Below are 55,831 nucleotides of genomic sequence, written 5' to 3'. Positions count from 1 at the left end.
GGTTCTTCCTTGCCGTACAACGAGAGATGTTGGTTGGAGCGGTGGCTAGGCCTGCGCCAAGTCTTTCCGCCTGAAGCAGGCCAGCGGCACGAATTACTCGGAACCCGCAACAATGAAAAAAGCCCGCACCGGCGAACCGGTGCGGGCAACAAGGAACATGCTTGGAGACGGTGAAGTCAAAAACAGCACGTCCTTGAATTGTTTATTCCGTCGCGCCAGTGGTTTCGTCGGATGTGTCATCCGTGGTGTCCGCCGGATCTTCCGTGGTGTCCTTGGCCAGGAACTTGTCCAGCGCCGCCTGGAGGGACAGCGTGGCTTGCGGCGATGCCGGTGTGGTCGCCACGACGCTGAGGGCTTTTGTCAGGCCGCTGGTGGAAGAATCCTTTGCCGCCGCGGATGTCGCGGCTCCGTGCCCCTGCGATCCTGCTCCAGCTGAATTCCCGCCGTTACCTTGCCCGCCCCCATTACCCTGCCCGCCACCATTACCGTGGCCGCCGCCATTGCCGCCGGGTCCCGAGAATGCCGGGGAGGCGAGAAGCGAGAGCGCCGCAACCGCCGCGAGCAGACTGGTTCGAGTTTTCATGATTCATCCTTCGAGTCGGCCGCCCGCTCAGGAAATCATGCGACCATGCTAATGAACCCGCCAGACGGACCTTGGTCCGAGTTTGCCGGGCATTGGTCTTATCGCGAACGCCAGCCGGCCGATCCTGCCCCATAACGGGTCACTTGCAGTCGCCTTCCATCCGCGCCGTCGGTTAACCGTTGCCGGCGCGGGACGCGAGTTTTGTTCGTCCAGCTGCCTTGCGTCGCCATTCAGCCAAAACGAACCTCTTTCTTTGGGAGCCGATACATCCTTGATCAAAAATCAACCGAACTTTTTAGCCATTCCTTCACACATGCGTGCTTTCTAATCTATCTCATGGCCTTCAGTTGCTTCACGCGAATTCGACGCATAGCGCACGGTATGTGCCGGGGCACAACCGCAAACGTTGCCACCATTTTCGCCCTGACCTTGCCGATCGTTGTCGGCGCGGCGGGCTTCGGTGTGGAGACCTCCTACTGGTATTACAACAGCCTGAAACTTCAGGCGACAGCCGATGCTGCGGCCTATGCCGGCGCGCTCGAACAGATCTCAGGTTCCGATAAGCCGACGATCGTCGCTGCCGCGAACCAGTCGGCCGCGACCAATGGCCTTGGCGCAGGCACGATCGTCGTCAATACACCGCCGACGTCGGGGCCGAATACGGCGAAGAAGGCGGTCGAGGTCATCGTCGGCCAGAATCTCGACCGGATGTTCACCTCTATCTTCACGCAGAGCCAGGTACCCGAACAGGCGAGGGCGGTGGCCCTCATCACCGATGCCTCGAAGGCCTGCATGCTCGCGCTCGATCCATCCGCCTCGCAGGCGGTGCTGTTTTCGGGCAACACCACAGTGAAGGTCACAGGCTGCTCGGTGATGTCCAATTCCATCGCTTCGGATGCAATCAAGCTTCAAGGCTCGGCTGGGCTCCAGGCCGATTGCCTGATAACGGCGGGGGGCGTCTCTCTCAGCAATCCCGTCACAACCGTCTGCGCGGCGCCGATCACCCAGGCCCTGCCTGCCGCCGATCCGTTCTCCAGCCTGCCGGCGCCGGCGCCCACCAACCCGTGCAGGAATGTCAACGGCGGCAAAACCACGCAAACACTCCAGGCCGGCACATACTGCAGCGGCATGAACCTCAACGGCAATGTCGCGCTTTCTTCAGGGACCTATGTCGTCCAGGGAAATTTGAAGATCAACGCCGGCGCGGTCATCACCTGCGCCGCACCCTGCACCGACGGCGTTACCATCTATATGGCCGGCAGTTCGACAGTGAGCATGAACGGCAACGCCACCGTGAACCTGAGCGCGCCGACCGCAGGCACCTATTCCGGTGTGCTGTTTTATGGCGACAGGACGGGGGCTGCGGCGCAGAGCACCTTCAACGGCACGGCGGACTCGCTGCTGACGGGCGCGCTTTATTTCCCCAAGCAGCAGGTCAACTATCTCGGCAATTTCTCGGGCCAGAACGGCTGCACCCAGGTCGTGGCTGACCTGATTCAGTGGTCCGGGAATTCGACCATCAACCAGGATTGCACGAGCCTCGGAATGCGGGACATTCCGGCCACGCAATCCGTAGCGCTGGTCGAGTAGCCTGCCGTGGAACGCCCATCGGTGCCGATTCTGAGCGACGATGCGGGTGTCGCGGCGGTCGAGTTCGCCCTGGTGCTCCCCATCCTATGCCTGGCGCTGCTTGGCATCGTCGACGGGTGGTCCTATGTGACAAGTTCACTGTCGATGCGCGCCGGTGTGAAGACCGCCGCGAACCTGATCATGGCAGGATCGACCGATGACACGGCGACCACGGCCGTCGCGATTTCGACCTGGGAAAAGCGCCCAGCGGATGGCCAGGTCACGTTAAGCCGGGTTTACATGTGCGGCACGACCGTGGTCGACGCTTCCACCTTGTGCGGTGGGTCGAAGCCGTCAGCGATCTATGTCCAGATCCAGGCATCGGCCACGTGGGAGCCGCCCTTTACCTTCGGTGTCTTTGCCGACTCCAGGGCCGTCGGCCACCTGGAGGTGATCCGTGTCCGCTAGATCGATTTGTCGTTTCGCGCAGAACCGCCCCATCCCTCTGTTTTCAGGCAAGTCCGGACGAAAATCCATTTTCTGGAATTGCTCTGGGGCAATCGCGTTCAGGCGGGACCATTCAGGCGGGGCCGGGCTGGAATTCGCGTTGATCGCGCCTTTCCTCATCATGCTGCTGTTCGGGATCTTCGCTTTCGGTTGGGCAATGCATTCCGAGTCCACCGTCCGCTATACGCTGGAGACATCATCACGCTCGCTTCAACTCCACAACACGCTGACCCAGGCCGACATCCAATCGATCGCCACGCAGAAACTGCAGGCTTTGGGTCTGCAGGATGTGAACGTCACGATCGCCATCGATCCGGCGAGCGGCGGCTTTCGCATGGCGCATCTGACGGCTACCTATGCCCTCGTCGTCAACTTTCCCTACTTCAGCGCTTTGCCGATCAACTACGCGACCACCGTGGCCGTGCCGCTGGTCGGCAGTTAGGCCGTGGTTCGCTTTCGGTTGCCGTCCATCGAAAGCAGGTAGTCGCCTCCCAGCCATACGTGGGGGGCAACGACGCCTTATATTAGCAATACACGATATATTAACGGCTCTGACGCAGCCTTCCACACCACGAAGACAGAAGAACACCTCCTCATCGACGTTCCAAATGCGCGCTGGAGCGCGGGGACGCTCGACCAATGCGGAGCAAACGCATGATTGTCGGAGCAGCTCTCGAACAATTGCTACGGTTGATTCATCGCCGAGCCATGAAATTGGCGGCACTGCCGGAGGATGAAAGGGATTCGCATTACGATCTCATCCGCCTGTCATGTTGCGCGGCCGCGGAGCACATTGGGCAAAGTCCCGATGTGGCGGCCATCACGGCAAACGACATGGTTGAATTTGTTCGGGCACTGGTCGGAATCATCGAGGTGGGCTGTGCATCGGACCATGGGCGAGGCGTCGAACGACCACCGTCGGCACGACATTTTGGTAGCCGGGAGAACGGCACTACGCGCATTTAGGCACGGGCACGCCGGCTCACGGCGGCGAATTTATTATTGGCCAGCCTGAATGACGATCGTCGTAACGAACTCTCTCGCCTCAACTCGCTTTGGGCAATGATCGGGACTATCCGGCCACGCTGCCCCAGCGCATTCTCCTTTAGACGCCGCAACCGTTTCGCCGGGCTGTACGCTCGCGGCCTGGCTGGTGCCGGACGATGAAAGGAGAACCGTCTGAGTGATGAGAGCCGAGGAGGCGGCAACTTGTATCAGAACGGCGGCAAAAGCGATCTTTTTGAGCATGCGAACAAACGCACCGAGCTGCCGCTTGTTCCCCCGCCTGCCTCATCGGTGACTTGAAATGTCTGGTACGCCCAAGGGGAATCGAACCCCTGTTACCGCCGTGAAAGGGCGGTGTCCTGACCGCTAGACGATGGGCGCGCTCAGATGAAAGCGGCTTATACTGGCGTTGCGTGCAACCGGCAACCCGTCAGGTGCCGCCTTGGACAACTTTTTTCCAGGCTGTCAAAGCCGTGATTTCCAGAGCTCTGGAAGTCTTGATATGCCGGCAAGACGCCGCATCGCTTCGTCATCAACTCGCTGGTGAAACGGGGCCTTGGCCGGACTTGTGCTCAAGGTGATGCGGCCGAGATCGTTGGTGACGCCGATATAGACAGTGCCGCGTTTCCGACTCGCGCGCATGTAGACATAGCCGGTCATGCCTCAACCATAACGGGCGATCGAAGCGCCGACTATCCGCTGCATTCTCCGGCAGGCGTCGCGGCATGGATCCTAGGGTCTGCGCCGCGACTTCAAAGCGCTGCTCCGGTGCGGAATTCCGTTTCGCTGCGATCTTCGACGGCCATCACAGCATGGGCCCCAGCCTCTTTGCGACGGAGCTTCGCAGTGCTAGCCGTCGCTACCGCCGCTGCGGCGACGGCAGCGCCAGTTCCAGTCGCGTTCGGGGCCGACGTCGACGTGGACGGATTCGGTGTGGCAGTAGGTGCCGACGCCACCGCGGCCGGGCATGGTCCTGATGTAGCTCGCCAGTTCCCATTTGGTGACGCCGGGCACCTGGATGTCGGCGGCGGCACAGTACATGTGCAGCGAATTCTTGGCGCCGTTGGCGCGGCGGTTGCGGGCAGGGTCGCGATAGCCCGAGGTGACCATCATCTTGCGGCCGTAGTGGCCCTCGATGGTCTTCAGCACGCGGACCAGCGACGGCTTGAGGCAGGCGACGTCGACGCTTTCGTTCTGCTTGAGCAGGCCGTTGGGCGCCAGGCGGGCCATGCCGGCGGCGGACGCGACCTGATAGGAGCCGCCGATCGGCCCCTCGTCCTCGTTGAGGTCAACGTCGCTTTCGTCGTCGAGGCCGGATTTGCGCTTGATCTCGAACAGGGCCGTCTGGCGGACGCCGGGCAGGGCATCGCCGCCGGTGATGTGGCCGGTTTCGCCGCCGAGCGAGGCGAGTTGCACAGGCTTTGCCGCGGAATCGGCCGAAGCAAGCGTGATGATCGGCTTTGCCGCCGGCGCCGGGCTGGCCTGCGCGACGGTGGGTTGTTCACCCGACCTGGTGTTTACGAGCGGTGCGGGCTTCGCCGAGGCCGGCGTGGCGCCAAACATCGAGGCCAGGAACCCTTTTTTCTTCTCGATCGGCGCCGGTTCGCCCGCGGTCACATAGACCGGATTGTTCATCGCGGGCGTCGCCGCCGGCTTCGGCGCGGTCACACTGGCATCGGCCGCGGCGACTTTTTGCGCGGCCGCATCGGTCGGCTGCGCCGCCTCTGCCTGCTGCTGCAGCGACTGCGGCGTTTGGCCGACGATCGCTTCGGCGCCTGCCGGGGCAGTGAGCGGAAAGGCGGCTCCGGGCTTGGTCATCGGCAGATAGGCGACCTTCTCGGGGAGTGCCGTGTCGCTCTCGCTCATCACGGTCGTCTGCTCGGTCGCCACCTGCGATGTCGAATCGGCGACGGCAACTGACTTGCCGGACGAGGCGGCATTGATGTCCGACGTGGAAGCATTGTAGCCCGGCATTCCAACCGACATTGTCGGGTCGCCGGCAGAGGTGCAGGAAGCCAGGAGCACGGAGCAGAGCGCTGCCACGATGACGCGGCGTTCTCCCTTTGCGAGGCTCCATCCTGCTGATTTCAAAGTCAAATTCCCCCTCGATGTCCGGTCGGTATATCCTTGGCGCGGCCCTGATGCGTCGCTGTCCAAGGTGACTTTGTCTCCGATCCGGAAACGAGACCTGTGTCAAATCCGCAAGCTTGAAAGTATTTTTGCAGGAATCGCCGAATTGAGGCCGCTTGATGATTGACGGCACCATTTCGCCCTCTTTTGCCGGCCCGTCAACTCACCAGACATTACAGTCGGTTACACACGCACCTTGACATAGGTGCCGGGAGCATCGCCCAAGGTTTTCATATGCTTGCCGGGTTTACGGGCGGGCACGCGGGTGTCGTCCTTGGCTTCTATCCAGCTCTGCCAGTGCGGCCACCAGGATCCGGGATGATCGGTGGCGCTGGCTAGCCACTGGTTGAAATCGCCTGTCGGCGCGCCGCCGGTCCAGTACTGATATTTGTTGGATGCTGGCGGGTTGACGACGCCGGCGATATGGCCCGATCCCGCCATCACATATTCGACCTGGCCGCCGAAATATTTCGAGCCGAGGAATACCGAAAGCGCCGGCGCGATGTGATCCTCCCTGGAGGCGAGGTTGTAGACCGGGATGGTGACATCCCTGAGCGAGACCGTGTGACCGGCGAGTTCCATCGTGCCGCGCGACAGATTGTTCTCGAGATAGCAGTTGCGTAGGTAGAACGAATGATTGGCCGCCGCCATGCGGGTGGAATCCGCGTTCCAGTAGAGCAGGTCGAAGGGCAGGGGATCCTTGCCGCGCATGTAGTTGTTGACGACATAGGGCCAGATCAGGTCGCCGGAGCGCAGCATGTTGAAGGCGGTGGCCATCTTGGTGCCTTCGAGATAGCCCTTTTCGCTCATCGATTTTTCGACCGCCGCGACCTGCTCCTCGTCGACGAAGACTTTCAGGTCGCCGGCATGGGTGAAGTCGACCTGAGTGGTGAAGAAGGTCGCCGATTTGATGCGGTCGTCGCCTTCCCTGGCCATCAGCGCCAGCGCCGCCGCCAACAGCGTGCCGCCGACGCAATAGCCGATCGCGTTGACCTCTTTTTCGCCGGTGGCCTTCTCGATCGTGTCGAGGCCGTATTGCAGGCCCTCCCTGATATAGGCTTCCCAACTCTTGGCGCCGTGGCGTTCGTCCGGATTGATCCAGGAGATGACGAAGACGGTGTGGCCTTGCTCGATCGCCCAGCGGATGAAGGATTTCTGCGGGTTCAGATCGAGGATATAGAACTTGTTGATCCATGGCGGGCAGATCAGCAGCGGCCGTTTAAGCACCGTCTCGGTCGCGGGATCATATTGGATGATCTCGGCGACATCGCTGCGGCCGACCACCTTGCCGGGCGTCATGGCGATGTTCCTGCCGATTTCGAAGGGCGAATAGTCGGCCTGGCGCAGTTTCAGGTCGCCCTTGCCGGCGGCGATGTCCTCGGCCAGCATCTTCATGCCGCGCACCAGGTTTTCGCCATTGGAGGCGATGGTTTCCCGGAACAATTCGGGATTGGTCAGGATGAAATTCGACGGCGAGATGGCGTTGGACACCTGCTTGACGTAGAAGCTCGCCTTGTGACGGGTGTGCTCGTCCAGACCTTCGGCGTGCTCGACCAGTTCGGCCGCCCAGCGCGAGGTGACGAGATAGGCTTGCTTGAGGAAATCGAAAAAGGCGTTGCGGCCCCATTCCGGATCCTGGAAGCGCTTGTCGCCGCGCTCGGGCTTGACCGCGTCGTCGGTGCCCTCGGCGCTCGGGCTTACGCGCTGGATAGCGTTCGCCCACACGGTCATATAGCCGCCGAACAGCCGTGTCTGCGCTTCGAGCGCGCGCTGCGGATCGGCGAGCCAGTATTCGCTGAGCTTGGAAAACGTCTTGACCATGTCGACGACCGGTTCGGCGACGTGGTCGCGCACCTCGCCCTTTTCGCGCGGCTCGGCCCAGGCCGAAGCCGCCTTGCCGGCCTGCTCGATCATGCGCGCCATGTTCAGCGCGAAACGTTCCGGATCCTTCACCAGATATTGCTCGACGGTCGAAGGCTCGTCATCTTCCGCTTTGCCCGAATCGGGTGTTTTGGACATGGTTCGCGGGGTTCCTCCCGAAGCGTTTTCTTGACATATTAGCATGGGACATCCGCCAGGGTCCAATCTCGCTCTACCCCGGCTGCCAAGGAAACAATATGACGATTAACATTGGCGAGACTGTTTTTTTTGGCGCCGGACGCTTTTGCCGCGCCGGTGCGGCGATCTTCGTCCTGGGCGTTGCCGGGTGCGCGAGCGCGAACACCAGCGGTCCCACGCCTGTCGCGACGGATGCCGGTCCGAAAGACACCGGCACCTTTCCCAACCTGAACATCAAGCCGCAAGTGGCGGCACCGCAGTTCACCGAGGCCGAGAAGAACGCCAAGCTCGCCCAATTGAAGGCGGACGAGAACGCACAGGCGGGCAGGGGCGGCGGCGCCGGCGTCACCGATCAGGCGGCTTTGACGGCTCTGGCCAAGAAGCATGGCGATGAAACGCTGAAGCAGATCGAAGGCAAATGCGACCCCGCCCTCGACCCTACCTGCAAATGAGTATATAGCGCGCGCCCAACGCCCTTGATGTCCGGGGCCTTTCGATGTCTGGAACTGCCATGGAAGAATTTCACAAGGTTCGCCGGCTTCCGCCTTATGTCTTCGAGCAGGTCAACCGGCTCAAGGCCAGCGCCCGTTCGCGCGGCGCCGACATCATCGACCTCGGCATGGGCAATCCGGACCTGCCGACGCCCAAGGCCATCGTCGACAAACTGTGCGAGGTCGTGCGCGATCCGCGCACGCATCGCTATTCCTCGTCGCGCGGCATACCGGGCCTGCGCCGCGCCCAGGCCGCCTACTATAGCAGGCGCTTTGGCGTGAAGCTCAACCCCGACACGCAAGTGGTCGCCACGCTTGGTTCGAAGGAAGGTTTCGCCAACATGGCGCAGGCGATCACCGCGCCCGGCGACGTGATCCTTTGCCCCAATCCGACCTATCCGATCCATGCCTTCGGCTTCATCATGTCGGGCGGCGTCATCCGTTCGCTGCAGGTGGAACCCGATGATGGCTTCATCCCGGCGGTCGAGCGTGGCATCCGTCACTCGATCCCGAAGCCGCTGGCGCTGATCCTCAACTACCCGTCGAACCCGACGGCGCTGGTCGCCTCGCTCGATTTCTACAAGGACGTGGTGGCGTTCGCCAAAAAGAACGACATCATCATCCTGTCCGATCTTGCCTATTCGGAGATCTATTTCGACGGCAATCCGCCGCCCTCGGTGCTGCAGGTGCCCGGCGCCATCGACGTCTGCGTCGAGTTCACCTCCATGTCGAAGACCTTCTCCATGCCCGGCTGGCGCATGGGCTTTGCCGTCGGCAACGAGCGGCTGATCTCGGCGCTGACCCGGGTGAAATCCTATCTCGACTACGGGGCCTTCACGCCGATCCAGGTGGCCGCGGCACACGCGCTCAATGGCGACGGCGCCGATATCGCCGAGGTGCGCGATATCTATCACAAGCGCCGCGACGTGATGGTCGACGCCTTCGGCCGCGCCGGCTGGGCCATTCCGGCACCCGCGGCCTCGATGTTCGCGTGGGCGCCGATCCCGGAGCCGTTCCGGCATCTGGGCTCGCTCGAATTCTCCAAGCTGCTGATCGAGCACGCCGATGTGGCGGTGGCGCCCGGCGTCGGCTTCGGCGAGCATGGCGACGACTTCGTGCGCGTCGCGCTGGTCGAGAACGAGCACCGGATCCGGCAGGCGGCGCGCAACATCAAGCGCTTCCTGTCGACCAGCGCCAAGCAGCCCAACAATGTGGTGCCGCTTTCCGCTCACCGGTAAGCCTGCCCCTATACAATTTCGATCGATTTTTGAGGGATTTCGCCGGCTATGGCTGAAGCACTGCGTGTTGGAATTGCCGGTCTCGGCACCGTCGGTGCGTCGGTGGCGCGCGTGCTGCGCGACAAGGCGGCCGAACTGACCCGGCAGTGCGGGCGCGACATCGTCGTATCCGCTGTTTCGGCGCGCGACCGGAAGCGCGATCGTGGCGTCGATCTCGCTTCCGCAAAATGGTTCGACGATCCGGTCGAGATGGCGCAGACAGCCGCTATCGACGTGTTCGTCGAACTGATCGGCGGTGACGAGGGAGCGGCGCGGTCATCGGTGAAGGCGGCGCTCGAAGCCGGCCGCCATGTCGTCACCGCCAACAAGGCGCTGCTGGCCAGGCACGGTGTCGCGCTGGCCGAGGTCGCCGAGAAGAAGGGCGTGCTGCTCAACTACGAGGCGGCGGTGGCGGGCGGCATACCCGTCATCAAGACGATGCGCGAAGCGATGGCCGGCAATTCGGTCACCAGGGTGTTCGGCATTCTCAACGGCACCTGCAACTACATCCTGACCCGCATGGAGGCCGAGGGCATCTCGTTCGATGCCTGTCTGAAGGACGCTCAGCGGCTGGGTTACGCCGAGGCCGATCCGACCTTCGACATCGAGGGCCACGACACCGCGCACAAGCTGTCGATCCTGACCAGCCTCGCCTTCGGAACGAAGATCGCGGCCAACGACATCTATATGGAAGGCATTTCCAACATCAGCCAGGCCGATATTCGTGCGGCCGGCGATCTCGGCTACCGGATCAAGCTGCTTGGCGTCGCCCAGCGCACCGACAGCGGCATCGAGCAGCGCGTCCATCCGACCATGGTGCCTACGGCCTCGGTGATCGCGCAGGTGCACGGCGTCACCAATGCGGTGGCGATCGAGACCGACATTCTTGGCGAGCTGCTGCTCTCCGGCCCCGGCGCCGGTGGCAATGCCACCGCATCGGCCGTCATTGGCGACATCGCCGACATCGCCAAGAGCCGCCCCGGCTTTCAGCATGGCCCGGTCTTCGGCCGGCCGGCGAAGGAACTGAAGCCCTACAAGAAGGCGCAGATGCGCAGCCATGCAGGCGGCTACTTCATCCGGCTGACCGTGCATGATCGCATCGGCGTGTTCGCGGCAATCGCCAAGCGGATGGCCGACAACGACATTTCGCTGGAATCGATCGTCCAGCATGCTGTCAGCGGAGAGGCGGCGGCACAGAAGACCGTGATCCTGGTGACCCACGAGACCACCGAGGCCGCCGTGCGCAAGGCGGTGGACGGCATCACCAAGGACGGTCACCTGACCGACAAGCCACAGGTCATCCGCATCGAGCGGGCAGGGTAAGGAACCGCGCCACGCGCTTGGTTGCACGAGCAATTCCGGTCGGTGTGGCAGGGGGGATCGCCGGAACCAATCCTTGCCGGCGCCGTTTTCCTGAGGTCTGAAACCGAAGGGATATCCAATGGCCGAAGCATCGAAATCCGACAACCCGCAGCTCGGCGATATCCAGGCAGCGTTGGAAAAACAGATCGCCGATTTGCGCAAGGAGATCACCAGGATCAACAAGAGCATTTCGGCGCGGAGTGCGGAAATGGCCGACGACGCCTCCGAGCAGGCTTCGGATTTCTACGAAACAGCGGCAGGCCGTGCTTCGCGAACCGCACGGCAGTTGCGCACGCAGGCGCAGTCGGTTTCGGAGGTCGCACGCGAAAATCCTGGCACGACGACCGCTGTGGTCGGCGTTGTCGGCTTGCTTGGCTTTCTGGCCGGGCTCGCCATTGGCCAATCGATGAACGACGCGCCGCGGCGGTGGTACTGATCACGCCGCGACAGAGCCGATCTTGCCGGCTCGTCCCGTCGTTTTCAGCAGATCCTTTGCCAGGGAGGGCACAGTGGCTTCATCGGTGTTGATAGGCGTCCTGATCACATTCCTCGTGGTCGTTCTCGTCCTCTATCTGGTTCAGCGCCTGCCGCTCGACGGCAGGACGCGGCAGATCGTCCAGATCGTCGTCATCATCATCGGCATCGTTTCGCTGCTTAGATATCTCGCGGTTTTCTGACGCGAAGGACGCCCATTCTCATTTTTAAACCACGCGCGGCTCTTTCCGGCCGGGTCTGCGCTGCGCTCACGAATCGGGTTTAATCGATTGATATTGCTAGCCTTTCAATAAAACCATCGGCAGGTCTTGCCGTTGTCATGCTCGTTTGACAAAACAAATGCGCCTCCGGCGGGAGGCCGCGTATGAACGAGGATTTGCCGAAATGAATGTGGCCCAGAACATTGTCGCCGGCCTGGACCGGATACTCACCATGGAACTGGTGCGCGTCACCGAACGGGCCGCCGTCGCGGCCGCCAGGCTGCGTGGCCGCGGCGACGAGAAGGCGGCCGACCAGGCCGCCGTCGACGCCATGCGGCAGGAACTCAACCGGCTCGCCATCAAGGGCACGGTGGTGATCGGCGAGGGCGAGCGGGACGAGGCGCCGATGCTTTATATCGGCGAGGAAGTCGGCTCCGGCAAAGGTCCCGCCGTCGACATCGCGCTCGATCCGCTCGAGGGCACGACGATCTGCGCCAAGAACCTGCCCAATGCCCTCGCTGTCGTAGCGATCGCCGAAAAGGGCAGCCTGCTGTTCGCGCCCGACGTCTACATGGACAAGATCGCCATCGGGCCGGGCTATGCCGAAGGCGTCATCGACGTCGACGCCGCGCCGGCGGAGAACATCGCCAGTCTCGCCCGGGCCAAGGGCGTTGCGGTCTCAGACATCACGGCGTGCATCCTCGACCGGCCACGCCACGCCAAGCTGATCGACGCCGTGCGCGCCACCGGCGCCGCGATCAGGCTGATCGGCGATGGCGACGTCGCCGGCGTCATCCACACCACCGATCCCGAGGAAACCGGCATCGACATCTATCTCGGCACCGGTGGCGCGCCGGAAGGCGTGCTGGCCGCGGCGGCACTGCGCTGCACCGGCGGCCAAATGCAGGGCCGGCTGATCCTGGACACGCCGGAAAAGGTCGCGCGTGCCGCCAAGATGGGCATCTCCGACCCGAGACGGATCTACCATGCGGAAGACATGGCGCGTGGCGACGTGCTGTTCGCGGCCACCGGCGTCACCGACGGCAACATGCTGGCCGGGGTGAAGTTTGGCCACACCTACATCACCACGCACACGATCGTGCTGCGCTCGTCGTCGCGGACCGTGCGCGAAATCAAGGCGCGGCACCAGGATCTGGATAAGTTCTGACGTTCGCTTGCGAAGCCGCCTTACAGTTGTTAGCCATTTGGCGCGCACCCTGAGGTAGGCGCAAGGATTTGACAATGAAAGCGTTCGACTGGCACGCGGACCCGATCTCGCGCGCCACCGTCATCACGACGTCCTATCGCAACACCCAGAATGTGCGCCGCTTTCTCGCCAGGGAATGCGGCGCGGCGTTCAGGTTCGACCGGCCGTTCATGGCCTGGCTGAAGGATGGCGCCGACAAGACCATGGGCGATGCGGCTGACGAATGGCTACGGCGCCAGGCCGAAAAGCGTAGTTCTCCTTGAGTTCTCCCGAGACGGCGCACCACGGCAAGCCGCTTGGCTTTGCCCGCCTTTGGCCTATCCTGCGGGAGGGGCAAGGCTTGGATCGGCAAGGCTTGGGTGGGCAAGGCTTGGGTGGGCAGGGCGCATGATGGGCGAAAAACGCCTTTTCCTCGATGTCAGGCAGTCGGCCACCGGTCTCTCCTGGGAGCACCGGCTGAGCGAGCGGCAGGACATGATCGCGCTCGCCATCGCGCAAGGCCACGGCGTGCCGGATATCGTCGCGCGCGTTCTTGCCGGGCGCGGCGTCACCGCCGAGCAGACCGAACGGTTTCTCGACCCGACGATCCGCAACCTGTTGCCCGATCCGGCATCGCTGACCGACATGGACAGAGCGGCGGCCCGCATCGCGGCTGCGGTGATGGCCAGGGAGAAGGTGGCAATCTTCGGCGACTACGATGTCGACGGTGCCGCCTCGTCGGCCCTGCTGAAGCGGTTCCTCGCGCATTTCTCCATACCGTCGGAAATCTACATCCCCGACCGAATTTTCGAGGGCTATGGTCCCAATCCGGAGGCCATGCGCGAACTCGTCTCGCGCGGTGCGACGCTGATCGTTACCGTCGATTGCGGCACCAACAGCGCGGCTTCCATCGATGCCGCCAACGCGGCCGGCGCCGATGTCGTGGTGCTCGATCATCATCAGGTCGGCGGTCCCCTGCCGGCGGCAATCGCCGTCGTCAATCCGAACCGCGACGACGATCTTTCCGGACAGGGTCATCTCTGCGCGGCCGGCGTTGTCTTCCTCGCCCTGGTGCAGACGGCGAAGGTGCTGCGCGGCCTGACCGACGCCACGCCGCCCGATCTGCTTTCGCTGCTCGATCTGGTCGCGCTTGCCACCGTCTGCGACGTGGTGCCGCTCACCGGCGTCAACCGCGCATTCGTGGTCAAGGGACTGCAAGTGGCACGCCAGCAGAAGAATGAAGGGCTGGCCGCGCTGGCGCGCGTCTCGCGAATCGGCGAGCCGATAGGGACCTTCCACCTGGCCTATCTGATCGGACCGCGCATCAATGCCGGCGGGCGCATCGGCGATGCGGCACTCGGCAGCCGGCTGCTTGCCACGGACGATCCGGTCGAGGCGCTGACCGTCGCCGAGACGCTCGACCGGCTCAACCAGGAGCGGCAGCTGATGGAGCAGGAGATGCTGGCCGCGGCGCGCGCCGAGGCAGATGCCGAGCTTGCCGGCGGCAACGGTCCGGCCATCGTCGTCACCGCCAGCACCAGCTGGCATCCCGGCATCGTCGGCCTGCTCGCCTCGAGGCTCAAGGATCACGCGCGGCGGCCGGCTTTCGCCATCGCTTTCAACGCCAACGGCACGGGCACCGGTTCGGGCCGCTCGGTGTCGGGTTTCGATCTCGGCCGGCTGGTGCGCGAAGCCGCCACCGCCGGGCTGATCGTCAAGGGTGGTGGCCATGGCATGGCGGCCGGCATCACCGTGGAGCGCGCGAGGCTCGGCGAACTCAGGGCGTTTTTCGAGGAACGGGCGGCGGCCGACGTGTTTCGATTGCAAGGCGAGGAAAGCCTGGCGATCGACGGCGCACTTGCGGCGGAAGGTGCGACGCTGGCTTTGCTGGATGCGCTGGAAAGGGCCGGGCCATTCGGCGCCGGGCACGTCGCGCCGGTCTTCGCGCTGCCGCGTCACCGGCTGGCCGACGCCCGGCCGGTCGGCACCAATCACATACGCGCCGACCTGCAGTCGGAAAGCGGCGGCCGCATCCAGGCGATCGCCTTTCGCGCCGTCGATACCGCGCTTGGCGAGTTTCTGTTCAAGAACCGAGGCAAGACCGTGCATGTCGCCGGTTCGCTATCGGGCAACTACTGGAACGGCAGCCGTACGGTGCAGTTTCGCATCATCGATGCGGCGCGGGCGTAGCGGCGGCGCCTATCCATCGCCGCTGGCAGGTGCATAGCGCAGCAGCGTCACCGGCTGGCCGACGCCCGGCCGGTCGGCACCAATCACATACGCGCCGACCTGCAGTCGGAAAGCGGCGGCCGCATCCAGGCGATCGCCTTTCGCGCCGTCGATACCGCGCTTGGCGAGTTTCTGTTCAAGAACCGAGGCAAGACCGTGCATGTCGCCGGTTCGCTATCGGGCAACTACTGGAACGGCAGCCGTACGGTGCAGTTTCGCATCATCGATGCGGCGCGGGCGTAGCGGCGGCGCCTATCCACCGCCGCTGGCGGGTGCATAACGCAGCAGCGTCACCCCTTGAGTGAGGCTTTCCGCGCCAAGCGGCTGCAACCTCAGTGACAGGCCGGACTGGAAATACGGCTTGCCACCGCCAAGCACAACCGGATGCATGTAGAGCCGGTATTCATCGATGAGACCGGCCCGCGCCAGACAGGCGGCAAGATCGGCGCCGCCGAGGATTATGAGGCCATCCGTCTCCGCCTTGAGAGATCTTACCGTGGCTATGGCATCGTCATTCACCAGCCGGGCATTGTGCCCGACTTGCCGAAGCGTGGTCGAGAAGACCACCTTCGGCGTCTCTCGCCATGCATGGGCAAAATCCCGCTCGACCTCCGCGGCGCCGGTCTCGCGATCCGGACTGTCCCAGAAGCGCATCACCTCGTACATCCGGCGTCCGGCGAGGACCACCGAGGCCTGCCTCATCATGTCGTTGAAGTGCTGGTGCAACTCTGCCTCGGGCACCGGTAGGGCAATATCCCCGTCCGGCCCGGCGATGTAGCCGTCCAAGGACGTCAGCATGGAATAAACAATTCTGGCCATCGACGCCTCTGTTCCATCCCGTACAGTGGATCATGACCAATTGCATTTTGCAATCAGTTTATCGGAAGGCGACTGGAAATTTGAGACGATACCTGCGGGGCTAGTTCCCTAGTGACGAACCTGGATTCCTCTCGGAGTACGGAGAAGCCTAGGCCAGGACGGTCTGCAGCCGGGTCAATTCGCCGATCTGAGCCATCGTCGCCTGATAGCCGAGGCGGATCGCTTCATCGGCGCGGTGGAACTCGGTCAGTCCGATATGGCTGAGCTTCGGCTGCAGTGACATGTCGGGTGGATCCCCGGCCAGCCTGGCGCGCGAGATGCGGTCCTGGATGATGTTGAAGGCCTCGACCATGACGCCTGTGATGCCGAGCCGCGTCTGGTACACATGGCGCTCGGCGTCGGCCTGGCCGGGTCTCGGCGCATCCTTTTCGACGAACAGTTCGCCGGCGCTATGCTTGATGACGGCGGCGCGGCCGAACAGGTCGTAGTGAAGATTGACCGCCACGACCAGCGGCTGCTCGTAGGCGCGGCAGACTGAAACCGGTACCGGATTGACAAGCGCTCCGTCGACCAGCACGCGGCCGTTGCAATTCACCGGCTCGAACACGCCGGGCAGCGCATAGGAAGCGCGCATGGCCGTGATCAGGGAGCCGCTCGACAGCCAGATTTCATGGCCGGTGCGGATTTCCGAGGTGACGGCGACGAATGGCTTGGGCAGGTCCTCGAAACGGATGCCGGCTATATGCTCACGCAGACGGGCATCCAGCTTCATGCCGCCAAACAGGCCGCTGCCGCGCAGATTGAGATCGAGCAGGCCGAAGATGCGCCGCCTGGTCAGGCTGCGGGCGAACTCTTCAAGTTCATCCAGTTTGCCGGCAAGATAACAGCCGCCGACCAGCGCGCCGATCGAAGTGCCGGCGATCATCGAGACCTCGATGCCGGCTTCATCGAGCGCGCGCAGCACGCCGATATGGGCCCAGCCTCTGGCGCAACCACCGCCCAAGGCAAGCGAAATACCTGTTTTCTTCGGAGCGTTGGTTTCGGACGTGCCGCCGGGCGAGGACAGGCCGTTGGCCTCCCTGACATCTGGTCTGTTACGCAATGACGCCCACTCGAGCATCATGATCTCCCTTGTCCCACGGCAAATCTACAGGCGGGCCGTATCGAAATGGTGAATCTGTGTGGTTGGTGTCGGGCAGAAGGTTCAAGCTGGTGACTTCCGATACGTGTTTTCCGCATCGAACAGCGGCTTGCTGCCGTCGTCGGCAAGCGTCGCCTTGCCATCGACCAGCCCCACCGTCCGGTAAAAACAAGAACGCCGGCCGGTGTGACAAGTTGCGTCGTGGCCCAACACTTCGACGCGCAACCATATGGCGTCCTGGTCACAATCCGTGAGCATCTCGACGACGTTCTGAAGGTTGCCGGAGGTTTCGCCCTTCTTCCAAAGCGCGTTGCGCGAGCGCGACCAGTAGTGGGCGATGCCCGTCTCCAGCGTCAGTGCCAGCGCCTGCGCATTCATGTGCGCGACCATCAGAAGCATGCCGTCCCGGGCATCGCTAACGACGACGGTAACCAGGCCCGCGGCGTCGAAGCGCGGCGAAAACACCGCGCCTTCTTCCAGGGCCTTCTTGTCCGACGGAGCTTTGGGAAATTCCACTGCCGACATCGCCGCTCTATTTTTCTTGCTTGACCATATCTTGGCCCGGCGATTTCGGCGAGGGGGGCTTACACCCCGCCGCCGCGCACCATGGTGACGAAACGAACCTGCTCTTCAGGCGTGTCCTTGAAAACGCCGGTGAAGGTGGAGGTGAGCGTGGTGGAACCCTGCTTGCGGATGCCGCGCATGGCCATGCACATGTGCTCGGCCTCGATCATGACTGCGACGCCGCGAGGATTGAGCACATCCTGGATGACGCCGGCGATCTGCGCGGTCAAGGCCTCCTGAGTCTGCAGGCGGTGGGCAAAGATATCGACCACGCGCGCGATCTTGGACAGGCCGACGACCTTGCCGTCCGGCAGATAGCCGACATGCGCCTTGCCGATGATCGGCACCATATGATGCTCGCAATGCGAGTGGAACTGGATATCCTTGACGATGACAAGGTCGTCATAGCCGGCGACCTCCTCGAAGGTGCGGCCGAGTTCTTCGGCCGGGCACATGTCGTAGCCGCCGAACATTTCGCGGAAGGCCTTGGCCACGCGCTTTGGCGTGTCGATCAGCCCCTCACGGTCCGGATTGTCGCCTGTCCAGCGCAACAATGTGCGCACCGCTGTTTCGACTTCGGCTTCGCTGGGCCGGTCGGTGACCGGTTTTTCCATGTAGGCGGACTGGGGCATGAATTTCTTGATGACGGCATCCATAAAGGCGTCTCCCGTAGTTCCTCTCTCAGGAGGAACGAGTTGAACGGACCACGACCTTTCGGTTTCGGAAACTCACTCTGTTTCCAGTCCCGTAAGCGGCGTGAACTTTCCGGCAAGGACGCTGGCTTTCTTCGCCTTGTCGATACCGATCTGCCACCATTATATAAGGTCATGGCGAGCGAAAGGAAGACGCGGCAGCGGCAATCGCTGTTCGCTTGGCGGCGACGGATTGGAAAAATATGATCAACGACGTCTACAATGCGAAAATTCTGGGTTTTGCCGGAAACATCGCGCGCATCGGCCGGCTCGACCATCCCGACGCGACCGCGAAGGCGCATTCCAAACTATGCGGCTCGACCGTTACAGTCGACCTCAAGATGCAGGACGGCGTGGTCACCGATTTCGCCCATGACGTGAAGGCGTGCGCGCTTGGCCAGGCGTCGTCCTCGATCATGGCGCAGCATGTCGTCGGCGCGAGCGCCGAGGAATTGCGCGCGGTGCGCGACACCATGCTGAAGATGCTGAAGGAAAACGGCGCGCCGCCGGAAGGCCGCTTCGGCGACCTGAAATATCTCGAGCCGGTGCGCGACTACAAGGCGCGCCATGCCTCGACTATGTTGACCTTCGACGCCGTCGTCGACGCCGTCGGCCAGATCGAGAAAAAACGCGCCGAAAAGGCCGCCTAGGCCAGTTCTCCCAAACTCCGCGCCCGTCTTGTTTCGGCGAATTCGTTTCTCACCCAGTCGGCGAACGCCGCGGCCGGCTCCGAGAGATCGCGCAAGCTCCTCGCCACCAGCCAGTAGGCGCCGGATGCGACATCGATGTCGAACGGCTTGATCAGCGCGCCCGATGCGAGTTCTTCGCCGATCTGCAGGAGATCGCCAAGCGCCACGCCATGCCCGAGCAAGGCGGCTTGCTTCGAAAGCGATGCGTCCGCCAGCATCGGGCCGCGCGCGGGCACGGCATCGGCGGGAACGCCGGCCGCTTCGAACCAGCGCGCCCAGCCCTGACGGTTTTCCTCGTGCAGAAGCGTGTAGCGGCCGAGATCGATCGGCTTCTCAAGGGCGGGGCCGAAATTTAGCAGCGCCGGCGACAGAACCGGTGAATCCACTGTCGAGGCAAGCCGCTCGGCGTCGCTGCGCGGCCACGAGGTGGTATGGGCGCTGAAGCGTAAGGCAAGTTCGGGCTGATCGCCGCGAAACTCGATCAGTCTCGGATCGACTTCGAGGGAGACGTCGATATCGGGCCGCAGTTCGCGAAACCGATTGAGCCGGGGCACCAACCACACGGACGCAAGTGATGGCTCGACACTGACGCGAACCACGGATTGCGCCGGCACCGCGGCCAACTCCGAAAGCAGCCTGTCGATATCGTCGAAACTCCTGACCAAGGGGGCGAGCAGTCGGCGGCCTGCATCCGTCAGTTCGACGCGGCGATGGTGACGCTCGAACAAAGGTTGGCGCAGCAACGTTTCGAGCTCGCGGATCTGCCGGCTGATCGCCGCCTGCGAGACGAAAAGCTCCTCGGCGGCCCTGCTGAAACTCAGATGCCGGCCGGCCGCTTCGAAGCTTCTCAATGCCGTCAGCGGCAATCGTCCACGCTTCATTCGCATAACCCAGGATTATCCGAAGCGGAAATTATACTCGTTTGAAGGCGAAGGCCAGCGGCGGTCTTATCGCGTCGAAGGAGATACGACCATGATCCAGATCCTGGGCATCTTTGGCGACGTCTTGCGGATCGCAACGTTCCAAAGGCGTGACGAAAGACACAATGCAAAGCGGTGCGAAGAGCTGGCTTCTCCTTTCCCCGGGAACGATCCGGTTCGCTGGCTGCCGTTTCGCCGTTCTCGACCATAGGAGCGGGGATTGCGTTCTCCCGTGGAAGCTCACATCTATGCCTGGGATACGCGATACGGAGAAGGATGTGGGCCAGCAGCAGGGGCATGCGCATAGCGCCGGGCCGCCGAAGCGCGGCCGCAACTGGCCGGGCCCGTGGCGCAAGACGCCCGGGCGCCTCTTCGGCACGTCGCTTGTGCGCTTATACCAGCTGACGCTCTCCGGCTTCGTCGGCAATTCCTGCCGGCATTTGCCGACCTGTTCGGAATACGCGCATGAGGCGATCGCCCGGCATGGCCTGTGGGCAGGCGGCTGGATGGGGCTTTTCCGGGTGCTGCGCTGCGGGCCTTTCGGCACGCACGGTATCGACCTTGTGCCGGAAGTGCTGGCGGATCGTTATGTCTGGTTCATGCCCTGGCGGTACTGGCGGATCGGTGAAAAGCGCGGCGAAGCGCAAAGCTGATCGAACCATCCCAGCCGGCGTGGGCGCGCCGGTTTACGATCTGGTAGGGTTAACGCAAGCCTGCACAAAGACTGCGCATTTGAGACAAAATCGAGACAAGAGACCTCGCTAAACCGCTCGCGAACCCCCTTCCGGAGCGAGCAGAAAATGCGTAACGTCGACCGTCTTCCCTTCATCTTTGCCGGCGTCCTGTTCCTGCTTGCGTGGCTTTTGGGATTTCCAATGCGCGCGCAATCGGCGCCGCTCGGGGATATGCAGTGCACGCTGATCGCCGATGCGGCGAGCGGCAAGACGCTCTACCAGGAGGGGATCTGCGACCAGAGGTTCAGTCCAGCCTCGACGTTCAAGGTGCCGCTGTCGCTGATCGGCTACGACGCTGGAATCCTGAGCGACGCACATACGCCGACATGGGACTACAAGCCCGAATTCAAAGCGGTGAAACGAGATCGGAAGGCCGTCGATCCGACGATCTGGGAGAAGGATTCGATCCTCTGGTACTCGCGTGAAATCACCCGCAGGCTTGGGGCGGAGAACTTTGCCTCCTATGTCTCGAAATTCGGCTACGGCAACGCCGATGTTTCCGGCAATCCTGGCCAGAATGACGGCCTGACCCGATCCTGGGTGAATTCCTCGCTCGAGATAACGCCTGTCGAGCAGGTCGACTTCCTGCGCAAGCTGTTGGCGCGCAAGCTGCCGGTCTCGGCCAAGGCCTATGAGATGACCAGCGCCATCATCCCGACGTTCCAGGCCGGGGACTGGACCGTGCAAGGCAAGACGGGCAGCACCAGGCTCGGCAACGAAGCCGATAATGACAAGCGCTCGCTCGGCTGGTTCGTCGGCTGGGCGAAGAAGGATGGCCGCCAGATCGTTTTTGCGCGCCTGACTGTCGACGCCATCCCCACCGACATGCCCAAGGGTCCGAAGATCAGGGCGGCGTTCCTGAAGGATCTGCCGTTGCTCATCAAATGAATGGTTGATTTCGGCGCCAGCCTTTACTGCGGCGGGATCTGCTCATAAAAGACAGCCCGCCGCCGGACGCATCCGGCATTACTCATGCATGTCATAAACCCCAAAACCGCGGGACGGTTTTTGGGTTACGATATGCAGTTAACCACCCGCGCTCGTTTGCGGGACTGGATAGGAGATACCCGTGCTGAATTCCGTTTCCCTGACATTTCCCGATGGCTCCGTCCGCGATTACGACGCGGCGATGACTGGCGCTGGCCTTGCCGAATCGATCTCGAAGTCGTTGGCCAAGAAGGCCGTTGCCTACGCCATCGACGGCACCGTGCGCGACCTCAGCGACCCGCTCGGCAAGTCCGGCAAGATCGAGATCATCACCCGCGACGATGCGCGTGCGCTGGAACTCATCCGCCATGACGCCGCACATGTGCTGGCGGAAGCCGTCCAGGAATTGTGGCCGGGGACGCAGGTGACCATCGGACCGGTGATCGAGAACGGATTCTATTACGATTTCGCCCGCAACGAGCCGTTCACGCCGGACGATTTTCCGGTGATCGAAAAGAAGATGCGCGAGATCATCGCGCGCAACAAGCCGTTCACCAAGGACGTCTGGTCGCGCGACAAGGCGAAAAAGGTGTTTGCCGACAAGGGCGAGCGCTACAAGCTGGAGCTGATCGACGCCATTCCCGAGGATCAGGACCTCAAGATTTACGCGCAGGGCGACTGGTTCGACCTCTGTCGCGGCCCGCACATGGCCTCTACCGGCCAGATCGGCAATGCTTTCAAGCTGATGAAGGTGGCCGGCGCCTACTGGCGCGGCGACTCGAACAACCCGATGCTGACGCGCATCTATGGCACGGCCTGGGCCGACCAGGCGCAGCTCGACGCCTACCAGACGATGCTGGAAGAAGCCGAGAAGCGCGACCACAGGAAGCTCGGCCGCGAGATGGACCTGTTCCATTTCCAGGAAGAAGGACCAGGCGTCGTCTTCTGGCACGCCAAGGGCTGGAAGATGTTCCAGAACCTGGTCAACTACATGCGACGCCGCCTCGACGAGCAGGGCTACCAGGAAGTCAACGCACCGCAGGTGCTCGACAAGAGCCTGTGGGAAACGTCAGGTCATTGGGGCTGGTATCGCGACGCCATGTTCAAGGTGACCGTCGCCGGCGACGAGACCGACGACGATCGCGTGTTCGCGCTGAAGCCGATGAACTGCCCTGGTCATGTGCAGATTTTCAAGCATGGGTTGAAATCCTACCGCGATCTGCCGGTAAAGCTTGCGGAATTCGGCAATGTGCATCGCTACGAACCGTCGGGCGCGCTGCACGGGCTGATGCGCGTGCGCGGCTTCACGCAGGACGATGCGCATATCTTCTGCACCGAGGAGCAATTGGCCTCGGAATGCCTGCGCATCAACGATCTGATCCTGTCGACCTATGCCGATTTCGGTTTCGACGAGATTAGCGTCAAGCTGTCGACGCGGCCCGAAAAGCGCGTTGGTACCGACGAGGCGTGGGACCATGCCGAAGCGATCATGGGCAGCGTGCTGGAAACGATCAGGGCGCGGTCCGGCAACCGGATCAAGACCTCGATCAACCCGGGCGAGGGCGCCTTCTACGGGCCGAAATTCGAGTATGTGCTGAAGGATGCGATCGGTCGCGAATGGCAGTGCGGCACCACGCAGGTCGACTTCAACCTGCCGGAACGCTTTGGCGCCTTCTATATCGGCTCGGATTCCGAGAAGAAGCAGCCGGTCATGGTGCATCGCGCCATTTGCGGCTCGATGGAGCGCTTTCTCGGTATCCTGATCGAGAATTATTCCGGCCATTTCCCGCTATGGTTCGCGCCGCTGCAGGTCGTGGTGGCGACAATCACTTCGGATGCCGACGATTATGCGACCGACGTGGTGGCAAAGCTCAAGGCCGCCGGGCTCCTGGCGGAAGCGGATCTGCGCAACGAGAAGATCAACTACAAGGTCCGCGAACACTCGCTGGCCAAGGTTCCTGTCATTCTCGTCTGCGGCAAGCGCGAGGCTGAGGAGCAGACGGTCAACATGCGTCGCCTGGGCTCGCGCGACCAGGAATCGCTTGGTCTCGCCGAGGCCATCGCGAAATTGACCGAGGAGGCGATCACGCCTGATCGCCGGCGCAAGCGCGCTGCCTGACTGAACGGTATTTTGTACCCCCCAATGGCGGCGGAGCAATCCACCGCTATTTTCATATCCCTGTCACGCCAACGCAGTAGCGAACTGTCATGCTTAAGCTGAAGACGCGAGAAAAGCCGTTTCCCGAGCTTTCCTATGCCAATGCGCGTCAGCCCGCACTGACGCGCTGGGTCATCCATTCCATCGAAGGCCTGTCCGGCCGGGACCGTTTCGCGGAACTTTATGATTTCTGGCGTCGCCAGGTGGTGCCGACCGGCGAGCGTGTGTTCAGCCGCATGCTCGATCTGATCGACGTCCGTGTGCGGACCGCCGATCAGTGGCCGCCCGCGCAATTGCCGGACACACCGTTGGTGATCGTCGCCAACCATCCGTTCGGCATCGGCGACGGTATTGCGGTGCTGTCGCTGGCAGAGCAGCTCGGGCGCCCGTTCCGGGTGATGATCCACAAGGATCTGCTCAAGATCCGAGAGATGGAACCCTATTCGCTGCCGATCGACTTTTCCGAGACCAAGGACGCGCTGAAGAACAACATGGCCGTGCGTCACGAGGCGGTGCGGCTGCTGAAGGAAGGCGTCACCATCGTGGTGTTTCCGGCCGGCGGTGTTGCCACCGCGCCGAAAGGTTTTGGCCGGGCGCGCGACCTGCCGTGGAAGATGTTTCCAGCCCGGCTCGTCCAGGACGCCAAGGCGTCGGTCATTCCGATGCATTTCTCCGGGCAGAATGGCAGGCTGTTCCATCTGGTCAGCGGGCCGATGAACATGGCCGAACGCGACGGCCGCGTTGCCAAATTTGTCGGCAAGGCCTCGCTGACGCTCCGCATCTCGCTGCTCATCCACGAATTCGCGCGCCTGTCCGGCAAGGCGATCGACGTGCGCGTCGGCGATGTGCTGGACTGGAGCGAACTGGAACCGTTGCGCGACCGGAAGGCGCTGCTCGACCGGCTTTATCGCGGTGTTTTCGACCTGGCGCCGCCAATGCGGCGCCGCCGGATTTCGTTTTTGCCGGCACGCACGAAGCTGGCCGCCTGACGCCTGCAAATTCGACGGTCAGTCCGCGCCTTCCTCGGGGTCCATCGCCGCCGCCTCGGTGGCCAAAACCTCGATTTCCTGGTTCTGTCCGCCCACGACCGTAAAATCCTTCTGATAGATGCGGTCACGGTTCTTGGCGATGATGGTGTAATCGCCCTCGGCCAGCACCATAGAGGCGAAGGCGCCGACGGTTTCATTGATCGGATCGCCGGATTCGTTGAGCAGCGACCAGGACGTGTCGGCTATCGCCTCGCCACCGGTTTCGCGCACCAGCTTCATCGTGATTTCGGCGGCGTGGTGCTCGACAGTCGCTTCGGTCAGCTTGCCGGCCTCGACCCGGATGTCGGAACGGATGACCGCATTGACCGCGCCATAGGTCGAGACGACGTGGTAGATGCCGGCATTGAGCCGCACGACGCTGTTGGGCTCGACGTCGGGAATGATCAGCGCGCGGTCGCCGTTCGCTTCGGCATGGCTCTCGTAGATCGAGAAGCGGAGTTTCTTCGGTGGAATGCGTACGCCGCCGGACAGAACCGCGTCGAGCTTGAGGCCGCCGGCGTCGAGCACGAGGCTTTCACGCTTGGCGTCCTTGCCGACGGTGATGCGCTTGGTGGCGCCGGCCCGGCCGTAGGAGGCGTGAACCAGGTAGCTGCCAGGTTCGAGTTGGAAGACGGCGCTGCCGCCATGCGCGGACGCCACCATCGGCAATTTGCCGTTGACGGCTTCGGGCCTGAACACACGCCAGACAATACCGCGGGTGATGTCGGCGCCCTTGTCGGTCAACTGGGCGGACAGCGTGATGGCACCGCCGCCGCTCAGCGCCAGGGATCTCTCGCCTTTCGGGGTCGCATAACTCGAAATCCCGGGAAGCTTCAGATCGCCAACGCCGTCCGTGTCCTGCGCCACGGCAAGCGAAACCGGTGCCATGAACAGCAGGGTGGAAAGCCAGACCAGGAAAAGACGGATAGTCCCCTCAAACATGCCTTGCGTTGAAGCCCATGGCGGTGGCAATTTCAAGGCTTAAGAGTCCCACCGATACCGACTTTTCAGTCCGGCGCTTGCGCCATTGCCCGAGCCGCCGAATTCCCGATGGTGCGCTTCAGCTCAAAACAGAGTGTTTTAGGAGACTTGCGCCCATGGCGTCGCCAATCATCGACTTCCTGCTGACCCGAAACTCAGCACCGATCCCCGATTTAAAGGAGCCGGCGCCGAGCGATGCCGAGATAGCGACGATAATCGCTGCCGCCGTGCGGGTGCCCGACCACGGCCGGCTCGAACCCTGGCGCTTCATCCTGTATCGGGGTGACGCCCGCATCGAGATCGGCAGACAACTGGCAGCGCTTGCCGAGCAGCGGGAGGGACCATTGCCGGAAGGCCGCCGCTACCAGGAACTGGCGCGATTCTCGCGCGCGCCGCTGGTGATCGGCGTCGTCTCCGTGCCGAAGGACAATCCGAAAATCCCGCAATGGGAGATGTTCCTGTCGGGCGGGATGGCGGCGATGAACCTGATGCTAGCAGCCAACGCGCTGGGCTATGGCACCAACATGATCAGCAACTGGTATTCCGACGTGCCGGAGGGCAGGGGGATACTAGGTTTGGCGCCGCAGGAGCGTGTCGTCGGCTTTGTCCATATCGGCTCCTATCAAGGCCCTGCGCCGGAGCGGCCGCGGCCCGATCCGGCAAAGCTCTATGCCGACTATGCCGGGCCCTGGGCCGGCTAAGTGTTTTACGAGCCGCCAAAGGGGCACGGACTGCCGCACGATCCGTCGAAGGCGATCGTGGCGCCGCGCCTGATCGGCTGGATCTCGACCCTGAACGGGGCAGGCGAGATCAACCTCGCGCCCTATTCCTTCTTCAACGCCATTTCGACACGGCCCTTCATCGTCTGGTTCTCCTCCGAGGGCGAGAAGGACAGCGCTTCCTTTGCGCAGGAAACCGGCGAATTCGTCGCCAATCTGGTCAGCCGCGATCTTGCGGAGAAGATGAACCGCACGGCTGTCGACGCACCGCGCGGCGTCAACGAGTTCCTCTATGCCGACCTTGCCATGGCGCCGTCGCGCCTTGTCGCGCCGCCCCGTGTGGCGGCCGCACCGGCGGCGCTCGAATGCCGGGTGACGGAAGTCTTCCGGCCAAAAGCCCTGGACGGAGTGCCGACCGACGCCGTCGTCGTGGCCGGCGAGGTGATCGGCGTTTATATCGACGATGCCTACCTGAAGGACGGCCTGTTCGACATCAGCAAGGCCGGCAATGTCGCCCGGCTTGGCTACATGGATTATGCAAGCATCAGCGAGGTATTTTCGATGCGCCGGCCGCGCTGGGAAAGAGACTGAACACCCAGGCCCTGCCAGTCACTGAGCAGTACCGGCACTCGTCCGCCGGGCTGGCGGTCATGACGGCGCGCAGGTAGCCAGGCTCGCCATACGGATGCTGTGGTCGAGGACCCCGATCATGCCATCGACAGCGATCGGTGGATTGCATAGGCGTGAACACGCGAAAGCGATTCCCCTGTATCTAAACACACGCTAAGAGAGCGCTTCAGCGATGCGTTGGGGTTGGCGCATCGGGCTTGGGGATATTGCGGGGGCACCGTCGGCATGAAGAAACGAGACTCGCTGGGAACCCGGCTCCGCTACGGATTCGACAAAAGCATGGCCGCCGGTCCGATCGCGCTGATCGGCTGGCTCGCTATCCTTTCCCTGTTGATCATCATCGCTGCCGCGGGCTTCCTTGCGGCGACCCGCATCGCTCCGGAAGGCGGCGAGCCGCTGAACTTTTTCGAAGCGTTCTGGGAATCGCTGATGCGCACGCTCGATTCCGGCACGATGGGCGGTGATACTGGCTGGGCCTTCCGTCTCGTTATGCTGTTTGTCACGCTTACCGGCATCTTCGTCGTGTCGGCTCTCATCGGCGTGCTGAGCGCTGGCGTCGACAGCAAGCTCGATGAATTGCGCAAGGGCCGTTCGCGAGTGCTGGAGACTGATCACACCATCATTCTCAACTGGTCACCGTCGATCTTCGACGTCATCTCCGAACTCGTCGTTGCCAATGCTAGCCGCCGCCGTCCGCGGATCGTCGTCATGGCCAATATGGATAAGGTCCAAATGGAGGACGAGATCGCAGTCAAGGTGGGCAAACTGGGCAATACGCGCATCATCTGCCGCAGCGGCGACCCGACCGATCTCTACGACCTGGCCATCGTCAACCCGCAGACCTCGCGGTCGGTCATCGTGCTGTCGCCCGATGGCGACGATCCGGATTCCCAGGTCATCAAGACGGTGCTGGCGCTGGTCAACGACCCGATCCGGCGTACCGCCCCGTACAACATCGCCGCCGAGATCCGCGATGGCAAGAACGCCGAGGTCGCCCGCGTCGTCGGCGGAGCCGAGGTGCAACTCGTGCTGGCCGACCAGCTGATCTCGCGCATTGTCGTGCATTCGAGCCGGCAGTCGGGTCTCAGCAGCGTCTATTCGGAGCTGCTCGATTTCGACGGCTACGAAATCTACACGACCGAGCAGCCGGAGCTCGCCGGCAAGACCTTCGGCGAGGCGATGATGGCGTATGAGCACTGCGCGCTGATCGGCCTCTGCGACCACGATGGGCAGGTCGATCTGAACCCGCCATCGAACTTGGTGATCGGCAAAGGCATTCGCGCCATTATCATCGCGGAGGACGATGCCGCGATAAAGCTTGGAAGCGCCAGGATCGAGATCGACACGGCGGCGCTCCTCAGTCCGCGGCCCGTCGAGATGAAGCCGGAACGCATGCTGGTCCTCGGCTGGAACCGGCGCGGTCCGATCATCACCTATGAATTGTCGCGCTACGTCGCGCCTGGTTCGAGCCTGACCATCGCCGCCGATACGCCCGGCCTGGAGCAGGAAGTTGATCAGCTACCGGTCGCCGGCGACAATCTGTCGGTTTACTGTCGCGTCATCGACACTTCGAGCAGCACCGCGCTGGCAGCCTTGGATGTGCCTTCCTACGACCACGTGCTCGTGCTCGGCTATAGCGAAACCATGGCAGCGCAGCCTGCGGATACCCGCACGCTGGTGACGCTGCTGCATCTGCGCAAGATCGCGGATGATGCCGGCTTGCACATCAACATCGTCAGCGAGATGATCGACGTACGCAACCGAGAGCTTGCGGCAGTCACCAAGGCCGACGATTTCGTCGTCAGCAACAGGCTGGTGAGTCTGATGCTGGCACAGGCGTCCGAGAACCAGTATCTCGCCGCGATCTTCGACGACCTGCTCGACGAGAAGGGCTCCGAAATCTACATGCGTCCGGTCACCGACTATATCGCCATCGAGCGGCCGGTGACCTTCTGGACGATCGCGGAATCGGCGCGGTTACGCGGCGAGATCGCGATAGGTTACCGGCGCATCCGTGCAGCGGAGGCCGACGACCGGGGGCTGGGCGGCGTCACCGTCAACCCACTGAAATCGGAAGCGCTGGCTTATGTGCCGGAGGACCGGATCATCGTGCTGGCGCGGGACTGAGACTAGGCGGAAATGCCCGCCGCCCTTGCGCGCGCCAGAAGCTGCTCGGCCAGCCGCAAATGCGGGCGGTCTACCATCTTGCCGCCGATGCCGACGACGCCCGGATTTCCGGCCGCCTGGAACGCCGCGACAATGGCCGCCGACTGTTTCACGGCCTCGGCCGATGGCGTGAAGGCGGCGTTGATGACGGGCACCTGATCGGGGTGAATCGCCATCTTGCCGGTGAAGCCGTCCCGCTCCGCCTCGGCGCATTCCGCGGCGAAGGCTTCCATGTCGCGAAAATTCGGAAACACGGTGTCGATCGCCGCGACTTCCGCCGCTCCGGCCGCAAGGATGGTCATGGCGCGGGCGAAGCGGAACACATCGGTGTAGCGGCCGTGCTCGTCGCGGGCGGTGCGCGCACCGATCGCAGCCGACAAATCCTCTGCTCCCCAGGTGACGCCGGCAAGCCGCGCGCTTGTCCCGGCATAAGTCGCCGCCGCCAGCACGCCCGCCGGCGTTTCGGTGACGATCGGCAGGATTTTCGTCACGCCGTCGGCCAGGCCGTTTTCGGCCTCGCGAACCCTGAGCTTTGCCGCAAGCTGCTGGACATCCTGGCCGCTGTTCGACTTGGGCAGCATGATGCCCTCGGGCCTTGCCGGGACCAAAGCCGTCAGATCGTCATCCGTCAGCCCGGTCGACAGATCATTGACCCTGACGTAGATCGCCGAACTCGTTTGCGTCCTGCGTTCCACGATGAAGCGCGCCGCGATCTCGCGGGCGCGCAATTTGTTTTGCGGCGCCACGGAATCTTCGAGATCGACGATGACCACGTCGGCCCCGGTGGCAAAACCCTTCTCTAGCTTCCTTTCGGAATCGCCAGGGACGAACAACAGCGAGCGCATCCGTCAGGCCGCCTTCTTCAGCATCATGGCTTGCCTCGTGCATTTGGCGACGAGGTCGCCATGCTGGTTGTAGGCACGGTGCTCGAACTCGACGATGCCGCGATCGGGCTTTGACTTGGATTCGCGGACTGAAATGACTGTCGTTTCGACGCGGATAGTGTCGCCATGGAAGACCGGATGCGGGAACACCGTTTCCTTCATGCCGAGATTGGCCACAGTCGTGCCGACCGTGATGTCGTTGACCGAGATGCCGATCATCAGCCCGAGCGTGAACAACGAGTTGACCAGCGGCTTGCCCCATTCGCTCTTGGCGGCGAAATCGAAATCGATATGCAGCGGCTGCGGATTCAGCGTCATCACCGAAAACAGCATGTTGTCGCTCTCGGTGACGGTCTTGCGCAGCGTGTGCTGGAAGACACGGCCGGCGACGAACTCCTGGAGATAAAGCCCGGCCATTTTCGTTCTCCTTAGCTGCTTGCGGGTTGATAGGCGCTGCAAACCCGGCTCGCAAGCCAGTTAATAAACATGGTGAACCGTTCGTAAACCATTTCTGCGTACCGTCTTCAACGGGGTCAGAAAGCTTCTGGCAAGGGGCGTTAGCAGGCGGGCATGGTTGTTGTTTCGCATTTCCTGAAATGGATATACACGGCCAGGGTATCGGAGCGAGCCGCCGCGGCAAGCGCGCTGGCCCGAGCCTATGTCGATGCCGACATGCCGTTCGAGGACCGCTGCGCGGCGGAAGCGGCGCTGACGCTGCTGCTCGACGATGCCTCGTCGAAGGTGCGGTTGGCGATGGCCGAAGCGCTCTCCATGAGCCACCACGCACCGCCGCAGATCATCAGCGTGCTGGCCTCCGACCAGCCGGAAGTCGCCGGCATGGTGCTGGCGCGTTCGCCGCTGCTCACCGACGCCGACCTGATCAACCGCGTGGCGGCGAGCCAGAAGGCAACGCAGAAGCTGATCGCCGACCGGCCGCTCGTCTCGATGGCGTTGTCGGCGGCCATTGCCGAAGTCGGCGAGGCGGAAGCCTGCGCGGTGTTGCTGGCCAATAGCGGCGCCGATATCGCCTCGCTGAGCTTCCGCCGCATGGCCGAACGCCACGGGCATCTGCCGCCGGTCCGCGAGGCGCTGATATCGGACGCCCGCCTGCCGGCCGACTGCCGGCACATGCTTCTCGTCAAACTCGGCGAGACGCTCAAGACCTCACCACTGGTCATGGCCTTGATGGGGGCCGCACGCGCCGACCGCCTCATGCGGGACGCCTGCGTCAAAGCTTCGGTGACGCTGATCGAGGGCACGCGCCGGGAAGAGCATGCCGCGCTCATCGAGCATCTCAGGCTGCGCGGCGATCTCACCGCGAGCTTCCTCATCCGCACCATCGCGCATGGCAAGGTCGATTTCTTCGGCTCGGCGCTGGTCGCGCTCAGCCAGCAGTCCGGGCAGCGGGTGAGAACGCTGCTGGCCGGCGGGCACGACGTGGCTTTGCAGGCGCTGTTTCGCAGCGCCGGCTTGGCCGCCGCCACGCACGCCATCATCCTGCGCGCGCTGAAGATCTGGCGTGAGGTCGCCAACGGCAAGCGCGTCGCAGGCGTCCAGGAAGTCAGCTGGCTGATGCTCAAGGATCTGGGCGGGCAGTCCGCGGAAGGCGATCTCGCCGCCCTGGTCAAGTCGATCCATCTCGATGCGCTGCGCGAGAATGCTCGAGATCATGCGCTGGCGATCGCCGCTGCTTAGCCTTTATACCTCGCAAAGAAATCGGGGAAATCTTCCATCGCCGCGGCAATGATGCGCAGCGATGCGGCCGTTTGCAGTAATTCGGCCGTGCCGTTGCGCTCAGCAATGCCTGCCGCATACTGCCGGGCGACGGCGATGGTCGACGTCTGCGGATCACCGGGGGCGTGGAAGAGCAGTTCGCGCGCCAGTCCTCTCAGAAAGTTAGTGATCGAAAGTGCGGTCTCGGATGGAATCGCGTGGTCCTGGCTTGGGCTGCGAAGCCTCAGGATTTCCAGGCCGACCGTGACGGCGGCGACGGCGCCACCCAGAACCGCTTCGCCCTTTCTCCCGGAATTCTGCACCAGCGGCATCAACTGGTTGATCCGGTCATAGGCGAGGCTCTCGAAGGCGGAACGCCTGGGCACCCGCTCGTGCAGGCAAAGCCGCGCCAGATCCTGGCGCATGGCGCGCACGATGCGGTTGGCGGCGCGCGATGGGTCGGCGGGCAGCACGACGATGAAAACGGCGATCGCGAGCGGGATGCCGACCAGGATCGACGCCGAGCCGGCGAGAAACGGCCCGGGGTCGTAGGTCATCGCCTGATGCGGACTGAGGAAGGCGAGAAAGTTGATGGCGAAGGCCGTCGCCACGCCGACAAAGCGCGGATTGGCCATGGCCAATGCGGCCGGCACCAGGATCGGCACCACAAACAGTGTGAACCAGCCGAAACCGGGCAGGGCGGGGAGCGCGACCTGGCCGACCAGAAAGGCAAAGGGGAACGCCAGCAGCGTTCCCTTGAAGAAGCCCCAGGACACCTGCACCGGGTCGGGGCGAGCGGCAAACAGGCTCGACACGACGGCGACGAGGATGACGGTGCCGGCCGCTTCCGACCATTTCGTCGTCAGCCAGAAGGCGGCAACCAGCAACGTGGCCAGGGCGGCGCGCACGGCGTTGCGGAATGCCCCGGGGTAGTCGCGGTGCACCACCAACGCCGGCTGCCTGCCGTCGCGGGTCGGGCGTGTGACAGGCGCGCGCAAGGCATCGAGACCGCGCAACGCCTGTTTTAGCGCTTCGGCGAAATCGGCGGCGATGATGAGGCGAGTGATGGTGCCGACCCTGTCGTCACCCTGATCGGCGGAGGCATCGGGCATTTGCCGGGCCTTGCCGGCAATCGCGTCGAGCCGTGCTATCCACGGCGACGTATCGTTCAATGCGCCGGGCTTGGTTGCCAGTTCGCCGACGAGGGCCTGCAACTCCGAACGCACCGGAATAAGTGCCGCGTTTTTCGGCGCTGCGTGCGCATGCAGCGCGCGTGCCGCCGACAGCGCCGAAAGCAGTTGCCCGATGGTGCGGCGTACCGGATGCGCGCGCGGCGCGAAGCTTGGCGCCTCGAGCCTGGCGTAGGCGCGCATTTCGCCAAGCGTCTGGGTGTCGGCGACGAGCTTTCGATGCAGGCCGGAAAGCGTTGCCGGGTCACCGCCGGAGAACGCACCGCCGGCATAGGTGGCGAGATCGAGAATGCAGCGTTTCAGCCGCGAGATGATGGCGTCGCTGGCCAGTTTGGGCAGGATCAGCCGGCTGGTCAGGCCGGCGCAGACGATGCCGAGCACGATCTCGGCGCAGCGCGCGACCGCGAGGTCGACGACGAGATGCGGTTGTCCGAAGGCGGGCAGACCGATGATCATCGCGGTGTAGCCAGCAAGGGCGGCGCCATAGGCTTCGGGATTGCGCAGCAGCGAAGAGACGAGGGTGCAGATGCCGATCCAGACGGCAAGCGCCGTCACCAGCACCCAGGGATTGGGGCCAAACACCGTGGTGATGCCGATCGCCGCGATGCCGCCGGCAAGCGTGCCGAGCAACCGGTAGAACCCCTTTGCCAGCACCATGCCGGCAACCGGCTGGGCAACGATGAACACTGTCATCATCGCCCATTGCGGATGATCGAGCTTCAGCGCATAGGCGGCCAGAAGCGCGATCAGGCCGGCCGAAACGGTGCGCAGGGCAAAAATCCAGTCCGAGCGCGTCGGCTGCGTCAACCCACTGAGCCTCGTCTCGAAATAGGTTTTCAGCCGTGCCCAGGTCACATGCTGGTCTCCGCATCAGAAGCGCAGGCTAGACCGGCTGGCGGCTAGATATCCAGCACTTCCGTCGCGGCGAATTCGGCGCGTTCCTGGATAAAGCGAAAGCGCGCCTCCGGCTTGGTGCCCATCAGCGCGTCGACCGCATCCTTGGTGGCTGCCTCGGCATCGATCACATCGACCCTGAGCAGCGTGCGCTTTCTCGGGTCCATGGTGGTTTCCTTGAGCTGCGAGGCCATCATCTCGCCTAGGCCCTTGAAGCGACCGAGCTCGACCTTGCCGCGGCCGGTGAATTCGGTGCGCAGAAGCTCGTCCTTGTGGGCGTCGTCGCGGGCGTAGGCGACCTTGCCGCCTTGGCGGATCGAGTAAAGCGGCGGCACCGCGAGATAGAGATGGCCACCGCGCACCAGCGCCGGCATCTCCTGATAGAAAAAGGTGATCAGCAGCGAGGCGATGTGGGCGCCGTCAACGTCGGCGTCGGTCATGATGATGACCCGGTCGTAACGCAAATCCTCGTCGCGATATTTTGAGCGCGTGCCGCAGCCCAGCGCCTGGGTCAGGTCCGATATCTGCTGGTTGGCGGCCAGTTTGTCGTTGCCGGCACTGGCAACGTTGAGGATCTTGCCGCGCAAGGGCAACACTGCCTGGCTGGCGCGGTCGCGCGCCTGCTTGGCCGAGCCGCCGGCCGAGTCGCCTTCGACGATGAAGAGCTCGGCGCCGGCGGCGGCATTTTGCGTGCAGTCGGCGAGCTTGCCGGGCAGGCGCAGCTTGCGCACCGCGCTCTTGCGCGACACTTCCTTTTCCTGGCGGCGGCGGACGCGTTCGTCGGCACGCGCGATCACCCATTCGAGCAGTTTCGAGGCCTCTTGCGGATTGTCGGCCAACCAATGATCGAACGGATCGCGGATCGCGGTTTCGACGATGCGGATCGCCTCGATCGTCGCCAGCCTGTCCTTGGTCTGGCCGACGAATTCAGGCTCGCGGATAAACACCGACAGCATGCCGGCAGCCGAGATCATGACGTCTTCGGAGGTAACGATCGAGGCGCGCTTGTTGCCGACGAGGTCGGCATAGGCGCGCAGCCCCCGCGTCAGCACGTTGCGGAAGCCGGCCTCGTGGGTGCCGCCTTCGCCGGTCGGGATGGTGTTGCAGTAGGAGTTGATGAAGCCGTCGCCGCCGAACCAGGTCACTGCCCATTCGAGCGAGCCATGGCCGCCTTGCCTGTCGCTTTTTCCCGCGAAGATTTCCCGCGTCACCTGGAATTCGTCGCCGAGCGAGGCCTTGAGATAGTCCTTCAGGCCGCCGGGAAAATGGAACTCCGCCTTAGCCGGTGTCTGATCCTTTTCCTTGATCAGCGAGGGATCGCAGGTCCAGCGGATCTCGACTCCGCCGAACAGATAGGCCTTCGAACGCGTCATGCGGTAGAGGCGCGCCGGCTCGAAGGCCGCGCCCTTGCCGAAAATCTGCTCGTCGGGGTGGAAGCGGGTCTTGGTGCCGCGGCGATTATGGACCTCGCCAAGGTGCTCCAGACCGCTCACCGGGATACCGCGCGAAAAACGCTGGCGGTATAGCTGACGACCACGCGCGACTTCGACCTCGAGATGGTCGGACAACGCGTTGACGACGGAGACGCCGACGCCGTGCAGGCCGCCCGATGTCTCATAGACCTTCGAGTCGAACTTGCCGCCCGAATGCAGTGTCGTCATGATCACTTCGAGGGCCGGCTTCTTGAATTTCGGATGCGGATCGACCGGAATGCCGCGGCCATTGTCGGTGACGGTCAGAAAGCCGTCGGCCGAAAGCTCGACATCGATGAAGGTGGCATGGCCGGCAACCGCCTCGTCCATCGAATTGTCGATGACCTCGGCGAAGAGATGGTGCATCGCCTTGTCGTCGGTGCCGCCAATATACATGCCTGGCCGGCGACGCACCGGCTCGAGACCTTCGAGCACCTCGATGTCGGCGGCGCTGTAGCCTTCACTGCCATCCTTGATCGCGGCAGGACGCTTCGTGGCTTGCACGAGCGGATCCGCCGGGCGCGCCGGCGTGCGAGCCGGCTGCTTCTCCAGACTGCCGAAAAGATCGTTGTTGTCGTCCATGCCTGCCATAGGGTCCGGTGCTGCGAATCACTCGCCGATACTGCCACGCTTTTCGGCGCCAGGCGACGGAGGTTCCTGTTACGTTCGGGGATTTACCTCCTCTTATCCTAAAACCATTCGATAACCAAGCGGGCCGAAATAGCTCTGACACCGCCGCGCGGGATTCCTGATTCTTTAACAATGCCGCCTAGCGTGACCTCCAACATAACAAGAAACGACGGGCATCAGGGGTTTCGGCGTGAGGGGCAAGGCCATTACGATGATCGGCATCGCCGCCGTTTTCGGCGCGATCTCGATCTTTGCCGCGGATTTCTGGGTCAAGAGCCAGGCCAAGGCCGATGCCCAGGAGAAAACCGCGTCGATCGCCGCTCCGGCCGCGCCCACGATCGAGTTCAAGACCATCGTGGTCGCGAATGCGCCATTGCGCTACGGGATGGAACTCGAGCGCGCCAAGCTCAACGAAATCCCCTGGCCGCAGGATTCCCTGCCGCAGGGCGCCTTTGCCACCATCGACGGATTGCTCGGGGAGGGCGGCCGCGTGGTGCTGTCGCCGATCGAGGTCAACGAACCGGTGCTGCTCACCAAATTGTCGGGGCTGAACGGCCGCGCGACGCTCTCCAACATGCTGACGCCCGGCATGCGGGCGGTGACCATCCGCACCGACGAGATCGCCGGTGTCGGCGGCTTCGTCACGCCGGGCGACCGTGTCGATGTCGTGCTGACGCGCGATGCCGGCGAAATCCAGGAAGTGGCCAAGAACGCGCAAGGGGCGGCCGGTTCGACGATAACCTCCGAGATCGTGGTCGCCGACGCCAAGGTGCTCAGCGTCGGGCAGGGCGCCGACGAGCGCCAGACGACGCCCCAGGTCGCCAACTCCGTGACCCTCGAGGTGACGACCGAAGGTGCGCAGAAAGTTGCGCTTGCCCGCACCGTCGGCACGCTGTCGCTGTCGCTTCGCTCCGCCAGCGAAGGCGGCGAGGGCAAGGACGGCGTCACCACCATCTCTTCCTTCGGCGGATCGGTGGCAGCCAAGGCCCAGGCCGCGGCCGGCTCGCTGTTCGAGGCGATGACCAAGGAGCCGGAGAAACCGAAATTCAAGACGGTCATCGTGACGCGTGGCACGAAGGCCGAGGAATATCAGGTTCCTGCGCGGGACCAGAAATAGGAATATCAGGTTCCTGAGTGGACCAGAGCAGGACCGGTGGGGACCGGACGGGACGGGAACAATGTTCAGGCAACTTCAATATCGAATGGCAAGCCGGCCGCGTTTCGTGCGTGCCCTGGCGATTTCACTGGCCGCCAGCGGCTTGCTCGCCTTCGCCGGCGCCGCCAAGGCGGACAATGACGTCGTCCATGTCTCGTCGACCAGGAATGCGTCGATCAAGGTCGCCAAGGGCAAGCCCAAGACCATCATGACCAGTGCGGCCTTTTACCAGATCGTCATCGGCGATCCGGAGATCGCCAACGTCAATCCGCTGACAGACAAATCCTTTTATGTGCTCGGCAACAATCTCGGCACCACCGGCATCGCGCTATTCGACGAGAACAAGCAGCTCGTCGGCACCGTCGACATCGAGGTGACGCTCGACACCGACCAACTGGCGAACACCATCCGCGCCAGCGTGCCGGACGCCAGGATCAAGGTCGGCTCGGCCAATGGCCGCGTCGTGTTGTCGGGCGAGGCGGATGACGCGGTCGCCGCCGAAAAGGCAAACAAGATCGCGACGCGCTTTTCCGGCACCGAGGAAGTGATCAACTCGGTCAACATCTCGTCGTCGCAGCAAGTCCAGCTCAACGTCCGCTTCGTCGAGATCAACCGCCAGGCGAGCCAGGACCTTGGCGCCAAATACGCCGCCAATTTCGCCTATGGCATCGGTGGGCGCAATGTTGCGTTGCCCGCGGGGTCAATAACGGCGGCAGGGACAGGCGAGATCATCGGCAAACTTTTGTCGAATGGCGTCTCGATCGACATCGCCATCAAGGCGCTGGAAGAGCGGGGCCTTGCCCGTCGGCTGGCGGAGCCGAACCTGATCGCCCGTTCCGGCGAGACGGCAAGCTTTCTGGCCGGCGGCGAATTCCCGATCCCGGTTTCCGAGGAGAACGGCAAGATCTCGGTCAGCTACAAGAAATACGGCGTCAGCCTGGATTTCACGCCGACCGTGCTCAAGGACGGGCTGGTCAGCCTCGACATCGCGCCGGAAGTTTCCTCGATCGACGCGTCGGCCTCCTACAATATCGGTACCATCTCGGTGCCCGGCTTCATCGTTCGCCGCGCCAGGACCTCGGTCGACCTGAAGAACGGCCAGAGCTTCATGATCGCCGGTTTGCTGCAATCGCAAAATGACATCACCACGTCCCGCATTCCCGGCCTCGGCAAGATGCCGGTGCTTGGATCGCTGTTCTCGTCGAAATCCTATCAGCGGCGCGAGACCGATCTGGTGATCATCGTCACACCCTATCTGGTTAAGCCTGTCGATCCGTCGAAGAAGCTCGCGGAGCCGACAGACGGCACCCAGCCGGCCAGCAATGTCGACTACTTCCTCAACAACACCGAGGAAGTGAAGGGCTCCGATGCCGGCCGTGCCGTCGCGCTGGCCGATGGCCGTGTCACGCAGCCCGCGGCGGCCACCACGGCCGGTCATTTCCTCGACCTGCCGAAGGATTGAAGCCATGCGTATGGTCTTGAGATCGAGCATCGCCCTGCTTTTTGCCGGCTTCGCCGCCGGCTGCACCAGCGATGACTATGTGCGCAGCGAAGGGATGACGTCCGGCGCTGGTGACGCGCAGGCCGCCAACACCGTCATGCAGATGGTCGATCCCTGGAAATACGGCGTCCAGAACACGCGGCTGCTTGTGCCCGCGCAGCGGGGCAACGCCGCTGCCGTCACGCCCGACCAGGCGGCTGCCGCGAAGGCATCGCAGTCCTCCACAAGCGACTGATTTAACGGACAATCCAACAGGCGACGACCGACAGGCAGGCAGAATGGCAAACGGCATCAAGACCAAGAAGATCCTGCTCGTATCGACCGACGGGACTTTCGTGCAGGACACGCGGACCGCATTCGCCGCCTCCGAGGTTATCCAGCTGTCGACGGTGGACAAGAATCTCACCGAATTGCGCGGTGAGATCCAGGAGACCGACTTCGGCGCCATTATCGTCGACATGGATGCGGCAAGGCTGGACGAGATCGACGCCCTGCAGCGCGTCATGCGCCGGCTGGAGGGCAAGGTGCCGGTCGTGGTCGTCACCCAGGAGTTCAACGCCGCCGCGGCGCGCATCCTGGTGCAGCTCAAGGTCGCGGATTTCCTGGTCAAGCCCATCACCACCGCCGACCTCGTGCGCTCGGTGGTACGGGCACTGCAGGGGCCCGGGCGGGAGGAAAACACCGAATCGCAGATCTACACCTTCATGCCGGCCGCGGGCGGCGTAGGCACCACGACGCTGGCCTTGCAGACGGCGTTCCAACTGCATCATTCGGTAACGCGCGGCGCCTCGACATGCGTCGTCGACCTCAACTTCCAGCAGGGGGCCTGCGCCGAGTATCTCGATCTGGAACCACGCTTCGACATCACCGAGATCGAAAACCAGCCCGAACGCCTGGACCGGCAACTGCTCGACGTCATGTTGTCGAAGCACGCCAGCGGACTTTGTGTTCTGGCGGCGCCGACGCAGCCGGCGGAAATGCGCTCGTTCAAGACCGATGTCGTGGTGCGCATGCTGGATCTCGTCTCGGCCTATTTCGACAATGTCGTCATCGACATGCCGCGTACCTGGTTTCCATGGACGGAGACGGTGCTGCTCGGCTCCAACAAGCTCTATATCGTCGCCGAAATGACGGTGCCGTGCCTGCGCCACACGCAGCGGCTGATCCAGGCGGTCTACGAGACCGCGGGCAAGGAAGTGAAGCCGAACGTCATCGTCAACCGTTTCGAACAGAAGATGTTCGACAACGGCATCAAGCAGGCGGACGTCCAGGAGATACTCGGCGAGCATTTCGTCGGCGGCATCGCCAACAATTACCGGCTGGTGCGCGAGGCGGTCGATCGCGGCGTGCCGCTGCACGAGATCGATCCGAACGCCAATGTCGTCAACGATCTGAAGAAGATCATCCTTCCGGAAGAGGCGGTCTCGATCGGCGGCAAGTCGAGGTCGCTGTTCAGCATCGGCAAAGGCCTGCTGAAGAGGAGGGCCGGATGACCAGCCGTTTTTCCACGCTGCAGAACCGCGACGCCCGTCCGCAGCGCCCGGCGGAATCAACGCCGGTCGCGCATGCGGTCGTCATCCCGAGCAACCGAAAAACGTCGCCGGCAAGGGCTGAGGCAGCACCGGCGAAGAACGCCAACAAGGTGCTCGATGCCCGGGTGCGCATTCACCGGTTGCTGCTCGAGGAGATCAACCTTGTTGCGCTGGAGCGCTTGCCCAAGGACGAGATGCGCCGGCAGGTGCATGATTTCGTGTCGGAAAAAACCCGCCAGGAACGAATGGCGATCAACACCGCCGAACTCGATGCGCTGGTCGACGACATCGTGGACGAGATGGTCGGCCTCGGTCCGCTCGAGCCGCTGCTCAAGGATCCCGAGATCAACGACATCCTGATCAACGGCCATCAGAACTGCTTCATCGAAAAGAAAGGCAAGCTCCAGCAGGTCCATATTCCGTTCAAGGATGAGGCGCATCTGCTTAGAATCATAAACAAAATCGTCGCGGCGGTTGGCCGCCGCGTCGACGAATCGCAGCCCATGGTCGATGCCCGCATGCTGGACGGCTCGCGTTTCAACGCCGCCATCCGCCCGGTCGGCGTCGACGGGCCGCTGGTATCGATCCGCAAATTCTCCAAGAACAAGCTCGGCCTGCACAAGCTGGTCGAATTCGGCGCCATCACCCAGAATATGGCCGAAGTGCTGGCCGCGGCGGTTCATGCCCGCAAGACGACGATTATCTCCGGCGGTACCGGCACCGGCAAGACGACGATGCTCAACGCGCTGTCGGCGTTCATTCCGGAAGACGAGCGGCTGATCACAATCGAGGATGCGGCGGAACTCCAATTGCAGCAGCCGCATGTCGCGCGCATGGAAACGCGCCCCGCCAACATCGAAGGCCATGGCGAGCTGAAGCAGCGCGACCTCGTCAAGAACGCGCTGCGCATGCGCCCCGACCGGGTCATTCTCGGCGAGTGCCGCGGCGAGGAAGCATTCGACATGCTGCAGGCGATGAACACCGGCCATGAAGGATCGATGGCGACGATCCACGCCAACACGCCGCGCGATGCCATTTCGCGCCTCGAACAGATGCTGGGCATGACCGGCATGCCGATGACGGTGCAGTCGATCCGCAGCCAGATCGCCAGCGCCATCGACATCATCGTCCAATTGACCCGGCTTTCCGACGGCAAGCGCAAGGTGACGAGCGTCGCCGAGGTGACCGGCATGGAAGGCGACGTCATCCAGATGCAGGAGATATTTCGCTTCGTGCGCACCGGCATGGATGCCGATGGCGGGATTCTTGGGTATTTCGAGGCGACCGGCATTCGGCCACGCTTCCTGGAGGATCTGCGCGCCATGGGCATCGAGTTTCCCGGACGCTATTTCGAACCCGGCCGGCCGCAGGAGTAGCCAAGGTGTTGGACGGGTTCAGCGCGATCTATGTGGTTTATGCCGGGGCCGCGCTGACCGGCATCATGGTCGCCGAGGCCTGCTATCTTCTCTATGCCGGCCGCAGCGACAAGCGTACCGCCATCAACCGGCGCATGAAACTGCAGGAAAACAAGATCAGCCAGGAGCAGGTGCTGATCCAGCTGCGCAAGGAACGCGGCCTCGATGCGGGCACCTCGCTGTTCTCGCCGGACCGGTTTCGCGCCCTGCGCACGCAATCGGGCATGATCATGCCGTTGTCAAAGTTCCTGATGATCACCTCGGGTGTGGCGATGGCCGTGGCCTTGCTCGCCATCTCGTATGGTTCGTCCCTGCTTGTCGGACTTGTGCTTTTTGTCGTGCTGGTGCCGGTGCTGCCTGTCATGGCGATGCGCTTCAAGCGCAAGCGCCGGCTCAAGCGGTTCGGCATGCAATTGCCGGAAGCGCTCGAACTGATTACGCGCGGCCTGAAGGCCGGTCATCCGGTGCCGGTGGCCATCGCCATGGTGTCGCGCGAGATGCCCGATCCGATCGGCACCGAATTCGGCGTCATCGCCGATGAGGTCACGTATGGTTCCGATCTAGTCACGGCGTTGAATTCGCTGTTCGACAGGGTCGGCCATGAGGATCTGCCACTGTTCATAACCGCCGTCTCGATCCAGTCCAGTTCGGGCGGCAATCTGCGCGAGATCCTGGACGGCCTGGCGTTGACGATCCGCGAGCGCGGCAAGCTGCGCCGCAAGGTGCGCGCCATTTCGACCGAAGGCCGCATGTCGGCCTACATCCTGACGGCGATACCGGCGCTGCTGTTTGCCGCCATCATGGCGCTGATGCCGACCTTCTACCGCGATGTCTGGGATGAACCGAAGACCTGGTACCTGATTGGCGGATCGATCGCCTGGCTGATGCTTGGCAATCTCATGATGTTCAAGATGTCGAATTTCCGGTTCTGACATGCGGGCCCTGGTCGAATTTCTCGCCTCGCTCGCACCCACCTCATTGGTGCCTCTGGCCATGCTGATGCTTGTCGCGGGCGCCGTCGCGGTTGCCTGGCCGATGGTGGTGGCGAAGGGCGACCGCAACGACGTCAAGCGCCGGCTCAAGGTCGACGCGCCCGTGGCCGCGAAGCCCGAGCCGGTGCAGAAGAAGAATTCAAACGTCGTGCGCGAGAAGGCCGTGAAGCGGGCGCAGGAGTTCTACGCCAAGAGCGACCCGGAAAATGTCGCCCGGTTGCGCATGAAGCTGATCCTGGCGGGTTACATGGAGCCGCGCGCGGTCGGCATGTTCTTCCTGATACGTTTTGCGGCGCTCGTCGGCGCCGCGACCGGCGCCTTTGTCGTCAATCATTGGATGGCCAGCCCCGACGCGACGATGACCAGCCGCTGGGCATTCGTCACCCTTTCAGGCGTGGCCGGCTACTTCCTGCCCGGTCTGGTCCTGACGCAGAAGGTGCGCGAGAAGATGCGCGAATACCGCAACGGCTTTCCCGATTTCATGGACCTGATGATCGTCTGCTCGGATGCCGGCATGAGCATGGAGGCCGGCATCGAACGGGTCTCGAAGGAACTCGCCAAGACCTATCCGGCGCTCAGCCAAAACCTGCAACTGGTGTCGCTGGAACTGAGGGCGGGGCGCAGCCTCGACGATGCGCTGAAGGCGCTGGCCGAGCGCCTGAGCCTGGATGAGGTTCGCTCGTTCGCAACGCTGTTGCAGCAGTCGAAGGAGCTTGGCACCAGTCTCTCGGGTGCGCTGCGGGTCTTTTCCGATGAAATGCGCCACAAGCGCATGTCGCTGGCCGAGGAGAAGGCACACGCCTTGCCGGCCAAGATGTCGGTGCCGGTCACGGTCTGCATCCTGCCGGTGGTGCTGATGATCGCGATCATTCCGATCATCGTCAAACTGACGGGCGCCCACTAGGCTGCGCTGGTATTCAGGTGATGCCGGCCTGCAATGGGCAGGCTGCCTGCGTTACGACGGGAGAATCCCATGCGAATTCTGTTGCCTACCTTCCTCAGCCTCGCGTTCATCAGCCTGTCGCCCGCCCAGGCCGCTGGAAGCGATTGCGGCGATGCCGCCGCTTTGGTGCAGCAAGCCTATCCCAAGGCCCGCAAGAACGCCGACGGCGCCTCGTTCACGCTCGAACCCCACACCAGCATCGCCCTGACGTCTGCATATGGCGACTCGCCGGGGCTGGTCTGCAAGATCTGGCCCGCCCATGACGATCTGCTGTTGGTTGCGGTGCCGCTGATGGATAGTTCCCAACCCAGCGATTACGCGCATGCCGGCGATATCGAGCTTCTGGTCGTCGACCGGAAAAGCCGCAAGGTGCGCCAGCGCCTGCTGCAGCCCGGGCTGATGAATGATGATGCCATCGCCATCCGCAAGGTGGAACTCGATACCGGCCGGTATGCGCTGGCGCCCGATGTCTCCGCCTTCGGCCTGCGCATCGAAATGGCGAACAATTCGCTGCCTAACCCCTTCAGTGAGACCGACCTGCGGCTCTATGCCGTCGACGGCGATTCCTTGCGGATGGTGCTCGATGGCCTGGTCGTGGCCGGCAATGGCGGCGAGGGCGATACCAATTGCGCCGGATCCTTCCATACCAGTCAGGTGAGTCTGGCGATGAGCCCGGCCAAACATGATGGCTACCACGATATCACGGTGGTCGAACGGATGGATACCGACAATCCGTTGCCCGATAACACTGGCGAGTGCCAGTCCCATCCCGGCAAGTCCGTGAGCCAAACCTATCGGCTGCGCTATGACGGCAGCCGGTATACGGTTCCGGCGGGGCTCAAGGGCCTGGAACCGGAGTGACGCGGCCAGCGTATTTGCCGCAGGGGTCTTCGGGAAACAGGCTTCGCTCGAACGCCGTGCGCGCGATGGCACCATGTTCCTGCAGCCATGCCGCCACTACGGTTGTCATAGCTGCGGCCCGCGCCCACTGGTTAATGGCTGGTGTGCTCGAAGCCCCAATTTAAGCGCGTTTCGGCACCGAAGCTTAATCGCTCGGATGTAATGTCCTTCCTGAAGAACGACCCGGCAAATCGGGCGACGGGGCAGGGCATGCGTCACACGAGGTTCACGGCGGCGGCCGTCGCGATAGCTGCCGTCTTTATGGTCACCGGCTGCTCGACCAGCGCTGTCGATACGACCAAGACCACGGCCATTCAGCCAGCGGCCGGGGATGTCAGCGCATCCGATCTGACCGAAGGCAAGGCGCAGTTTCGCGACGCCAATTATGGCCTCGCCGAACAGCATTTCCGCAAGGCCGTCGAGTTGAAGGCCGACAACGCCGAAGCCTGGATGGGGCTCGCCGCCGCCTATGACGAACTCGGCCGCTTCGACTTTGCCGACCGCGCCTACGACCAGCTGCTGAAGGTCGCCGGCCGCAAGCCGCAGATCGTCAACAATATGGGCTATTCGCAATTGTTGCGCGGCAACAGGAAGAAAGCCAGGGTGCTGCTGCTCGAAGCGAAAGCCGGCATGGCCGACGCTACCGTCGTCAACGCCAACCTGGCCCTGTTGAACAGGGGTTGATGTCGTCCGCTGCCGGCGCCCGCCATGATTGTTTTCGGGACAGCTGCCATCGACGCTTTGTAAACCCTATCCGCAGGTTGAGCCGAAAGATCCGCTGAAAAATGACATTCGAGGGCTGTCGCTGACCTAGAATGCAGCGCAACCGCCGACGCTGGAGCGGACGCAAATGAATTGAACCCGGCATCCCGCTCTATCTATTTGTTCTAGCCGCATTTCTGCTACGCCACGCGCCGCCGCTTGGTTGCAAGATGCTCTAAGGGGCCCTCGCCTGATATGTTGGACTTCAGTTCGCTTCTGCTCGCGGCTGCGCTGTCGGGCACCTGCCTCAGCATCACCATGTTCGCGATCTGGCTCACCGCGCCGCGGGCAGGCTTCGTCCTGACGGTGGCATGCGGCATTCTCGTGCTCGTCGCGCATGTGATCCTGTTCTGGCGCTACACCAGGGAGCCTGATCCGCTGCTTTGCCAGATCGCGCTTGCACTGCTCAGCCTGGGGTTCCTGATCATCTGCCTGTCGACCATGCAGTATCTCGGCGTGCCGGATTACAGGCGTGTCGTCTTGCCGACGCTTGTTGCCATGCTCGTCTGCGCGACCGTGACCTTGCTGGGCTTCGATGGAGTTGGCTTCATTGTCACCTACACCACTGTGACTGCACTGTTGTCGGCGATCGGCGCCATGTTCTGGGTCAATGGCAGTCACGATCGCCGGATCCTGCTGGTGGTTTCGTTTCTGAGCGGCACCTGCGCGCTATCGTTCGCGCTTTGCGCGCTGGTCCTGCTGACCAAGGGGCAGTGGACACTCGCGACCGCGCCCGACAACTGGGCCGAACGGCTGAATTCGGTCGTGGCGGTGGCTTGCATGACCGGCCTCGGTGCATTGACGCTCTCCCTCCATCATCTGCAGGCGCAGATCGAACTGAAGGCAGAGACCATGACCGATCCATTGACCGGGCTGATGAACCGGCGCGGGTTGACGTCGCTCTATGGCGAGCGGACGTTTGGTCCGTTCATGTCGGTTGTCATGTTCGACCTCGACCACTTCAAGAGGACCAACGACATTTACGGCCATCCGGTCGGGGACCAGGTTCTGTGCCGCTTCGCCGCGGTCATCAAGAAATATGCCAGGACCGGTGTCGATGCCTTTCGCCTCGGCGGCGAGGAATTCGCAATCGTCATGTCGCGGATGACGGAAGAGCGGGCCTACGATTTCGCCAGCAAGATCGGCGTTGCGTTCGGCACTGAAATCGTTGCCACCCAGCACGGTCCGTTGCGCAGCACGGTGAGCGGCGGCATCGGCTTTGGCGCGGCCGACGGCAGCACGCTCCACGAGGTGCTGGCCGAGGCCGACGCGGCGCTCTACGCCGCCAAGCGCGCCGGGCGAAACTGCGTCGTCAGCCGCACGGGAGCGGGCAAGGCCGAGCCGGCCTTGCGTTCGGCGTAGTCCAAAAAGACTATTCTGCGGCTCCCAGATAATCCGACAGAGGCGGGCAGGAGCAGACCAGGTTGCGGTCGCCGGCGACGTTGTCGATGCGCGATACCGGCGGCCAGTACTTTGCTGATGTGTCGGCATCGCCGGCGGGATAGGCCGCTTCCAGGCGCGAATAGGGATGGATCCACTGGCCGGCCAGCGCCTCGGCGGCGGTGTGCGGTGCGTTGACCAGCGGATTGTCGGTCAAGGGCCATTCGCCCTTGGCCACTTTCGCCGCTTCGCCCGCTATGGCGATCATCGCCTCGCAGAAGCGGTCGAGTTCCCGCTTGGGCTCGGATTCGGTCGGCTCGACCATCAGCGTGCCGGCGACCGGGAACGACATGGTCGGCGCATGGAAGCCGTAGTCGATCAAGCGCTTGGCGATGTCGTCGACACTGATGCCGGCGCTGTCCTTGAGCACGCGGGTGTCGAGAATGCACTCATGCGCGACGCGATCGTGCCTGCCCTTGTAGAGCACCGGGAAATGCGCGCCGAGCCGCGTCGCCACATAGTTGGCGGACAGGATCGCCGTTTCGGTCGCCTGCTTGAGGCCGGACGCCCCCATCATGCGGATATACATCCAGGTGATCGGCAGGATCGAGGCGCTGCCGAAGGGGGCCGCCGAGACGGCATGAGCCGAGCCTTCGGTGACGTGGCCGGGCAGATACGGCTTCAGATGCGCCTTGACGCCGATCGGGCCGACGCCGGGGCCGCCGCCGCCATGCGGGATGCAGAAGGTCTTGTGCAGGTTCATATGGCAGACGTCGGCGCCGATGTCGCCGGGACGGGCCAACCCGACCAGCGCGTTGAGGTTGGCGCCGTCGAAATAAACTTGCCCGCCATGCTCGTGGATCAGGCCGCAGAGATCGCGCGCGCCTTCCTCGAACACGCCGTGCGTCGACGGATAGGTGAACATCAGCGCCGCGAGGTTTGGCGCGTGTTGGGCCGCCTTGGCCTTCATGTCGTCCATGTCGATGTTGCCGTCCTCGGTGCAGCGCACGACGACGACGCTCATGCCGGCCATCGCGGCGCTCGCCGGATTGGTGCCATGCGCCGAGGACGGGATCAGGCAGACGGTGCGGTGGTTGTCGCCGCGCGAGCGGTGATAGCCGCGAATTGCGAGCAGCCCGGCATATTCGCCCTGGCTGCCGGCATTGGGCTGCAAGGTGACGGCATCGAAGCCGGTGATCTCCGACAGCCAGCCTTCCAGTTCACCGATCATGGCGCGATAGCCGGCCGAATGCGCTGATGGCGCGAAGGGATGCAGATTGGCGATTTCAGGCCAACTCACCGGCATCATCTCGGCCGCGGCGTTGAGCTTCATCGTGCAGGATCCCAGGGGAATCATGGCGCGGTCGAGCGCCAGGTCCTTGTCGGCCAGCCGGCGCAGGAAGCGCATCATGTCGGTTTCCGACTTGTTTTCGTGGAAGACCGGCTGGGTCAGAAACTCCTTGCCGCGCGGCTTGCCGGGTACCGTGCTGTCGGCCGGGGCACCCGCCTTGGCGCCGAACAGGGCCGCGATGGCGTCGAGGTCGGCATCGGTCGAGGTCTCGTCGAAGCTGATGCCGACATGGTCGGCGTCGATAACGCGCAGCAGCCGGCCGGTCTTTTCGGCCGCGGCGGCGATCTGCGCGGCCTTGCCCTTCGCCTCCACCGTCACCGTGTCGAAGCGGCTGGCGCCGACGACTGATACGCCTGCCGCATCGAGGCCGCTTGCCAGACGGTTGGCCAGCGCGTGGATGCGCCCGGCGATCGCCTGCAATCCGGCGGGGCCGTGCCAGATGGCGTAAGCGGTCGCCATATTGGCGAGCAGCGCCTGTGCGGTGCAGATGTTGGAGGTCGCCTTGTCGCGGCGGATATGCTGCTCGCGCGTCTGCAAGGCAAGCCGGTAGCCGGGCCGGCCCTTGCTGTCGGTGGACTGGCCGACGAGGCGACCCGGCATCAGCCGCGTCAGCCTGTCGGAGACGGCGCAATAGGCGGCGTGCGGGCCGCCAAAGCCCATCGGCACGCCGAAGCGCTGCATCGGACCGACAGCGATGTCGGCGCCGAGCTCTGCCGGCGGGTCGGTCAGCGTCAGGCCGAGCGGGTCGGCGATGAAGACGACCAGCGCGCCGGTCGCGCGAGCCCTGTCGATCGCCGCCTTGTGGTCGCCATAGACGCCAAACGTGTCGGGCCAGGAGACGAGCAAGGCAGCGGTGTTGTCGTCGATCGTCTCGCCGTCGATCTCGATGCCGAGCGGTTCGGCACGGGTGCGCACCACGTCCAGCGTCTGCGGATGCGGCGTGCCGGCAAGCGCCACCTTGGTGCGCTTGTCGCGATGGTGGCGCAGCGCGATACCGACCGCCTCGGCCACGGCGGTCGCTTCATCGAGCAGCGAGGCCGAGGCCACCGGCAGGCCGGTCAACTCGGTGACCAGCGTCTGGAAATTGAACAGCATTTCGAGGCGGCCCTGGCTGATCTCGGCCTGATAGGGCGTGTAGGCCGTGTACCAGGCCGGGTTCTCGAATAGGTTGCGCTGGATGACCGGCGGCACATGGACGCCGTGATAGCCGGCGCCGATGAAGCTCTTCAGCACCGTATTCCCGGCCATCGTCGCCGAAAGCTCGCTCAGCGCTTCCGCTTCGCTCGCCGGTGCGGGCAGGGCAAGCGGCCGGTCGAGCCGGATCGACTTCGGCACGGACTGGCTGATCAGCGTTTCGACGGAGGGCACGCCGATGGCGGCGAGCATGGCTCTGGTGTCGTTGAGGCTCGGGCCGATATGGCGGGCCGAGAAGGGGTAGGGTGCTGCGGTCATGTCAATAAGTCCTGATATCAGCCGATATGGGCTTTGTAGGCAGCTTCATCCATGAGGCCGGCGAGCTGGGTTTCGTCGGCGAGCCTCATCTTCCACAGCCAGCCGGCGCCGGTCGCGGCCGAGTTGACCAGCGACGGGTCCGACGCCAGCGTGCCGTTGGCCTCGGTGATTTCGCCGTCGACCGGCGCGTAGACGTCTGAAGCAGCCTTGACGGATTCGACCACGACGGCGGTGTCGCCCTTGGCGAGCTTCCGGCCGGTTTCCGGCAGTTCGACGAAGACGAGATCGCCGAGCTGCTCCTGCGCGTAGTCGGTGATGCCCACGGTGGCGACACCGCCCTCGACGCGGAGCCACTCGTGATCTGCGGTGAAATAGGTTGTTGCCATGGAGATTATCCTTTGCGGTAGCGATGCGGTGTGAAGGGCAGGGAACTGATGTCGACAGGAATTTTCGTGCCGCGCACGTCGGCGAAAAGCCGTGTTCCGGGCTTTGCCAGCGGCGTCGCGACGTAGCCCATGGCGACGGGATGGCCAGCCGAAGGGCCGAAGCCGCCTGACGTGACATGGCCGGCGGGATTGCCGCCGGCGTCGAACAGCGCTGCACCGGCGCGCACAGGCTGACGGCCCTCGGGCTTCAATCCGACGCGCTTTTGAGAAGGACCGCGCTCCAGTATGGCGCGCAGCGCGTCGGCGCCGACAAAAGAACCAGTGGCGCGGATGTCCTTGGGAATCGCCCACATCAGCGCAGCACTCGCCGGATCGATCTCCGCGGTGAGATCCTGGCCGTGCAGGCAGAGCCCGGCTTCCAGGCGCAGGCTGTCGCGGGCGGCAAGGCCGATCCACGCCACGCGTTCATCTTCAAGCAGCTTCGCGACGAGATCGCGCGCATCAGCCTCCGGCAAGCCGATCTCGAAGCCGTCCTCGCCGGTATAGCCCGACCGGCTCATGAACCAGTTTTCGCGCGGCTCGACACCGTGCATGAACAGCAGCGAGCCGGTCTCGATGCCGGCGCGCGAAAGCGCCGCCCAGGCTTCGGGACCCTGGATGGCCAGGAAGACGCGGTCGAGCGACTCGATCCCGGCATCGAAATCGACTGCCAGGGCACGCAAATGCTTCTCGTCGGCGGTGGCGTTGCCGGCGTTGGCGACCACCATGAACCTGATATCGCCGAGGCGGGTGACGATGAGATCGTCCAGAATGCCGGCTGCTTCATTGAGGAAGAAGGACAGTTTGGATTGCGAGGTTTCGAGTGCGCTGGCATCCAGCGGGCAAGCGCGGTTGAGCAGCGCGACTGCACCCGGTCCGCTGACCTCGAACAGCTTCATGTGCGAGATGTCGAACAGGCCGGCATGCTCGCGGGTGTGAAGGTGTTCCTTCATGACGCCGGCCGGATAGGTCAGCGGCATCGACCATCCGGCGAACGCGCCAAAGCGCGCACCGGCGGCCATGTGGATGTCTTCGAGGGGAAGGTGTTTGGTGTCGTCGCCCGTCATGTCATCTCCAGAGTCGCACGCAATCGGTCGCGAATGGCGACCAGTCCGTGCCCCTCTGTCTGAAGCCTGAGAGACTCGCGCAGCCGGAACTCTGTCAGCGGCGCTTACACCTTCGGCGCGGGGGCAAGCCCCGACTTTCCAGAGTGTCTTTCCCGTCTACGGTTCTTTTGCCTGAGAGATTTCGGGCGATTTCCCCTTCGGCGACAGCTTTCGCTGCTCTCTCCCGCAAACAGGTAGGACTCAAAACATGAGCCCTCGACGCGCCATCCATAGCCCGTCGACGACACATTGTCACCTGTCAACGACAGCTTTGATGCATGTGGTTCTCCTAAAAACCGCTGCACACTTTTTGGGCGACATGCATTGGCTGACAAGTCTTCGCTAACCACGCCGTTTGCCGGTTTTTCAAGACACTATCGATATATCGGTAGGTGTGACGCTTTGGGGCCGGTGTTTGCCGGCAGCGGACGGGGACGGCAAATGGGCGAATTGATCATGAGTGCGCCGGTGGCGGGGCTGACCTCGAAAACCCGCATCACCGCGGAGGACGTGGCGATGCTGCGTCATGAGGTGTTCGGCGACGGCGTGGTGACGCGCGGCGAGGCCGAGGCGCTGTTCGCGCTCGACGCGACGGCGCGGGACAAATGCGCGGAATGGCCTAAATTCTTCGTCGAGGCGGTCACCGACTACATCATCCACCAGGAAAAGCCGGAAGGCTACATTTCGCAGGACAATGCCGACTGGCTGGTTCGCACGATCTCGCGCGACGGCATGGTCGACAGCCGGACCGAACTCGAATTGCTGGTCCATGTGCTGGAGGAGGCGAAATCGTCGCCGAGCCGGCTTTGCGTCTACGCTCTGGAGCAGGTGGCTCACGCAGTCGTCGACGGCAAGGGGCCGCTGATGCTGGGTGGTGCGCTGGTGCCCGGGCTGATCGCCAAGGCAGAGGTCGAGCTGCTGCGCCGGATCCTGCATGCCCATGGCGGCGACGGCAACATCGCAATCACTCGCGCCGAGGCCGAGGTGCTGTTCAGGATCAATGAGCGCACCGCCCAGGCCAGCAACGATCCGTCCTGGAACGATCTGTTCGTCAAGGCGATCGCCAATTTCGTCATGTGCTCGGCCGGATACGAGGCGCCGACCCGCGAGGTGGCGCTTCGCCGTGATTCCTTCCTCGATCGTGCCGATCCCGAAATCGGCGGCTTCTTCAGCCGCATGATCTCGGGCGGTCTTGCCGGCGTCATCGAAGCCTATCGGTCCCCGGATGACATCGAGGCCGAGTGGGAAGCCAAGAACAGGGCGACCGCGGCGCTGGCCCGCCGCGCGGAGACGATCGACGCCGGCGAGGCGAGGTGGTTGATCGAGCATATCGGGGCGGACCGGCCGCTGCACGAAAATGAACGCACGCTGCTGACACTGATCAAGCACGCCTCGCCGGAAATCCACCCGGCGCTGAAACCGCTGCTCGACAAGGTAGCTTGAAGGACCTTGGGTCGCTTGAAAGACTTTGGGGTCGCTTGAAAGACTTTGGTCAAACCACTGATTTGGCGTGTTATGCCTGAGTCTCAAATCCCGCCGTACCAGTCGTATCCATTGTCTTCCCAGTAGCCGCCGCGGCCGCCGCCGACAGTGGCGAAGCCGTCGACCAGTTCGATCTTGTAGAGGTATTTCGGCATCTTGTAGCCGAGCTGGCGCTCGACTCGGACGCGCAGCGGCGCACCGTTCTCGACCGGCAGCGGCTTGCCGTTCAGGCCATAGGCGAGGATCGTCTGCGGATGGCGGGCATCGATCAGGTCGATGCTGCCATAATATTTGATCTCGCCGGAAAGGCTGCGGTCGATCGTGTCGAGGCAATGGAACATGACGTAGCGCGCCTGCGGCTTGACCACAGCCTGATCCAGCACCAGCGACAGCGGCGTGCCGGTCCATTTGGCGATGCAGCTCCAGCCTTCGACGCAATCGTGGCGGGTGATCTGGGTGCGGCTCGGCATGTTCTGGAGCTGCTCGCGGCTAAGCGACAGCGGCTTCTCGACAAGACCCGAAACCTCCAGCCGCCAGTCGGCGAAATTGTTGCCGAGCAGGCCCTTGTAGGTGTCGTCGTCGGGTGCAGTGACGCCGTTCGGCCGCTGCGGCTGGCGAATATCGGCCTCGGTGAATTCCTGCGCCAGCGCGTCGCGGCCAGCAAGCAGGCGCTGCGCGCGGTATGTCAGGCCATTGGCAGCTTCGAGGAAGCTGCGCAGTCCGCTGCCGACGCTCAACTGGCTGTCGAAGGCGTCGCAACCCGACAGCATCATGCCGGAGGCGCCGAGGCTGGCGGCGGTCAGGAATTTTCTGCGGCTGATCTCGAACTTCGCCATGTCAGGCACTCCTCCTGGACGTCTCGTCATCCTGTGCGGGAGGATCCGTGCGGTACCACCCGGTGATGATCGAACGCAGTTCGTTGATGGGGCCAGCGGCCAGGATCATCAGGATATGGATGACGAAAAAGGCGACGAGCAGCACCATGACGGTGAAATGGATGGTGCGCGCCGTCTGCCTGCCACCGAGCATGTCGTTGAGGAACGGCAGCACCGAGTTCATGCTCGGCGACATCGCCAAGCCGGTGATGATCATCAGCGGCAACAGCACGAACAGCACGCCGCCATAGGCCATCTTCTGGAGCGTGTTATATTCCCGCCTGTGATGGAATCTGAGCCTGGCGTGGTCGACGATATCCCGCGGCAGCCGCTTCAAATCATCGAGACGGGGCGCCAGGTCGCGGCGCAGATGGCCGTTGGCCAGGCTGGCGACCAGCCACACGACCAAGGTCGTCGTCAGTATCCAGGCGAAGAAGAAATGCACCACCCGGGCGGTGCCGAGATCATAGTAGGACGGGATCGTGGCCCAGGATGGAAAGGCGCGGGACGTCTCCTGGCCTGCCGGCCCCGACCAGCCGAGAACGCCGGTGGTGTCGAAGCGGTGCCCGAAGACCTCGGTGTAGCCACGCGGCCCGGCGTCGGTGTTCTCGGCGCCGATGGCGAAGATGGTGTTGTTGTATTCGAAGCCCGACTGCTTGCCGATGTAGAGCTGCGGGCGGGCATTGAATATCTGCAGGCCGGAAAGCAGCATGAAGAACAGCGAGATGGCCCAGATCCAGTGCGTCAGCCGCGTCCAGCGCGACTGCCGGTAGATCAGCGTGTCGCCGTTTGGGGCGATTGTGTCCGCGCCGGCGGCTGATTGGCTCCTGGCAACCGATTCCATCGTGCTCCTGCCTCCCGGTCGGCCGACTTCGAGCCGGCCTCATGCGCTCAACGTTCTCCTCCCAATACGTCGCCAGCCAAAGCGATGTTTCATCCGATCACGAATTTATTACGGCTAACGGAGATTAATGGCGAGATTGACCGCCGCGGCCACGATGACCGTGTTGAAAAAGAAGGAAAGGATCGAGTGAACCATCACGACCTGGCGCATATGCGAGGTCGTGATGCTCGTGTCCGCGGTCTGTGCGGTCATGCCGATGACGGTGGCGAAATAGAGGAAGTCCCAGCCCTCCGGCCGTTTCCCGCCCGGGAAATCGAGGCCACCGACAGGAATCTTCTTCTTTGTTTTGTCATCGAAAACATCGCCGTCCATCCAGTAGACATGGGCATAGTGCATTGCCGCCATCGCATGGATGGTAAACCAGCCAAGCGGCACCGAAACGAGTGTGACCAGGAGCCAAAGCAGAGAGGTGCCCTTGGCGTTGAACAGCAGGAAGATGGCGGTAGCGACGATGGCGACAGTGATGGCAAAGATGCCCAGCAGGGGAAGGTCCGCGTCGCGGGCATTATGGCTGAGATAGCCTGCCTTCAATCGTGGCATCTGCGCCAGGACCAGCGCCAGATATGCAACGAAGAACGCGTTGGCGCCGATCGAAGTCGAATGCGGAGCCGGCACGCCCGAGAAGAGGGCGATCGCCAGGGTCGCCGCGCCCACGCACAAGGCCGCCATGAACTGCATGTGCCGGTGCATCGGTGGTTTCATCGACGTGTCGGTGGCCATGGCCCAGCCTTGGAGGGCGTTCGGATCAGTTCGGTGTGGCGGATTTGAGCGCCCGCCGCAAGATGCGGTCGAGTTCGCCGAGGAAACGCGAGCGGTCCTGCGGCGCGAAGCTGGCATTGTAGCCCTTGCTTTCGCCGGTCTCGCGCAGATGCTGCTTGAGGTCGCGCATCGCCACCGCCATGCCGATCGTTTCGGGCGTGAATGGACGCCCCGTTGGCCCAAGCACGTGCGCGCCGAGCGCCACCGTGCGGGCGGCAAGCGGAATGTCTGATGTGATCACGACGTCATTGGGTTTTGCGTTGTCGACGATCCAGTCGTCGGCGGCGTCGGCGCCTTTGGAGACGACGACATTGCGGATCATCGGATCGCGCGACGGCCGCAGGCCGCCATTGGAGACGTAGGTGACGACGACGCCGTGGCGTTCGGCGACTTTTTCGACCTCTCCCTTGACCGGGCAGGCATCGGCGTCGACGTAGATGGCGGGTGCGGGCATCGTCTCTCCAGAACGAGCAGGGGCCGGAACGTGTCCGGCCCCATGCCTGAAATTCTTACAATCATCAGGCCGGCAAAGCGCCCGATTTCTTCGCGGTCCAGGTGGCGATATAGTCCATCAGGGCTCAGTAAACGACGACGCTTCGGATCGACTTTCCCTCATGCATGAGGTCGAAGCCCTTGTTGATGTCCTCGAGCTTGAGCGTGTGGGTGATCATCGGGTCGATCTGGATCTTGCCGTCCATGTACCAGTCGACGATTTTGGGCACGTCGGTGCGGCCGCGTGCGCCGCCGAAGGCGGTGCCCATCCAGGTGCGCCCGGTGACCAGTTGGAACGGCCGCGTCGAAATCTCCTGGCCGGCACCGGCGACGCCGATGACGACCGACTTGCCCCAGCCGC

At 63.3% G+C, this 55,831-nt stretch carries 55 protein-coding genes, 1 tRNA gene, 2 pseudogenes and 1 riboswitch (1 of these 59 cut by a window edge); of the genes and pseudogenes, 35 read left to right on the top strand and 23 right to left on the bottom strand.

Annotated features, from left to right (window positions below):
• A protein-coding gene (locus NKJ26_RS26590; protein WP_352698241.1) for a DUF6074 family protein crosses the window boundary here: on the top strand, window positions 1-74 show its 3' end. Its footprint begins 241 nt before the window's first position; 74 of the gene's 315 nt are visible here — the last part of the coding sequence; the start codon falls outside the window, past its left edge; the stop codon is at window positions 72-74.
• Between the two features lie 128 nt (window positions 75-202).
• Here NKJ26_RS26590 and NKJ26_RS26585 read toward each other — a convergent pair whose 3' ends face one another.
• Window positions 203-583, bottom strand: coding sequence for a hypothetical protein (locus NKJ26_RS26585; protein WP_352598965.1), 381 nt, complete (start codon window positions 581-583; stop codon window positions 203-205).
• A gap of 336 nt (window positions 584-919) precedes the next feature.
• Here NKJ26_RS26585 and NKJ26_RS26580 point away from each other — a divergent pair, with 336 nt between their 5' ends.
• The 4 genes from NKJ26_RS26580 (at window position 920) to NKJ26_RS26565 (ending at window position 3,625) form a co-directional block, all read left to right on the top strand.
• The gene (locus NKJ26_RS26580) at window positions 920-2,173 is read left to right on the top strand and encodes a pilus assembly protein TadG-related protein (protein ID WP_352598967.1); all 1,254 of its coding nucleotides are present in this window, start codon (window positions 920-922) and stop codon (window positions 2,171-2,173) included.
• Between the two features lie 21 nt (window positions 2,174-2,194).
• Window positions 2,195-2,620: a TadE/TadG family type IV pilus assembly protein gene (locus tag NKJ26_RS26575; protein ID WP_352598969.1), complete on the top strand. Its 426-nt coding sequence runs from the start codon at window positions 2,195-2,197 to the stop codon at window positions 2,618-2,620.
• Between the two features lie 139 nt (window positions 2,621-2,759).
• Complete coding sequence (locus tag NKJ26_RS26570; RefSeq protein WP_502903202.1) at window positions 2,760-3,101, top strand: TadE/TadG family type IV pilus assembly protein; 342 nt, start codon at window positions 2,760-2,762, stop codon at window positions 3,099-3,101.
• A 212-nt stretch (window positions 3,102-3,313) separates the two neighbouring features.
• Window positions 3,314-3,625, top strand: a complete 312-nt coding sequence (locus NKJ26_RS26565; RefSeq protein WP_352598971.1) for a hypothetical protein — start codon at window positions 3,314-3,316, stop codon at window positions 3,623-3,625.
• Between the two features lie 345 nt (window positions 3,626-3,970).
• On the opposite strand, the gene NKJ26_RS26560 is transcribed toward NKJ26_RS26565, so the two are convergent.
• The 4 genes from NKJ26_RS26560 to phaC all read right to left on the bottom strand — a co-directional run bounded on the left by NKJ26_RS26560 (window position 3,971) and on the right by phaC (window position 7,813).
• Window positions 3,971-4,045 (bottom strand) — tRNA-Glu (locus tag NKJ26_RS26560).
• 84 nt (window positions 4,046-4,129) lie between these two features.
• Window positions 4,130-4,324 carry a GIY-YIG nuclease family protein gene (locus NKJ26_RS26555; protein ID WP_352698238.1) on the bottom strand — a complete coding sequence of 65 codons (195 nt, stop codon included), beginning with the start codon at window positions 4,322-4,324 and terminating at the stop codon, window positions 4,130-4,132.
• Window positions 4,325-4,513: 189 nt separating this feature from the next.
• Entirely contained in the window at window positions 4,514-5,761 is a 1,248-nt protein-coding gene (locus tag NKJ26_RS26550; protein ID WP_352598973.1) for a D-Ala-D-Ala carboxypeptidase family metallohydrolase, read from the bottom strand.
• Between the two features lie 216 nt (window positions 5,762-5,977).
• Window positions 5,978-7,813 (bottom strand): class I poly(R)-hydroxyalkanoic acid synthase, encoded by a 1,836-nt coding sequence (gene phaC, locus NKJ26_RS26545; protein WP_352698236.1) that lies wholly within the window; start codon window positions 7,811-7,813, stop codon window positions 5,978-5,980.
• 98 nt (window positions 7,814-7,911) lie between these two features.
• On the opposite strand from phaC, the gene NKJ26_RS26540 reads away from it, so the two are divergent.
• The 9 genes and pseudogenes from NKJ26_RS26540 to NKJ26_RS26500 all read left to right on the top strand — a co-directional run.
• On the top strand, window positions 7,912-8,304 hold the full coding sequence (locus NKJ26_RS26540; protein ID WP_352598977.1) for a hypothetical protein: 393 nt from the start codon (window positions 7,912-7,914) through the stop codon (window positions 8,302-8,304).
• 59 nt (window positions 8,305-8,363) lie between these two features.
• Window positions 8,364-9,581 carry an LL-diaminopimelate aminotransferase gene (locus tag NKJ26_RS26535; protein ID WP_352598979.1) on the top strand — a complete coding sequence of 406 codons (1,218 nt, stop codon included), beginning with the start codon at window positions 8,364-8,366 and terminating at the stop codon, window positions 9,579-9,581.
• Between the two features lie 48 nt (window positions 9,582-9,629).
• Window positions 9,630-10,943, top strand: a complete 1,314-nt coding sequence (locus NKJ26_RS26530) for a homoserine dehydrogenase (RefSeq protein WP_352598981.1) — start codon at window positions 9,630-9,632, stop codon at window positions 10,941-10,943.
• A 118-nt stretch (window positions 10,944-11,061) separates the two neighbouring features.
• Window positions 11,062-11,418, top strand: a complete 357-nt coding sequence (locus tag NKJ26_RS26525; RefSeq protein ID WP_352598983.1) for a hypothetical protein — start codon at window positions 11,062-11,064, stop codon at window positions 11,416-11,418.
• 73 nt (window positions 11,419-11,491) lie between these two features.
• Window positions 11,492-11,659, top strand: coding sequence for a Thivi_2564 family membrane protein (locus tag NKJ26_RS26520; protein ID WP_352598985.1), 168 nt, complete (start codon window positions 11,492-11,494; stop codon window positions 11,657-11,659).
• 202 nt (window positions 11,660-11,861) lie between these two features.
• Window positions 11,862-12,845, top strand: coding sequence for a class II fructose-bisphosphatase (glpX, locus tag NKJ26_RS26515; RefSeq protein ID WP_352698233.1), 984 nt, complete (start codon window positions 11,862-11,864; stop codon window positions 12,843-12,845).
• Between the two features lie 74 nt (window positions 12,846-12,919).
• A complete protein-coding gene (locus tag NKJ26_RS26510) occupies window positions 12,920-13,147 on the top strand; it encodes a DUF6434 domain-containing protein (RefSeq protein WP_352698232.1) in 228 nt (75 codons plus the stop codon).
• Between the two features lie 124 nt (window positions 13,148-13,271).
• Window positions 13,272-15,053 carry a single-stranded-DNA-specific exonuclease RecJ gene (gene recJ, locus NKJ26_RS26505; protein ID WP_352598991.1) on the top strand — a complete coding sequence of 594 codons (1,782 nt, stop codon included), beginning with the start codon at window positions 13,272-13,274 and terminating at the stop codon, window positions 15,051-15,053.
• A gap of 45 nt (window positions 15,054-15,098) precedes the next feature.
• Window positions 15,099-15,335, top strand: a pseudogene (locus NKJ26_RS26500) (single-stranded-DNA-specific exonuclease RecJ); the annotation flags it as partial.
• 9 nt (window positions 15,336-15,344) lie between these two features.
• Here NKJ26_RS26500 and NKJ26_RS26495 read toward each other — a convergent pair.
• From NKJ26_RS26495 to folE, 4 genes are all read right to left on the bottom strand, one after another.
• Complete coding sequence (locus NKJ26_RS26495) at window positions 15,345-15,911, bottom strand: dihydrofolate reductase family protein (protein WP_352698230.1); 567 nt, start codon at window positions 15,909-15,911, stop codon at window positions 15,345-15,347.
• Window positions 15,912-16,059: 148 nt separating this feature from the next.
• Complete coding sequence (locus NKJ26_RS26490) at window positions 16,060-17,034, bottom strand: patatin family protein (RefSeq protein ID WP_352598995.1); 975 nt, start codon at window positions 17,032-17,034, stop codon at window positions 16,060-16,062.
• Window positions 17,035-17,115: 81 nt separating this feature from the next.
• The gene (gene hisI, locus NKJ26_RS26485) at window positions 17,116-17,577 is read right to left on the bottom strand and encodes a phosphoribosyl-AMP cyclohydrolase (RefSeq protein ID WP_352598997.1); all 462 of its coding nucleotides are present in this window, start codon (window positions 17,575-17,577) and stop codon (window positions 17,116-17,118) included.
• A gap of 59 nt (window positions 17,578-17,636) precedes the next feature.
• Window positions 17,637-18,272: a GTP cyclohydrolase I FolE gene (gene folE, locus NKJ26_RS26480; protein ID WP_352598999.1), complete on the bottom strand. Its 636-nt coding sequence runs from the start codon at window positions 18,270-18,272 to the stop codon at window positions 17,637-17,639.
• Between the two features lie 239 nt (window positions 18,273-18,511).
• Here folE and NKJ26_RS26475 point away from each other — a divergent pair, with 239 nt between their 5' ends.
• Complete coding sequence (locus tag NKJ26_RS26475) at window positions 18,512-18,958, top strand: iron-sulfur cluster assembly scaffold protein (protein ID WP_352599001.1); 447 nt, start codon at window positions 18,512-18,514, stop codon at window positions 18,956-18,958.
• Here NKJ26_RS26475 and NKJ26_RS26470 read toward each other — a convergent pair.
• A complete protein-coding gene (locus NKJ26_RS26470; RefSeq protein WP_352698227.1) occupies window positions 18,955-19,878 on the bottom strand; it encodes a LysR substrate-binding domain-containing protein in 924 nt (307 codons plus the stop codon). The genes NKJ26_RS26475 and NKJ26_RS26470 overlap by 4 nt on opposite strands.
• A gap of 91 nt (window positions 19,879-19,969) precedes the next feature.
• On the opposite strand from NKJ26_RS26470, the gene NKJ26_RS26465 reads away from it, so the two are divergent.
• From NKJ26_RS26465 to NKJ26_RS26445, 5 genes are all read left to right on the top strand, one after another.
• Window positions 19,970-20,128, top strand: coding sequence for a hypothetical protein (locus tag NKJ26_RS26465; RefSeq protein ID WP_352698225.1), 159 nt, complete (start codon window positions 19,970-19,972; stop codon window positions 20,126-20,128).
• Between the two features lie 67 nt (window positions 20,129-20,195).
• Complete coding sequence (yidD, locus tag NKJ26_RS26460; RefSeq protein WP_352599008.1) at window positions 20,196-20,570, top strand: membrane protein insertion efficiency factor YidD; 375 nt, start codon at window positions 20,196-20,198, stop codon at window positions 20,568-20,570.
• Window positions 20,571-20,717: 147 nt separating this feature from the next.
• Entirely contained in the window at window positions 20,718-21,539 is an 822-nt protein-coding gene (blaOXA, locus tag NKJ26_RS26455) for a class D beta-lactamase (protein WP_352698223.1), read from the top strand.
• A 181-nt stretch (window positions 21,540-21,720) separates the two neighbouring features.
• Entirely contained in the window at window positions 21,721-23,697 is a 1,977-nt protein-coding gene (thrS, locus tag NKJ26_RS26450; protein WP_027024999.1) for a threonine--tRNA ligase, read from the top strand.
• Between the two features lie 89 nt (window positions 23,698-23,786).
• The gene (locus NKJ26_RS26445) at window positions 23,787-24,725 is read left to right on the top strand and encodes a lysophospholipid acyltransferase family protein (protein WP_352599014.1); all 939 of its coding nucleotides are present in this window, start codon (window positions 23,787-23,789) and stop codon (window positions 24,723-24,725) included.
• Window positions 24,726-24,743: 18 nt separating this feature from the next.
• Here NKJ26_RS26445 and NKJ26_RS26440 read toward each other — a convergent pair whose 3' ends face one another.
• Window positions 24,744-25,706, bottom strand: coding sequence for an RgsD C-terminal domain-containing protein (locus tag NKJ26_RS26440; RefSeq protein ID WP_352698220.1), 963 nt, complete (start codon window positions 25,704-25,706; stop codon window positions 24,744-24,746).
• Between the two features lie 155 nt (window positions 25,707-25,861).
• On the opposite strand from NKJ26_RS26440, the gene NKJ26_RS26435 reads away from it, so the two are divergent.
• The 3 genes from NKJ26_RS26435 (at window position 25,862) to NKJ26_RS26425 (ending at window position 29,221) form a co-directional block, all read left to right on the top strand.
• On the top strand, window positions 25,862-26,446 hold the full coding sequence (locus NKJ26_RS26435; RefSeq protein WP_352698218.1) for a nitroreductase family protein: 585 nt from the start codon (window positions 25,862-25,864) through the stop codon (window positions 26,444-26,446).
• Window positions 26,447-27,055, top strand: coding sequence for a flavin reductase family protein (locus NKJ26_RS26430; protein ID WP_352698216.1), 609 nt, complete (start codon window positions 26,447-26,449; stop codon window positions 27,053-27,055).
• Between the two features lie 264 nt (window positions 27,056-27,319).
• Window positions 27,320-29,221 carry a CASTOR/POLLUX-related putative ion channel gene (locus NKJ26_RS26425; protein ID WP_352698215.1) on the top strand — a complete coding sequence of 634 codons (1,902 nt, stop codon included), beginning with the start codon at window positions 27,320-27,322 and terminating at the stop codon, window positions 29,219-29,221.
• A 2-nt stretch (window positions 29,222-29,223) separates the two neighbouring features.
• Here NKJ26_RS26425 and NKJ26_RS26420 read toward each other — a convergent pair whose 3' ends face one another.
• Window positions 29,224-30,105 carry an HpcH/HpaI aldolase/citrate lyase family protein gene (locus NKJ26_RS26420; protein WP_352698213.1) on the bottom strand — a complete coding sequence of 294 codons (882 nt, stop codon included), beginning with the start codon at window positions 30,103-30,105 and terminating at the stop codon, window positions 29,224-29,226.
• A gap of 3 nt (window positions 30,106-30,108) precedes the next feature.
• Window positions 30,109-30,561, bottom strand: a complete 453-nt coding sequence (locus NKJ26_RS26415) for a MaoC family dehydratase (RefSeq protein ID WP_352698211.1) — start codon at window positions 30,559-30,561, stop codon at window positions 30,109-30,111.
• Between the two features lie 153 nt (window positions 30,562-30,714).
• Here NKJ26_RS26415 and NKJ26_RS26410 point away from each other — a divergent pair, with 153 nt between their 5' ends.
• The gene (locus NKJ26_RS26410) at window positions 30,715-31,839 is read left to right on the top strand and encodes a DUF2336 domain-containing protein (protein WP_352698209.1); all 1,125 of its coding nucleotides are present in this window, start codon (window positions 30,715-30,717) and stop codon (window positions 31,837-31,839) included.
• On the opposite strand, the gene NKJ26_RS26405 is transcribed toward NKJ26_RS26410, so the two are convergent.
• Both NKJ26_RS26405 and parE read right to left on the bottom strand, forming a co-directional pair.
• Window positions 31,836-33,902 carry an FUSC family protein gene (locus NKJ26_RS26405; RefSeq protein ID WP_352698207.1) on the bottom strand — a complete coding sequence of 689 codons (2,067 nt, stop codon included), beginning with the start codon at window positions 33,900-33,902 and terminating at the stop codon, window positions 31,836-31,838. The two genes, NKJ26_RS26410 and NKJ26_RS26405, sit on opposite strands and share 4 nt — an antisense overlap.
• Before the next feature lie 44 nt (window positions 33,903-33,946).
• Complete coding sequence (parE, locus tag NKJ26_RS26400; RefSeq protein WP_352698205.1) at window positions 33,947-35,995, bottom strand: DNA topoisomerase IV subunit B; 2,049 nt, start codon at window positions 35,993-35,995, stop codon at window positions 33,947-33,949.
• 238 nt (window positions 35,996-36,233) lie between these two features.
• Between parE and cpaB the strand changes: the two genes are divergently transcribed.
• From cpaB to NKJ26_RS26350, 10 genes are all read left to right on the top strand, one after another.
• Window positions 36,234-37,160 (top strand): Flp pilus assembly protein CpaB, encoded by a 927-nt coding sequence (gene cpaB / locus NKJ26_RS26395; RefSeq protein WP_352698203.1) that lies wholly within the window; start codon window positions 36,234-36,236, stop codon window positions 37,158-37,160.
• An 85-nt stretch (window positions 37,161-37,245) separates the two neighbouring features.
• Window positions 37,246-38,661, top strand: coding sequence for a type II and III secretion system protein family protein (locus NKJ26_RS26390; RefSeq protein WP_502903203.1), 1,416 nt, complete (start codon window positions 37,246-37,248; stop codon window positions 38,659-38,661).
• A 4-nt stretch (window positions 38,662-38,665) separates the two neighbouring features.
• A complete protein-coding gene (locus NKJ26_RS26385; RefSeq protein WP_352599036.1) occupies window positions 38,666-38,935 on the top strand; it encodes a hypothetical protein in 270 nt (89 codons plus the stop codon).
• A gap of 43 nt (window positions 38,936-38,978) precedes the next feature.
• Entirely contained in the window at window positions 38,979-40,193 is a 1,215-nt protein-coding gene (locus NKJ26_RS26380; protein WP_352698199.1) for a CpaE/TadZ family protein, read from the top strand.
• On the top strand, window positions 40,190-41,608 hold the full coding sequence (locus tag NKJ26_RS26375) for a TadA family conjugal transfer-associated ATPase (RefSeq protein ID WP_352698197.1): 1,419 nt from the start codon (window positions 40,190-40,192) through the stop codon (window positions 41,606-41,608). The genes NKJ26_RS26380 and NKJ26_RS26375 overlap by 4 nt, the downstream gene beginning before the upstream one ends.
• A 5-nt stretch (window positions 41,609-41,613) precedes the next feature.
• The gene (locus tag NKJ26_RS26370; protein ID WP_352698196.1) at window positions 41,614-42,579 is read left to right on the top strand and encodes a type II secretion system F family protein; all 966 of its coding nucleotides are present in this window, start codon (window positions 41,614-41,616) and stop codon (window positions 42,577-42,579) included.
• A 1-nt stretch (window position 42,580) separates the two neighbouring features.
• Window positions 42,581-43,543 (top strand): type II secretion system F family protein, encoded by a 963-nt coding sequence (locus NKJ26_RS26365; protein WP_352698194.1) that lies wholly within the window; start codon window positions 42,581-42,583, stop codon window positions 43,541-43,543.
• A gap of 33 nt (window positions 43,544-43,576) precedes the next feature.
• A complete protein-coding gene (locus NKJ26_RS26360; RefSeq protein WP_352698192.1) occupies window positions 43,577-44,443 on the top strand; it encodes a PA3715 family protein in 867 nt (288 codons plus the stop codon).
• A gap of 249 nt (window positions 44,444-44,692) precedes the next feature.
• The gene (locus NKJ26_RS26355; protein WP_352698190.1) at window positions 44,693-45,166 is read left to right on the top strand and encodes a tetratricopeptide repeat protein; all 474 of its coding nucleotides are present in this window, start codon (window positions 44,693-44,695) and stop codon (window positions 45,164-45,166) included.
• Between the two features lie 273 nt (window positions 45,167-45,439).
• Window positions 45,440-46,606, top strand: coding sequence for a GGDEF domain-containing protein (locus tag NKJ26_RS26350; protein WP_352698188.1), 1,167 nt, complete (start codon window positions 45,440-45,442; stop codon window positions 46,604-46,606).
• Window positions 46,607-46,616: 10 nt separating this feature from the next.
• Here the strand turns inward: NKJ26_RS26350 and gcvP are convergent, their stop codons facing one another.
• From gcvP to gcvT, 3 genes are read right to left on the bottom strand one after another with little or no spacing between them, the layout of a single operon-like run.
• Window positions 46,617-49,427, bottom strand: a complete 2,811-nt coding sequence (gene gcvP / locus NKJ26_RS26345; protein ID WP_352698186.1) for an aminomethyl-transferring glycine dehydrogenase — start codon at window positions 49,425-49,427, stop codon at window positions 46,617-46,619.
• Window positions 49,428-49,444: 17 nt separating this feature from the next.
• The gene (gcvH, locus tag NKJ26_RS26340; protein WP_352698184.1) at window positions 49,445-49,813 is read right to left on the bottom strand and encodes a glycine cleavage system protein GcvH; all 369 of its coding nucleotides are present in this window, start codon (window positions 49,811-49,813) and stop codon (window positions 49,445-49,447) included.
• Window positions 49,814-49,818: 5 nt separating this feature from the next.
• The gene (gene gcvT / locus NKJ26_RS26335; RefSeq protein WP_352698182.1) at window positions 49,819-50,919 is read right to left on the bottom strand and encodes a glycine cleavage system aminomethyltransferase GcvT; all 1,101 of its coding nucleotides are present in this window, start codon (window positions 50,917-50,919) and stop codon (window positions 49,819-49,821) included.
• Window positions 50,920-51,068: 149 nt separating this feature from the next.
• Window positions 51,069-51,155, bottom strand: a riboswitch (glycine riboswitch).
• A 244-nt stretch (window positions 51,156-51,399) separates the two neighbouring features.
• Here gcvT and NKJ26_RS26330 point away from each other — a divergent pair.
• The gene (locus tag NKJ26_RS26330) at window positions 51,400-52,401 is read left to right on the top strand and encodes a hypothetical protein (RefSeq protein WP_352599058.1); all 1,002 of its coding nucleotides are present in this window, start codon (window positions 51,400-51,402) and stop codon (window positions 52,399-52,401) included.
• An 83-nt stretch (window positions 52,402-52,484) separates the two neighbouring features.
• Here NKJ26_RS26330 and NKJ26_RS26325 read toward each other — a convergent pair whose 3' ends face one another.
• The 5 genes and pseudogenes from NKJ26_RS26325 to NKJ26_RS26305 form a co-directional block, all read right to left on the bottom strand.
• Entirely contained in the window at window positions 52,485-53,276 is a 792-nt protein-coding gene (locus NKJ26_RS26325; RefSeq protein ID WP_352698180.1) for a molybdopterin-binding protein, read from the bottom strand.
• Window position 53,277: 1 nt separating this feature from the next.
• Window positions 53,278-54,159: a cytochrome b/b6 domain-containing protein gene (locus tag NKJ26_RS26320; protein ID WP_352698178.1), complete on the bottom strand. Its 882-nt coding sequence runs from the start codon at window positions 54,157-54,159 to the stop codon at window positions 53,278-53,280.
• Window positions 54,160-54,273: 114 nt separating this feature from the next.
• Window positions 54,274-54,939: a DUF1345 domain-containing protein gene (locus NKJ26_RS26315; RefSeq protein ID WP_352698176.1), complete on the bottom strand. Its 666-nt coding sequence runs from the start codon at window positions 54,937-54,939 to the stop codon at window positions 54,274-54,276.
• Window positions 54,940-54,964: 25 nt separating this feature from the next.
• On the bottom strand, window positions 54,965-55,432 hold the full coding sequence (locus NKJ26_RS26310) for a YaiI/YqxD family protein (RefSeq protein ID WP_352698174.1): 468 nt from the start codon (window positions 55,430-55,432) through the stop codon (window positions 54,965-54,967).
• A gap of 124 nt (window positions 55,433-55,556) precedes the next feature.
• A pseudogene (locus NKJ26_RS26305) lies at window positions 55,557-55,831 on the bottom strand (S-(hydroxymethyl)glutathione dehydrogenase); the annotation flags it as partial.

This window comes from Mesorhizobium sp. M0152, assembly GCF_040322415.1.
Classification (GTDB): domain Bacteria; phylum Pseudomonadota; class Alphaproteobacteria; order Rhizobiales; family Rhizobiaceae; genus Mesorhizobium.
This window is presented reverse-complemented; position numbering and strand designations above follow the sequence as displayed.

Excerpts from the sequence above, each read along its gene's own strand:
- NKJ26_RS26330 (WP_352599058.1), top strand. The coding sequence starts at position 51,400 with ATGGGCGAATTGATCATGAGTGCGCCGGTGGCGGGGCTGACCTCGAAA.
- NKJ26_RS26470 (WP_352698227.1), bottom strand. The coding sequence starts at position 19,878 with ATGAAGCGTGGACGATTGCCGCTGACGGCATTGAGAAGCTTCGAAGCG.
- gcvH (WP_352698184.1), bottom strand. The coding sequence starts at position 49,813 with ATGGCAACAACCTATTTCACCGCAGATCACGAGTGGCTCCGCGTCGAG.
- NKJ26_RS26415 (WP_352698211.1), bottom strand. The coding sequence starts at position 30,561 with ATGGCCGGGCTTTATCTCCAGGAGTTCGTCGCCGGCCGTGTCTTCCAG.
- NKJ26_RS26320 (WP_352698178.1), bottom strand. The coding sequence starts at position 54,159 with ATGGAATCGGTTGCCAGGAGCCAATCAGCCGCCGGCGCGGACACAATC.
- gcvP (WP_352698186.1), bottom strand. The coding sequence starts at position 49,427 with ATGACCGCAGCACCCTACCCCTTCTCGGCCCGCCATATCGGCCCGAGC.
- NKJ26_RS26355 (WP_352698190.1), top strand. The coding sequence starts at position 44,693 with ATGCGTCACACGAGGTTCACGGCGGCGGCCGTCGCGATAGCTGCCGTC.
- NKJ26_RS26390 (WP_502903203.1), top strand. The coding sequence starts at position 37,246 with ATGGCAAGCCGGCCGCGTTTCGTGCGTGCCCTGGCGATTTCACTGGCC.
- NKJ26_RS26325 (WP_352698180.1), bottom strand. The coding sequence starts at position 53,276 with ATGGCGAAGTTCGAGATCAGCCGCAGAAAATTCCTGACCGCCGCCAGC.
- NKJ26_RS26310 (WP_352698174.1), bottom strand. The coding sequence starts at position 55,432 with ATGCCCGCACCCGCCATCTACGTCGACGCCGATGCCTGCCCGGTCAAG.
- NKJ26_RS26435 (WP_352698218.1), top strand. The coding sequence starts at position 25,862 with ATGGCGTCGCCAATCATCGACTTCCTGCTGACCCGAAACTCAGCACCG.
- phaC (WP_352698236.1), bottom strand. The coding sequence starts at position 7,813 with ATGTCCAAAACACCCGATTCGGGCAAAGCGGAAGATGACGAGCCTTCG.
- parE (WP_352698205.1), bottom strand. The coding sequence starts at position 35,995 with ATGGACGACAACAACGATCTTTTCGGCAGTCTGGAGAAGCAGCCGGCT.
- NKJ26_RS26525 (WP_352598983.1), top strand. The coding sequence starts at position 11,062 with ATGGCCGAAGCATCGAAATCCGACAACCCGCAGCTCGGCGATATCCAG.
- NKJ26_RS26495 (WP_352698230.1), bottom strand. The coding sequence starts at position 15,911 with ATGGCCAGAATTGTTTATTCCATGCTGACGTCCTTGGACGGCTACATC.
- gcvT (WP_352698182.1), bottom strand. The coding sequence starts at position 50,919 with ATGACGGGCGACGACACCAAACACCTTCCCCTCGAAGACATCCACATG.
- NKJ26_RS26580 (WP_352598967.1), top strand. The coding sequence starts at position 920 with ATGGCCTTCAGTTGCTTCACGCGAATTCGACGCATAGCGCACGGTATG.
- NKJ26_RS26425 (WP_352698215.1), top strand. The coding sequence starts at position 27,320 with ATGAAGAAACGAGACTCGCTGGGAACCCGGCTCCGCTACGGATTCGAC.
- NKJ26_RS26565 (WP_352598971.1), top strand. The coding sequence starts at position 3,314 with ATGATTGTCGGAGCAGCTCTCGAACAATTGCTACGGTTGATTCATCGC.
- NKJ26_RS26380 (WP_352698199.1), top strand. The coding sequence starts at position 38,979 with ATGGCAAACGGCATCAAGACCAAGAAGATCCTGCTCGTATCGACCGAC.
- recJ (WP_352598991.1), top strand. The coding sequence starts at position 13,272 with ATGATGGGCGAAAAACGCCTTTTCCTCGATGTCAGGCAGTCGGCCACC.
- NKJ26_RS26350 (WP_352698188.1), top strand. The coding sequence starts at position 45,440 with ATGTTGGACTTCAGTTCGCTTCTGCTCGCGGCTGCGCTGTCGGGCACC.
- NKJ26_RS26555 (WP_352698238.1), bottom strand. The coding sequence starts at position 4,324 with ATGACCGGCTATGTCTACATGCGCGCGAGTCGGAAACGCGGCACTGTC.
- glpX (WP_352698233.1), top strand. The coding sequence starts at position 11,862 with ATGAATGTGGCCCAGAACATTGTCGCCGGCCTGGACCGGATACTCACC.
- NKJ26_RS26475 (WP_352599001.1), top strand. The coding sequence starts at position 18,512 with ATGATCAACGACGTCTACAATGCGAAAATTCTGGGTTTTGCCGGAAAC.
- NKJ26_RS26375 (WP_352698197.1), top strand. The coding sequence starts at position 40,190 with ATGACCAGCCGTTTTTCCACGCTGCAGAACCGCGACGCCCGTCCGCAG.
- hisI (WP_352598997.1), bottom strand. The coding sequence starts at position 17,577 with ATGTCGGCAGTGGAATTTCCCAAAGCTCCGTCGGACAAGAAGGCCCTG.
- NKJ26_RS26315 (WP_352698176.1), bottom strand. The coding sequence starts at position 54,939 with ATGGCCACCGACACGTCGATGAAACCACCGATGCACCGGCACATGCAG.
- NKJ26_RS26535 (WP_352598979.1), top strand. The coding sequence starts at position 8,364 with ATGGAAGAATTTCACAAGGTTCGCCGGCTTCCGCCTTATGTCTTCGAG.
- NKJ26_RS26540 (WP_352598977.1), top strand. The coding sequence starts at position 7,912 with ATGACGATTAACATTGGCGAGACTGTTTTTTTTGGCGCCGGACGCTTT.
- NKJ26_RS26420 (WP_352698213.1), bottom strand. The coding sequence starts at position 30,105 with ATGCGCTCGCTGTTGTTCGTCCCTGGCGATTCCGAAAGGAAGCTAGAG.
- NKJ26_RS26490 (WP_352598995.1), bottom strand. The coding sequence starts at position 17,034 with ATGATGCTCGAGTGGGCGTCATTGCGTAACAGACCAGATGTCAGGGAG.
- NKJ26_RS26365 (WP_352698194.1), top strand. The coding sequence starts at position 42,581 with ATGCGGGCCCTGGTCGAATTTCTCGCCTCGCTCGCACCCACCTCATTG.
- NKJ26_RS26360 (WP_352698192.1), top strand. The coding sequence starts at position 43,577 with ATGGGCAGGCTGCCTGCGTTACGACGGGAGAATCCCATGCGAATTCTG.
- NKJ26_RS26440 (WP_352698220.1), bottom strand. The coding sequence starts at position 25,706 with ATGTTTGAGGGGACTATCCGTCTTTTCCTGGTCTGGCTTTCCACCCTG.
- NKJ26_RS26510 (WP_352698232.1), top strand. The coding sequence starts at position 12,920 with ATGAAAGCGTTCGACTGGCACGCGGACCCGATCTCGCGCGCCACCGTC.
- NKJ26_RS26465 (WP_352698225.1), top strand. The coding sequence starts at position 19,970 with ATGATCCAGATCCTGGGCATCTTTGGCGACGTCTTGCGGATCGCAACG.
- NKJ26_RS26585 (WP_352598965.1), bottom strand. The coding sequence starts at position 583 with ATGAAAACTCGAACCAGTCTGCTCGCGGCGGTTGCGGCGCTCTCGCTT.
- blaOXA (WP_352698223.1), top strand. The coding sequence starts at position 20,718 with ATGCGTAACGTCGACCGTCTTCCCTTCATCTTTGCCGGCGTCCTGTTC.
- NKJ26_RS26445 (WP_352599014.1), top strand. The coding sequence starts at position 23,787 with ATGCTTAAGCTGAAGACGCGAGAAAAGCCGTTTCCCGAGCTTTCCTAT.
- NKJ26_RS26530 (WP_352598981.1), top strand. The coding sequence starts at position 9,630 with ATGGCTGAAGCACTGCGTGTTGGAATTGCCGGTCTCGGCACCGTCGGT.
- NKJ26_RS26385 (WP_352599036.1), top strand. The coding sequence starts at position 38,666 with ATGCGTATGGTCTTGAGATCGAGCATCGCCCTGCTTTTTGCCGGCTTC.
- folE (WP_352598999.1), bottom strand. The coding sequence starts at position 18,272 with ATGGATGCCGTCATCAAGAAATTCATGCCCCAGTCCGCCTACATGGAA.
- NKJ26_RS26410 (WP_352698209.1), top strand. The coding sequence starts at position 30,715 with ATGGTTGTTGTTTCGCATTTCCTGAAATGGATATACACGGCCAGGGTA.